Annotated in this window: 49 protein-coding genes (2 of these 49 only partly in view); 30 read left to right on the forward strand and 19 right to left on the reverse strand. The window is 72.4% G+C overall.

Features of this window, described 5'->3' with window-relative positions:
- The 3 genes in view from ACFYWG_RS01710 to ACFYWG_RS01720 are tightly spaced (each overlapping or abutting the next) and all read right to left on the reverse strand, a layout consistent with a single transcriptional unit that may run on beyond the window.
- Positions 1 to 95, reverse strand: the 5' portion of a protein-coding gene (locus ACFYWG_RS01710; protein ID WP_383686063.1) for a class I SAM-dependent methyltransferase. Its footprint begins 718 nt before the window's first position; the window shows 95 of its 813 coding nt (coding positions 1-95); it begins with the start codon at positions 93 to 95; its stop codon lies beyond the left edge, outside the window.
- Complete coding sequence (locus tag ACFYWG_RS01715) at positions 92 to 727, reverse strand: DUF2064 domain-containing protein (RefSeq protein WP_383505923.1); 636 nt, start codon at positions 725 to 727, stop codon at positions 92 to 94. The genes ACFYWG_RS01710 and ACFYWG_RS01715 overlap by 4 nt, the downstream gene beginning before the upstream one ends.
- Positions 724 to 1,440, reverse strand: coding sequence for a glycosyltransferase family 2 protein (locus tag ACFYWG_RS01720; protein WP_389199428.1), 717 nt, complete (start codon positions 1,438 to 1,440; stop codon positions 724 to 726). Before ACFYWG_RS01720 ends, ACFYWG_RS01715 begins: the two co-directional genes overlap by 4 nt.
- Positions 1,441 to 1,584: 144 nt before the next feature.
- On the opposite strand from ACFYWG_RS01720, the gene ACFYWG_RS01725 reads away from it, so the two are divergent.
- Positions 1,585 to 2,307, forward strand: coding sequence for a response regulator transcription factor (locus ACFYWG_RS01725; protein WP_389198613.1), 723 nt, complete (start codon positions 1,585 to 1,587; stop codon positions 2,305 to 2,307).
- Complete coding sequence (locus ACFYWG_RS01730) at positions 2,297 to 3,409, forward strand: sensor histidine kinase (RefSeq protein ID WP_376330816.1); 1,113 nt, start codon at positions 2,297 to 2,299, stop codon at positions 3,407 to 3,409. The genes ACFYWG_RS01725 and ACFYWG_RS01730 overlap by 11 nt, the downstream gene beginning before the upstream one ends.
- A gap of 58 nt (positions 3,410 to 3,467) precedes the next feature.
- Here ACFYWG_RS01730 and ACFYWG_RS01735 read toward each other — a convergent pair whose 3' ends face one another.
- From ACFYWG_RS01735 to ACFYWG_RS01745, 3 genes are read right to left on the reverse strand one after another with little or no spacing between them, the layout of a single operon-like run.
- Complete coding sequence (locus ACFYWG_RS01735) at positions 3,468 to 4,520, reverse strand: NAD-dependent epimerase/dehydratase family protein (RefSeq protein ID WP_389198616.1); 1,053 nt, start codon at positions 4,518 to 4,520, stop codon at positions 3,468 to 3,470.
- 53 nt (positions 4,521 to 4,573) lie between these two features.
- Positions 4,574 to 5,020: a hypothetical protein gene (locus ACFYWG_RS01740; RefSeq protein WP_389198618.1), complete on the reverse strand. Its 447-nt coding sequence runs from the start codon at positions 5,018 to 5,020 to the stop codon at positions 4,574 to 4,576.
- A complete protein-coding gene (locus ACFYWG_RS01745; RefSeq protein ID WP_389198620.1) occupies positions 5,017 to 6,150 on the reverse strand; it encodes a molybdopterin-dependent oxidoreductase in 1,134 nt (377 codons plus the stop codon). Before ACFYWG_RS01745 ends, ACFYWG_RS01740 begins: the two co-directional genes overlap by 4 nt.
- Before the next feature lie 176 nt (positions 6,151 to 6,326).
- On the opposite strand from ACFYWG_RS01745, the gene ACFYWG_RS01750 reads away from it, so the two are divergent.
- Entirely contained in the window at positions 6,327 to 7,673 is a 1,347-nt protein-coding gene (locus tag ACFYWG_RS01750) for a hypothetical protein (RefSeq protein ID WP_389198622.1), read from the forward strand.
- A gap of 78 nt (positions 7,674 to 7,751) precedes the next feature.
- Here the strand turns inward: ACFYWG_RS01750 and ACFYWG_RS01755 are convergent, their stop codons facing one another.
- Both ACFYWG_RS01755 and ACFYWG_RS01760 read right to left on the reverse strand, forming a co-directional pair.
- The gene (locus tag ACFYWG_RS01755) at positions 7,752 to 8,609 is read right to left on the reverse strand and encodes a pyridoxamine 5'-phosphate oxidase family protein (RefSeq protein ID WP_389198624.1); all 858 of its coding nucleotides are present in this window, start codon (positions 8,607 to 8,609) and stop codon (positions 7,752 to 7,754) included.
- Between the two features lie 47 nt (positions 8,610 to 8,656).
- Positions 8,657 to 9,118 (reverse strand): VOC family protein, encoded by a 462-nt coding sequence (locus ACFYWG_RS01760; RefSeq protein ID WP_376330825.1) that lies wholly within the window; start codon positions 9,116 to 9,118, stop codon positions 8,657 to 8,659.
- A 132-nt stretch (positions 9,119 to 9,250) separates the two neighbouring features.
- Between ACFYWG_RS01760 and ACFYWG_RS01765 the strand changes: the two genes are divergently transcribed.
- The gene (locus tag ACFYWG_RS01765; protein WP_383505901.1) at positions 9,251 to 9,799 is read left to right on the forward strand and encodes a CGNR zinc finger domain-containing protein; all 549 of its coding nucleotides are present in this window, start codon (positions 9,251 to 9,253) and stop codon (positions 9,797 to 9,799) included.
- Between the two features lie 158 nt (positions 9,800 to 9,957).
- Entirely contained in the window at positions 9,958 to 10,149 is a 192-nt protein-coding gene (locus tag ACFYWG_RS01770) for a hypothetical protein (protein WP_376330829.1), read from the forward strand.
- Positions 10,150 to 10,235: 86 nt separating this feature from the next.
- Here the strand turns inward: ACFYWG_RS01770 and ACFYWG_RS01775 are convergent, their stop codons facing one another.
- Positions 10,236 to 10,973, reverse strand: coding sequence for a VOC family protein (locus tag ACFYWG_RS01775; protein WP_389198627.1), 738 nt, complete (start codon positions 10,971 to 10,973; stop codon positions 10,236 to 10,238).
- Positions 10,974 to 11,151: 178 nt separating this feature from the next.
- On the opposite strand from ACFYWG_RS01775, the gene ACFYWG_RS01780 reads away from it, so the two are divergent.
- Positions 11,152 to 11,703 (forward strand): YceI family protein, encoded by a 552-nt coding sequence (locus ACFYWG_RS01780; protein ID WP_385413633.1) that lies wholly within the window; start codon positions 11,152 to 11,154, stop codon positions 11,701 to 11,703.
- Between the two features lie 121 nt (positions 11,704 to 11,824).
- Here ACFYWG_RS01780 and ACFYWG_RS01785 read toward each other — a convergent pair whose 3' ends face one another.
- The gene (locus tag ACFYWG_RS01785; protein WP_389198630.1) at positions 11,825 to 12,157 is read right to left on the reverse strand and encodes a glyoxalase superfamily protein; all 333 of its coding nucleotides are present in this window, start codon (positions 12,155 to 12,157) and stop codon (positions 11,825 to 11,827) included.
- A gap of 474 nt (positions 12,158 to 12,631) precedes the next feature.
- Here ACFYWG_RS01785 and ACFYWG_RS01790 point away from each other — a divergent pair, with 474 nt between their 5' ends.
- Positions 12,632 to 13,024, forward strand: a complete 393-nt coding sequence (locus ACFYWG_RS01790) for a hypothetical protein (protein ID WP_383505891.1) — start codon at positions 12,632 to 12,634, stop codon at positions 13,022 to 13,024.
- A 12-nt stretch (positions 13,025 to 13,036) separates the two neighbouring features.
- Here the strand turns inward: ACFYWG_RS01790 and ACFYWG_RS01795 are convergent, their stop codons facing one another.
- Positions 13,037 to 13,945, reverse strand: a complete 909-nt coding sequence (locus ACFYWG_RS01795; protein WP_389198633.1) for a transglutaminase domain-containing protein — start codon at positions 13,943 to 13,945, stop codon at positions 13,037 to 13,039.
- A 167-nt stretch (positions 13,946 to 14,112) separates the two neighbouring features.
- Here ACFYWG_RS01795 and ACFYWG_RS01800 point away from each other — a divergent pair, with 167 nt between their 5' ends.
- Entirely contained in the window at positions 14,113 to 15,621 is a 1,509-nt protein-coding gene (locus ACFYWG_RS01800) for a DUF4246 domain-containing protein (RefSeq protein ID WP_389198635.1), read from the forward strand.
- Between the two features lie 120 nt (positions 15,622 to 15,741).
- Here ACFYWG_RS01800 and ACFYWG_RS01805 read toward each other — a convergent pair whose 3' ends face one another.
- Entirely contained in the window at positions 15,742 to 16,338 is a 597-nt protein-coding gene (locus ACFYWG_RS01805) for an NADPH-dependent F420 reductase (RefSeq protein WP_385413643.1), read from the reverse strand.
- Between the two features lie 45 nt (positions 16,339 to 16,383).
- Positions 16,384 to 17,217, reverse strand: a complete 834-nt coding sequence (locus ACFYWG_RS01810) for an inositol monophosphatase family protein (protein ID WP_389198638.1) — start codon at positions 17,215 to 17,217, stop codon at positions 16,384 to 16,386.
- Positions 17,218 to 17,354: 137 nt separating this feature from the next.
- Between ACFYWG_RS01810 and ACFYWG_RS01815 the strand changes: the two genes are divergently transcribed.
- Complete coding sequence (locus ACFYWG_RS01815) at positions 17,355 to 18,257, forward strand: LysR family transcriptional regulator (protein WP_389198640.1); 903 nt, start codon at positions 17,355 to 17,357, stop codon at positions 18,255 to 18,257.
- A 433-nt stretch (positions 18,258 to 18,690) separates the two neighbouring features.
- Positions 18,691 to 20,022, forward strand: a complete 1,332-nt coding sequence (locus ACFYWG_RS01820; RefSeq protein ID WP_389198642.1) for an FAD-binding oxidoreductase — start codon at positions 18,691 to 18,693, stop codon at positions 20,020 to 20,022.
- Between the two features lie 192 nt (positions 20,023 to 20,214).
- On the opposite strand, the gene ACFYWG_RS01825 is transcribed toward ACFYWG_RS01820, so the two are convergent.
- Positions 20,215 to 20,598, reverse strand: a complete 384-nt coding sequence (locus ACFYWG_RS01825) for a hypothetical protein (RefSeq protein WP_389198644.1) — start codon at positions 20,596 to 20,598, stop codon at positions 20,215 to 20,217.
- 391 nt (positions 20,599 to 20,989) lie between these two features.
- On the opposite strand from ACFYWG_RS01825, the gene ACFYWG_RS01830 reads away from it, so the two are divergent.
- From ACFYWG_RS01830 to ACFYWG_RS01845, 4 genes are all read left to right on the forward strand, one after another.
- A complete protein-coding gene (locus ACFYWG_RS01830; RefSeq protein ID WP_385413656.1) occupies positions 20,990 to 21,904 on the forward strand; it encodes a diiron oxygenase in 915 nt (304 codons plus the stop codon).
- Positions 21,905 to 21,942: 38 nt separating this feature from the next.
- Positions 21,943 to 23,592: an FAD-dependent oxidoreductase gene (locus ACFYWG_RS01835; protein WP_389198646.1), complete on the forward strand. Its 1,650-nt coding sequence runs from the start codon at positions 21,943 to 21,945 to the stop codon at positions 23,590 to 23,592.
- Positions 23,593 to 23,771: 179 nt separating this feature from the next.
- Positions 23,772 to 25,529, forward strand: coding sequence for an aminotransferase class I/II-fold pyridoxal phosphate-dependent enzyme (locus ACFYWG_RS01840; RefSeq protein WP_389198648.1), 1,758 nt, complete (start codon positions 23,772 to 23,774; stop codon positions 25,527 to 25,529).
- Positions 25,526 to 26,338, forward strand: a complete 813-nt coding sequence (locus ACFYWG_RS01845; RefSeq protein ID WP_385413665.1) for a phosphatidate cytidylyltransferase — start codon at positions 25,526 to 25,528, stop codon at positions 26,336 to 26,338. The genes ACFYWG_RS01840 and ACFYWG_RS01845 overlap by 4 nt, the downstream gene beginning before the upstream one ends.
- A gap of 108 nt (positions 26,339 to 26,446) precedes the next feature.
- On the opposite strand, the gene ACFYWG_RS01850 is transcribed toward ACFYWG_RS01845, so the two are convergent.
- Together ACFYWG_RS01850 and ACFYWG_RS01855 are read right to left on the reverse strand one after the other, a co-directional pair.
- Positions 26,447 to 27,082 (reverse strand): HAD-IA family hydrolase, encoded by a 636-nt coding sequence (locus ACFYWG_RS01850; RefSeq protein WP_383505858.1) that lies wholly within the window; start codon positions 27,080 to 27,082, stop codon positions 26,447 to 26,449.
- A gap of 34 nt (positions 27,083 to 27,116) precedes the next feature.
- Positions 27,117 to 27,650, reverse strand: a complete 534-nt coding sequence (locus ACFYWG_RS01855; RefSeq protein ID WP_389198651.1) for a 2'-5' RNA ligase family protein — start codon at positions 27,648 to 27,650, stop codon at positions 27,117 to 27,119.
- A gap of 230 nt (positions 27,651 to 27,880) precedes the next feature.
- On the opposite strand from ACFYWG_RS01855, the gene ACFYWG_RS01860 reads away from it, so the two are divergent.
- From ACFYWG_RS01860 to ACFYWG_RS01875, 4 genes are all read left to right on the forward strand, one after another.
- Positions 27,881 to 28,357, forward strand: coding sequence for a hypothetical protein (locus ACFYWG_RS01860; RefSeq protein WP_389198653.1), 477 nt, complete (start codon positions 27,881 to 27,883; stop codon positions 28,355 to 28,357).
- 99 nt (positions 28,358 to 28,456) lie between these two features.
- Positions 28,457 to 28,975: an adenylate kinase gene (locus ACFYWG_RS01865; protein ID WP_389198655.1), complete on the forward strand. Its 519-nt coding sequence runs from the start codon at positions 28,457 to 28,459 to the stop codon at positions 28,973 to 28,975.
- 148 nt (positions 28,976 to 29,123) lie between these two features.
- Positions 29,124 to 30,185, forward strand: a complete 1,062-nt coding sequence (locus ACFYWG_RS01870; protein WP_389198657.1) for a fatty acid desaturase family protein — start codon at positions 29,124 to 29,126, stop codon at positions 30,183 to 30,185.
- A gap of 99 nt (positions 30,186 to 30,284) precedes the next feature.
- Positions 30,285 to 31,154 carry a GyrI-like domain-containing protein gene (locus ACFYWG_RS01875; RefSeq protein WP_389198659.1) on the forward strand — a complete coding sequence of 290 codons (870 nt, stop codon included), beginning with the start codon at positions 30,285 to 30,287 and terminating at the stop codon, positions 31,152 to 31,154.
- Between the two features lie 223 nt (positions 31,155 to 31,377).
- On the opposite strand, the gene ACFYWG_RS01880 is transcribed toward ACFYWG_RS01875, so the two are convergent.
- Positions 31,378 to 31,596, reverse strand: a complete 219-nt coding sequence (locus tag ACFYWG_RS01880; RefSeq protein ID WP_389198661.1) for a hypothetical protein — start codon at positions 31,594 to 31,596, stop codon at positions 31,378 to 31,380.
- Positions 31,597 to 31,893: 297 nt separating this feature from the next.
- Here ACFYWG_RS01880 and ACFYWG_RS01885 point away from each other — a divergent pair, with 297 nt between their 5' ends.
- Positions 31,894 to 34,935 (forward strand): family 16 glycoside hydrolase, encoded by a 3,042-nt coding sequence (locus tag ACFYWG_RS01885; RefSeq protein ID WP_389198663.1) that lies wholly within the window; start codon positions 31,894 to 31,896, stop codon positions 34,933 to 34,935.
- Positions 34,936 to 35,076: 141 nt separating this feature from the next.
- The gene (locus ACFYWG_RS01890; RefSeq protein ID WP_389198665.1) at positions 35,077 to 35,466 is read left to right on the forward strand and encodes a thiol-disulfide oxidoreductase DCC family protein; all 390 of its coding nucleotides are present in this window, start codon (positions 35,077 to 35,079) and stop codon (positions 35,464 to 35,466) included.
- A gap of 30 nt (positions 35,467 to 35,496) precedes the next feature.
- Here ACFYWG_RS01890 and ACFYWG_RS01895 read toward each other — a convergent pair whose 3' ends face one another.
- Positions 35,497 to 36,219, reverse strand: a complete 723-nt coding sequence (locus ACFYWG_RS01895) for a mannose-binding protein (RefSeq protein WP_389198667.1) — start codon at positions 36,217 to 36,219, stop codon at positions 35,497 to 35,499.
- Positions 36,220 to 37,293: 1,074 nt separating this feature from the next.
- Between ACFYWG_RS01895 and ACFYWG_RS01900 the strand changes: the two genes are divergently transcribed.
- The 4 genes from ACFYWG_RS01900 (at position 37,294) to ACFYWG_RS01915 (ending at position 43,998) form a co-directional block, all read left to right on the forward strand.
- Positions 37,294 to 38,097, forward strand: a complete 804-nt coding sequence (locus tag ACFYWG_RS01900) for a type VII secretion system-associated protein (protein WP_389199430.1) — start codon at positions 37,294 to 37,296, stop codon at positions 38,095 to 38,097.
- The gene (locus tag ACFYWG_RS01905; RefSeq protein WP_389198669.1) at positions 38,094 to 39,299 is read left to right on the forward strand and encodes a ricin-type beta-trefoil lectin domain protein; all 1,206 of its coding nucleotides are present in this window, start codon (positions 38,094 to 38,096) and stop codon (positions 39,297 to 39,299) included. Before ACFYWG_RS01900 ends, ACFYWG_RS01905 begins: the two co-directional genes overlap by 4 nt.
- A 143-nt stretch (positions 39,300 to 39,442) precedes the next feature.
- The gene (locus ACFYWG_RS01910) at positions 39,443 to 42,760 is read left to right on the forward strand and encodes a right-handed parallel beta-helix repeat-containing protein (protein WP_389198671.1); all 3,318 of its coding nucleotides are present in this window, start codon (positions 39,443 to 39,445) and stop codon (positions 42,758 to 42,760) included.
- Complete coding sequence (locus ACFYWG_RS01915; RefSeq protein WP_389198673.1) at positions 42,757 to 43,998, forward strand: S8 family serine peptidase; 1,242 nt, start codon at positions 42,757 to 42,759, stop codon at positions 43,996 to 43,998. The genes ACFYWG_RS01910 and ACFYWG_RS01915 overlap by 4 nt, the downstream gene beginning before the upstream one ends.
- 96 nt (positions 43,999 to 44,094) lie before the next feature.
- Here the strand turns inward: ACFYWG_RS01915 and eccCa are convergent, their stop codons facing one another.
- Positions 44,095 to 48,093 carry a type VII secretion protein EccCa gene (gene eccCa / locus ACFYWG_RS01920; protein WP_389198675.1) on the reverse strand — a complete coding sequence of 1,333 codons (3,999 nt, stop codon included), beginning with the start codon at positions 48,091 to 48,093 and terminating at the stop codon, positions 44,095 to 44,097.
- 453 nt (positions 48,094 to 48,546) lie between these two features.
- Here eccCa and eccD point away from each other — a divergent pair, with 453 nt between their 5' ends.
- The 6 genes from eccD to ACFYWG_RS01950 all read left to right on the forward strand — a co-directional run.
- Complete coding sequence (gene eccD / locus ACFYWG_RS01925) at positions 48,547 to 49,947, forward strand: type VII secretion integral membrane protein EccD (RefSeq protein ID WP_389198677.1); 1,401 nt, start codon at positions 48,547 to 48,549, stop codon at positions 49,945 to 49,947.
- Between the two features lie 42 nt (positions 49,948 to 49,989).
- Complete coding sequence (gene eccB / locus ACFYWG_RS01930; protein ID WP_389198679.1) at positions 49,990 to 51,564, forward strand: type VII secretion protein EccB; 1,575 nt, start codon at positions 49,990 to 49,992, stop codon at positions 51,562 to 51,564.
- 543 nt (positions 51,565 to 52,107) lie between these two features.
- Complete coding sequence (locus ACFYWG_RS01935; protein ID WP_333935841.1) at positions 52,108 to 52,443, forward strand: hypothetical protein; 336 nt, start codon at positions 52,108 to 52,110, stop codon at positions 52,441 to 52,443.
- Positions 52,444 to 52,530: 87 nt separating this feature from the next.
- Positions 52,531 to 52,839: a WXG100 family type VII secretion target gene (locus ACFYWG_RS01940; RefSeq protein WP_376327691.1), complete on the forward strand. Its 309-nt coding sequence runs from the start codon at positions 52,531 to 52,533 to the stop codon at positions 52,837 to 52,839.
- A 297-nt stretch (positions 52,840 to 53,136) separates the two neighbouring features.
- Complete coding sequence (locus ACFYWG_RS01945; protein WP_389198682.1) at positions 53,137 to 53,607, forward strand: type VII secretion system-associated protein; 471 nt, start codon at positions 53,137 to 53,139, stop codon at positions 53,605 to 53,607.
- A 128-nt stretch (positions 53,608 to 53,735) separates the two neighbouring features.
- A protein-coding gene (locus tag ACFYWG_RS01950) for an AAWKG family protein (RefSeq protein ID WP_389198684.1) crosses the window boundary here: on the forward strand, positions 53,736 to 57,424 show its 5' portion. The gene runs 25 nt beyond the window's last position; 3,689 of the gene's 3,714 nt are visible here — the first part of the coding sequence; it begins with the start codon at positions 53,736 to 53,738; its stop codon lies off the right edge, out of view.

The raw sequence follows: 57,424 nt of genomic DNA on the forward strand, positions 1-57,424 counted from the left end.
TCCGGCGGCCGCGGCTGTCGTGCCCGGGGGACGCTCCGGGGCTCCGGGGGAGACAGACGCCCGGGACGCAGCGGCGGGGCGCCGGTGCCGGTCACCGGACCGCCTCGGGCAGGGCGCGCAGTGCCGTGGCGAAGAACGAGCCGGCGGGGCAGAGCGCGCCGACCAGGTGGGCGTCCTCGGCGGTGTCGACGTCCCGGAGGACGGGCAGGTCCCGTACGGCGAGGCCGGCGTCGACGAGGCGCCGGCGCTGCACGGACCCGGTGCGGGGCGTGGACATGGGCACTCCCTTGACCAGGTGATCGGCTCCGGCCGGGGTCCTCAGTCCCAGGGCCCAGAAGCCGCCGTCGGCGGCCGGACCGAACCAGGCGTCGGTGTCGTCCCAGGTGACGCGGGTGAGCAGTTCGGGCGTCAGCTGGGGCGTGTCCATGCCCACCAGGACGGCAGGGCCGGGCGGGCACCCGGTGAACGCGGCGGCGATGCGTTCGTCCAACGTCCCGGAGGTCTGCGGGACGACGTCGAAGCCGGCCGGCAGCCACGGTCCCGGGGAGCCGTCGAGGACGAGCACCCGGCGCGCCGCGGGCACGCGGGCGATCGTGCGCAGGGTGTCGGCCAGCGCCGCTTCGGCCAGTGCGGCGGCCTGCCGCGGGGTCCAGGCCGGGGTCAGCCGTGTCTTGACCCGGCCCGGCAGGGGCTCCTTCGCGATCACCAGCAGGGTCGGCAGGTTCATCGCGCCCCTCCCCCGTCGTGCGCCGCGGCCGCCGTGGGGGGTTCGTCCAGGACGCGGCGCATGTCCCGGACGGCCTGCCAGGTGCCGCGCCAGGTCCCGGTGACCTTGGAACGGCCGGTGCGCGGGTGGTAGGGGACGTCCGTCTCCTGCACGCGCCATCCGGCGTCGGCCGCGCGGACGACCATCTGCAGGGGGTAGCCGGAGCGCCGGTCCGTCAGGTCCAGCGCCACCAGTCCGGCACGGCGCGCTGCCCGCATCGGGCCCAGGTCGTGCAGGCGCACGCCGGTGCGGCGGCGGATCAGGCGGGCGAGTTCGAGGCCGGCCAGGCGGGCGTGCGGCGGCCACGCCCGGAAGGTGGTCGGGCGCCGTCGCCCCAGGACCAGGTCGGCGGTGCCGTCGGTGAGGGGTGCGACCAGCCGGGGCAGCAGGGCCGGGTCGAGGGAGGCGTCGCAGTCGCAGAAGCAGACCACGTCGGCCGTGGCCGCGGTCAGGCCGGCGTGGCAGGCGGCGCCGAAGCCGCGGCGCGGCTCGGTGACCACGTGGGCCCCGTGGGCCCGGGCGATCTCGGCGGAGCGGTCGGTGCTGCCGTTGTCGACCACGATCGCGCGCCAGTGGGGCGGGATCCGGCTCAGCACCCAGGGCAGGGCCGCCGCCTCGTCCAGGCAGGGCAGCACCACGTCGACACGGTCGGGAGGGGTCGGGGAGTCGTCGATCACGCGACTCACCCTACGAACACACCACGGACATAAGGGACTTCGAGGTCTTACGGATCGCTGACGTCGGCTGCCGCTTACGGTTCGCTGACGTCTGCTGCGCGTGTGCGGTACGTGTGGCCGCCCGGTGCCAGACTCGTAGGTGTGAAACGCGTACTGGTCGTCGATGACGACCCGACCATCGTGGAAGTCGTCGCCTCGTACCTGACCCAGGCCGGCCTGGCCGTCACGGTGGCCGGGGACGGTCCGGCCGCGGTCGCGGCCGTCGCCGCCGACCTGCCGGACCTGGTGGTGCTCGACCTGATGCTGCCCGGCATGGACGGCTTCGAGGTGTGCCGCCGGATCCGCGGCCACGGCCCGGTGCCCGTCATCATGCTGACGGCGCGCGGCGACGAGGAGGACCGCATCCTCGGCCTGGAGATCGGGGCGGACGACTACGTCACCAAGCCCTTCAGCCCGCGGGAACTGGTGCTGCGCGTGCAGTCCGTGCTGCGCAGGGCCGCGACCGCACCCACCGAGGGCCGCGACGGCGGCACCGCCCGTGAGATGCGGGCCGGGTCACTCGTCCTGGATCCCTCGGCCCGCCGGGCCACCCTGCGGGGGCGCGAACTGCTGCTGACCCTGCGCGAGTTCGACCTGCTGGAGTACTTCCTGCGCCATCCCGGGCAGGCCACGAGCCGCGAGGACCTGATGCACCGGGTGTGGGGGTGGGAGTTCGGCGATCTGTCCACGGTGACCGTCCATGTGCGCAGGCTGCGGGCGAAGATCGAGGAGGATCCGGCACGGCCGCGGCTGATCAGCACCGTGTGGGGCGTGGGGTACCGCTTCGACGCGGCGCCGTCGGAAGGAGCGCACGATGTGGCGTGACACCGCGCTGATCGTTCTGTACGCGACGGTCGGCGCGGTGGCCGCCGGGTTGCTGGGCACAGCGGTGCTGAGGCTGCTGCGCAACCGTTCCCTCACGGCCTCGCTCGCCGTCGTCGCAGGTGTCACGGTCGTCGCGATGCTCGCCGGGACGATGCTCGTGGCCTGGGCGATGCTGCTCTCCGACCACGATCTGCGGGTCGTGACGATGGTCTGCTCGATCGCCGCGGTCGTGTCTTTGGCCGTCGCCCTCGTCCTGGGCAGGAGTGTCGTACGAGGAAGCCGGGCGCTGGCGCGGGCCACCCGCACGCTCGGTGAGGAGGGCGTCTTCACCCCGCCGGCCGGCGCGCCCACCGCGGAACTCGCCGAGCTGGGACGGGAACTGGCCGAGACCAGCGCGAAGCTGGCCGCCTCCCGCGCACGGGAGCGCGCGCTGGAGGAGTCCCGCCGGGAGCTGGTCGCCTGGATCTCGCACGATCTGCGAACCCCTCTGGCGGGGCTCCAGGCGATGACGGAGGCGCTGGAGGACGGCATGGTCGCGGATCCGCACGTGTACCACGCCCGGATGCGCGCGGAGGTGGGCCGCCTCAGCGAGATGGTCGGCGACCTCTTCGAACTCTCCCGCATCCAGGCGGGCGTCCTGACGCTGAGCAGGACCCGCATGTCGGTGTACGACCTCGTCGACGACGCGCTGGCCGGGGCGGACGCCCTGGCCAAGGAGCACGGCGTGCGGCTGGTCGGCGACGGCGTGGAGCCCGTTCCCGTCGAGGTGGACGGCCGCGAGATGACCCGGGTGCTGACGAACCTCCTGGTCAACGCCATCCACCGCACCCCCGCCGACGGCACGGTCGCCGTCTCCGCGAGGAAGGAGTCGGGTGACGTCGTCCTCGCGGTCACCGATGCCTGCGGCGGCATCGCGCCCGAGGACCTGCCGCGGGTCTTCGACACGGGCTGGCGGGGAACCGACGCCCGTACCCCGCCGGCCGGGGCGGGGCTCGGCCTGGCCATCGTGCGCGGCATCGTCGAGGCCCACCGGGGCCAGGCGGCGGTGCACAACGTCCCCGGCGGGTGCCGCTTCGAAGTGCGCCTGCCCGCCACCGCCTGAGGACGGGTCCTCCCCCGGCCGGCCGCCGGGGGAAGACCCCCGGGGCCGGTCGACCCGGTCAGTCGCCCCGCAGCGGTGCCGTGGCGAACTCGGCCATGCCCTCGGCGAACGGCACCTCCGCCTTCCAGCGCAGCTCCTCGCGCAGCCGCTGCGAGGAGGCGGTGACGTGCCGGACGTCGCCCAGCCGGTACTCGCCCGTCACCACCGGCGCGCAGCCGCCGCGGGCCGCGGCGAGAGCGGCGGCGGCCTCCCCCACCGTGTGCGGCTCGCCGCTGCCCACGTTGTAGGCGCGCGCCCCTCCCTCCGGCAGGGTGTTGAGCCCGGCCAGCGCCGCGAGGTTCGCCTCGGCGACATCGCGCACGTGGACGAAGTCCCGCAGCTGCCCGCCGTCCTCGAACACACGCGGCGCCTGCCCCCTCTCCAGCGCGGACCGGAACAGCGAGGCCACTCCCGCGTACGGGGTGTCCCGGGGCATGCCGGGCCCGTACACGTTGTGGTAGCGCAGCGCGGCCGCACGTCCCCCGGTCGCCCGGGCCCAGGACGCCGCGAGGTGCTCCTGGGCCAGTTTGGTCGCCGCGTAGACGTTGCGCGGGTCGGCGGGGGCGTCCTCGGTGACCGGGCCGGGGGCCAGCTGCGCACCGCACCGCGGGCACGGCGGCTCGAACCGCCCCGCCTCCAGGTAGTCCACCATCCGCGGCCCCGGCCGCACATGGCCGTGGAGCGGGCAGGTGTAGCGGCCCTCGCCGTAGACGACCATGGAACCGGCCAGTACCAGGTGCGCGACGCCGGCTCTGGTCATCTCGGCGAGGAGGACGGCCGTGCCGAGGTCGTTGCAGCCGGCGTAGTCGGGGGCGTCGAGGAAGTCCTTGCCCAGCCCGACCATGGCGGCCTGATGCAGGACGGCGTCCACGCCGGCGAGGGCGTCCGCGACGGCTTCGGCGTCGCGGACGTCGGCGTGGCGGAAGTCCACGTCCCCGGGAAGCGCGGGCGGGACGCGGTGGGCTGCGGGGAGCAGCGCGTCGAGCACACGCACGTCGTCGCCCCGACGCAGGAGGGCGTCGACGATGTGCGAGCCGATGAAGCCCGCGCCTCCGGTGACCAGGATCCTCATGCCTGCGACCGTACGGCCGCGGGACGCTGCCCGGGGCGCCCGGGCCGGGGGCGTCAGGAGTCGGTAATACCTCCGGTCGCGGCGTCGTCCCTGCGGGGCGGATCGTGCCGGCCGCGGCGCACCGTGCGGGCCAGAACCAGCAGGAGGGTCACCGCAGCCACGCTCAGCAGGCAGAGCACCAGGTTGCGCGGATAGTCCAGCGGCAGCACCGACGGGTTGGCGCGGGGCCCGGGGCGCAGCAGGGGCGGCAGGGCGATCGCGGTCAGCGCACCGGCCACCAGCAGCGCGCCGCGGACGGCTCCACGCGCGGCGCCGCGCACCGCGACCATGCCGATCAGGAGCACCAGGGGGGCGATCAACGCGTCGTGCAGCAGCACGGCGGCCCCCAGCCACACCCACACGCCCGCCGGGTCTCGCACCTCCAGCAGCAGGGACACACCCGTCCCCAGCAGGGCCAGGCCGATCAGGCCCGTCAGCAGACGCACCAGCCGTACGGTCATGTCAGCACCTCCAGCCGGCAGACCCACTTGGTCTGCAGCACACCCGGCCGGTTCGGGGCGATCAGGCGGGCCGGGTACCCGTGATCGGGGGCGAGTTCCTCGCCGCCGAGGCGCAGGGCGAGCAGGGTCAGCGGGTCGCGGGCGTGCGCGGCGTCCAGCTCGGACACCCGGTACCCCCCGCGTGTCTGCAGGGAGACCACGCGGACACGGGCGTGAGCCGGTGCGCCCGCCCGCTCCAGCAGGTCGAGGATCCGCACCCCGCCCCAGTGCGCCGACTTGCTCCAGCCCTCCACGCACGCGATCGGCAACTCCGCCTCGTACTGCGGCAGTCGGCGCAGGTCGGTCAGGGTCAGGACTGCGGGGCGGGGGCCGTCGACCCTGAGCCGGTAGCCGTCCTCGGCGACGGCACCGACACCGGCCGCCGCGGCGGTCCGGTTGACCGGCAGCCCTTGCAGCCCCTGGTCCGGGTGGCGCGGGGCGAGGAGGTCGAGGCCCTTCAAGGGGGTGAAGGACTGGCCCACGGTCGTCACCGTCACCGCGCCGACCGCCGCGCCCACCGCGGTCAGCAACGAGCGCCGGTTGCGGGCGTCTTCGGCGGGCAGAGCGAGCGTGCCGGCCGACCGCCGACTCCAATGGCGCCCGATGTCGGGGGCCTTGACCGCGACGTGCAGAACCAGTGATCCGGTGACCACCCAGGCCATGGCGTAGTGCACGGGGACGAACGAGAACGGCCACGGGTACCACTGGGCCGTGTTGAGCAGTCCGGTCGCCACCTCGAAGACGGCAGCCCCCACCAGCAGACCGACCGACAGGCGTTCCAGGCCGTGGCGCGGGGAGCGGACGGGCGGCCAGGTGAACAGCCTCGGGTAGACGGTCCACAGCTTGGCGAGGAGCAGCGGGACGGCCGCGATGCCGGAGGCGACGTGCAGGCCCTGCGTGAACCGGTATGCCCCGACCGGGCGGCTGGGGAACCCGGACAGCCAGGACGGGGGGTGCTGCATGCCGTGACTGATCAGCCCGGTGGCGAAGCACACCGCGAAGGCGGCCCCGAGCCAGCGGCCGAGGACGGTCGCCGTACGCGGGTCGTGGAGCCTGCCGGTGAACCGGGGCGGGAGCAAGCGTGGTCTCATGCCTCCCATCCCACTGCCCGAGCGCGGGCGCGGGAACAGGCAAATCCTTACCGGGTGCGGACGTCCCCGCACGGCGCGACAGCGACCGGGCCGCCCGCGCCCGAGTGTCTTACGGACCGCTGACGTCGCCCGCTGAGCCCGTCCCCCGTGGGGTGCCCCGCCCTAGCGTTGCGCCGGTGAACCGCGCATCTGTTCGTGATCTGTGTTCCGCCGCCTTCGCCGCCCTGCTCGTGGCAGCGGCGGCCGTCGTGGGACGCCACATCGACGACTTCCGTGACACGTTGAGAGTCGGCTGGCCCCCGCTGCTGGCCCACTTCGACCCTCACGCCGGCCCCGGCACCCCCGCGGCCGTCCTCCTGGCGGCAGCCGGCGTGGCGGCCGGGCCGTGGGTGGCGGCCCGCCTGTCCTGGCGGTCCTTGGCCCTGGGCGCCTGGGCGGCGTCGATGGCGTGGATCTGGTCCCTGGCCCTGATCGACGGCCTGCACGACGGCGTCGCCGTCCGCCTGACGACGCGTCACGAGTACCTTCAGGTGATCGGCCGTTTCCATGACATCCCGGCAGCGCTGGACGAGTTCTCCCGGCACATCCTGCTGCACTCCCCCGACAACTGGCCCGCCCATGTCGCCGGTCACCCGCCCGCCGCCACCGTGACCTTCGTCCTGCTGGACAGGATCGGCCTGCACGGGGGCGGCTGGGCCGGGGCCTGGTGCATCACCGTGGGCGCCAGTGCCTGCGCGGCGGTGCTGGTCGCCGTGCGCGCGCTGGCCTCCGAAGACCTCGCGCGCCGAGCGGCTCCCTTCCTGGTGTTCGCTCCGGCCGCGGTGTGGATGGGCACGTCGGCCGACGCGTACTTCACGGCGGTGGCCGCGTGGGCCGTGGCCCTGCTGGCGGTGGCCGTCACCCGGCGCTCGGTCGGGGCCGCGGCGGCCTCCGGTCTGCTGTTCGGCCTCACGTGCTACCTCTCCTACGGCCTGACGCTGTTCGCCCTGATCGCCGCGAGCGTGCTGGTCCTGGGACGCCGTGCGCTGCGGGCCCGGCCCCTGCTGGTGGCGGCCCTCGCGGCGGGGGCGGCGGTCGTCCCCACGCTGTTCACGCTGGCCGGCTTCGACTGGTGGGAGGCGTACCGACTGCTGGTCACGCGGTACTACGAAGGGGCGGGAGGAGTCCGTCCGTACGGTTACTGGGTGTGGGCCAACCTGGCCTGCACGGTCGTGATCACCGGTCTCGCCACGTCCGCGGGTCTGGTCCGTGCCGCCGGCACGCCGACCCTGCTGCGGCGGGGCGCGGCGACGCCCGAGGACGTGGCCCGGGCCCGTCTCGCGCTCGTGGTGGGTTCCGCGTTCCTCGCGCTGCTCGTCGCCGACCTGTCCGGCATGAGCAAGGCGGAGACGGAACGCATCTGGCTGCCCTTCGCGGTGTGGCTGCTTCCCGCGTGCGCCTGCCTGACCGGGGCGCGCGCCTGGCTGTGCGCACAGGTGCTGGTCGCTCTGCTCGTCAACCACCTGCTGCACACCGGTTGGTGACGCGGGAACGCCGCAGTGCCACCGGCCCCCGAACGACCGGGTGCCCGGACGCGGCCGGAACCAAGACCCTGGAGCAGGTCACGCGTCCTTCCAGCGCAGGCCCGTGGCCCGGGGGGAATCCACCACGGCGCCGACGGTGAAACGGACGCACCGGGACCCGTCCTCGGTGAAGTCGATCCGCGCGCTGCCGGTGACCTGGAGGGTCCTGCCGGTCGTCCAGTCCAGGAACAGCAGGCCGGCCCGGGAGTCGGTGACGAGGTTGCCGAGCGTCAGGAACATGGCGTTGCCCGCATAGTCCGGCCAGACGATCTCATGGGCCGACTCGGCGCGCACGAAGCCGGCGTCACCGCCTCGGTGACTGGCCTCCGCCCCGTCGGGGGAGACCGTGGCGATGAAGAACGTGTCCGCGGCGGAGACGAACGCCCGCTGCTCCTGCGTGAGTGCGGTGCTCCCCCGCGCGCCGGGCGCGGTTTCCTCCCGGGAGGCGGCGGGGTGCAGCAGGTCGCGACGGCGGATGTGCTTGGGGCAGTTCGCGAAGACCTGGCGGGCTTCGACGGCGATTCCGCGGGCCGTGGGGCGAGCGGTCCCGTTGAGCCGCATGCGGCGGCGCGTGCGCGGGTCGAGGGCGAGGGTCCCGACGGCGGTGCCCTCCTGCGCCAGGACCTTGGCGAGCGGATCGCCGGCGGAAGGCTCCCCGAGCACCGAGACCGACGTGGGCCCGGTGGCCCGTACGAAACCTGCCGGGCCGGTCAGGAGCGACGCCCAGACCTCGCCGTTCTCGTCGGCCGCACCGATGACGAGCATCGGTTGCAGTTCGAGGAACGCGGCGGCCACCGGCTTGATGCCGGACCCGATCGACCGGCCGACATGATCCGCGACCTCGGTGAGGCCGAGCCATTGCTGCACCTGACGCGAGCCGGGGCGGTAGGTGTCCACGATCTCCTCCTGTGGGTGGGTCCGGGGCCGGGAGTGCGACCGCAGGCTCAGAAGAAGCCGCAGGTCGGCGTCTCGGCGCTGGGCGCGGAGGTGTGGTCCACGCCGGTCGGGGCGTAGATCTCCAGCCGGACGCCGTCGGGGTCGTAGAAGAAGATCCCGCCGGAGGACGCGCCTTCGTCGTGGGCGACCACGCCGTCGTGCGCGAAGCGGGCCCCGTGGCGGAGCAGCGAGTCCTCCAGCGACCGGACCTCGTCGACGTGGTCGACCTCGAACGACAGGTGGTGCAGACCGGCGCGACCGGGCTCGTAGCCGTCCCCGGCCTGCTGCCAGAGCGTGAGAACGAGCCGGCCGCCGCGCGCGAGGAAGGCGAAGCGCTCGTCGCCGTGCGCCTCCGTGCTCTCCCTCACGACGTCGAAGCCCAGGACGTCCCGGTAGAAGCGCAGGGACCGGTCGAGGTCCGTGACGTTGACGCCCACATGCCCTGTACGGAGTCCCTCGGCGACCGTCATGGACACACCCCTCTCGTCTCGCGGCAGCCGCCCTTTGCGGCTAACCGTTTAACGAGACTTTAAGGGTTAGACGGAGGGCGTGCAACCGTTGAAGTACGATTGAGGGGTTAGACGGAGTGAGAAGGTGAGTCAGTGAGTACGTCCACCGCACGCGATCCGCGCCCCCTCGTGGGCGAACCCACCGCCCTGGATCTGCTGAACACCCGCTGGGTGGAGGACGGGGTGGAGCACGACCTGCTCACCGATACCCGGGGGCTCGCGATCTGGCTGGCGAGCAATGCACTCGACGCGCGGTTCACCGCGGACGAGGCGGCTCTCGAGCACCTCCTGGCGGCCCGCGCCGCGATCGCGTCGGCGGTGGACCGGCCCGGGGACGCTCAGGGGGCGTCCGGTGTGGACGCGATCCTCGAGTTCGGCTGCGTACGGCCCACCCTGACGGCCGACGGGCCCGGCGAGGTCACGCGGTTCCCGGACCCCGCGTGGGGCCCGGCCTGGACCGCCGCCTACTCCTACCTGCACCTGCTGCGCGCCCCGGACCGGATCCGCGCCTGCGCGCACCCCTCCTGCGTACTGCACTTCTTCGACACGTCGCGCAACGGCACGCGTCGCTGGTGCTCGATGGCCGTGTGCGGCAACCGCGCCAAGGCGTCACGGCATCACGCCAGGTCACGCGGGAACTGACCGCCTGACACGAGGACGAGGCCGGTCTGCGGCCGGCAACCGGAAACCGGTGATCGACCGTCCCCTTGGCCCGATCCGTCGACGACGCCGTGCGTCACCCTCGGCTCCCTGGGCACTCGGTCCTCCGGAGTTCGCACCACCAGGAGGAGGTTCGTGGCATGCCCAATCCGCAGCAGCCGGAGATTCGGCGCAACGACAAGGGAGCCGCCACCCCCGAGGACAGTCAGCAGTTGAAGGCGGCCCAGTCGGGCGGCGGTGGAGGCGGCACCCCGCACGGCACCGACAAGGGCGACAAGGGTGGAGGAGAGGGCGGCGGAGTGCCTCCGGCGCAGCAGCCCGACCACCCCTGAGTCCTCAGCACCGCCCTGCCGGACGGCCCCGAGCGGGGCCGTTCGGTGCGTTCGGGGCCCTCGGCCGTCAGCGGCGGAACGCCTGGTCAGCCCCGGCCCAGGACGCAGAACTCGTTGCCCTCCGGGTCGGCCAGGACGATCCAGGAGACGTCTCCCTGACCCACGTCGGCCCGTGTGGCGCCGAGGCGTTCGAGCCGGGCGACCTCCTTCAGCTGGTCCCCGACGGGGTCGGACATGACATCGAGGTGGATGCGGCTGCGCACGACCTTGTCGTCCGGCGTCCGCCGGAACTCCAGGAACGGCCCGACGCCCTGGGCGGAACGCAGCAGGGCCCGGTCGTCGGTCAGCTCGTGGACGGTCCAGCCGACCGCCTCGCCCCAGAACCGGACCATGGCCCGCGGATCGGCGCAGGCGACGACCACCGCAGCTATGGGCCCGGTGTCCCGGTACAGCTCCCGGGGCTCCAGGACGGTGAACACGTTGCCTTCGGGGTCGGCCATCATCGTCCACGGCACATCACCCTGGCCCACGCCGACCGGCATCGCCCCGAGGTCCCCGAGGCGCTCGATCAACCCGGCCCGATGGGTGTCGGAGGCGGTGGCGAGCTCCAGGTGCACGCGGTAGCGCACCGATTCCGGGTCCGGAACGCGGACGAGATCGACGCAGACGGCGGACGGGTCCGGCCAGTCGAAGCCCACCGGTTCCAGGTTGGTGACCCCCGGTCCTTCACTCGAGGCCCCCCAGCCGAGCGCCTCGGCCCAGAACCGGCCGAGCGCCGAGTCGTCCCCCGCCTTGAAGTTCACCTGAACGAGTTCCAGCGTCATGGTGCGTACCCTACGGGCCCTCCCGTGGCGCTCGACCGCCCCGGGATCACCGGTCAGGGTGCATTCGTCCGCGGCTGTGCGCGTTGGGCGGAGCAGGAATCGCCGTCGCCCCTAGCGTGGGTCGGCAATGATCCTGTCGGCCCGCCGTCGGATCCGGACCCTACGGAGGTTCCTCACCATGACTGTTCCGATCCCCGAGCTCACCGGGGACTACGTCCTCGACCCGGCCCACACCCGGATCGGCTTCGTCGCCCGCCACGCCATGGTCACCAAGGTGCGCGGCGCCTTCCACGAGTTCGAGGGCACCGCCCATCTGGACGGCGCCGATCCCACCCGCTCCAGCGGGGAGGTGGTCATCAAGGCGCAGAGCATCGACACGGGCGTCGAGCAGCGCGACCAGCACCTGCGCACCAACGACTTCCTGGACGCTCCGAACCACCCGGACATCGTCTTCCGCACCACCAGGGTCGAGAAGCTGTCCGACGCCGAGTACCGGGTCACCGGCGACCTCACCATCAAGGACGTGACCAAGCCGGTCACCATCGACTTCGAGTACACCGGCAACGCCGTCGACCCCTTCGGCAACCTGCGCGTCGGCCTGGAGGGCTCGGTGACCATCTCGCGCAAGGAGTTCGGCGTGACCTGGAACGCGGCGCTGGAGGGCGGCGGCGTACTCGTCGGCGACAAGATCGTCCTGGAGTTCGACATCTCCGCGATCAAGCAGGGTTAGCGGCTGCACGAGTCCCGCCGGCGCATCTTCCTTCCCGTGCGCACGGGCAGCGACCACGCGGCGCGGTCCTCGCCGGGGCCGCGCCGCCGGGACGCTCTCGACTCCCGGCCGGCGAGGGCCCTCATGCGACGGGCGTGCCGATCCGCAGCCGATTGCCGTCGGGGTCCCGCAGTTCGATCTCACGCGCCCACGGGGCGTCGTCCACCGGTACGCCGAACTCGCGGGCGACGGCGTCCACATCCCGTACCCGGAGACAGACCAACGTGTCGGGGCGGGCGTCGCCCAGGTGCTCCGACAGGAACAACCGCATCTCGCCCCGACTCACCTCGACGAACGCCGGCAGTCCCGGCTCGAAGCGGTGTTCCCACTGCCGTGAGAAGCCCAGGCGCTCGTACCAGGCGACCGCCGCCGCAGCGTCCTCGACGCGGAGAACGGGAATGACGTCCTCGTCCATGGCGCCATCGTCGCAGACCAGGCATCGCCCACTGGGCGGGATCCACTCGCCCGGGCGCCCCCCCCCCGTTCCATGAGCTCGACGTACTCCTCAGCCCTCAAAGGGCAGGCCGTACTTGGGCTTTTCTCCAGGCGTGGGAAAAGATGTCATGTGGCAAGCGATTTCCCGCCCGGCGCAGTAGTGTGTGCGTGGTTACTCACGATCGTTCCTGTCGCTCTGCTTTCGTAAGACCTTCACGGAATGACCGGTCGGGGCCCTGCTCGGGAGGGCGCGCCCTACCGTCCCGGGCCGTCGCGCGCTGCTGCCGCACGGGCCGGGCGCCGGCACCGGCCGGCGCGATCGAGAGGCTCCACCGGCAGCGGTGGTTCTCGCCATCCGCTGCAGGACGCTACGCACCGCCTTGGTTGATCGGATGGGGGGCCAGCTATGCCTTGGGGGCGGAGACGAAGAAGGTCTGCACCCGCACCACGAGCAGTGACGGATCAGCGGGCGTTCGAACTGGCCCACGCCGACTACCGGATGCTGACCCGGGTGATCGAGCACGCCAGGGAGCGTTTGGAGTCGGCCGGCGACGCGGACGCCCGGACGATCCGCAACGCCAGCGGGGCGGAGGTGCTCCCCGTCCTCTACGCCCGCGCCGGCGCCGCACTCGCCTCCGGCGCTGAGGGTGTCCCGATGCTCGTCAGCGAGATCCGCCACGTCGAGGCCGCCGTGCTCAACCTGCAGTCCTACGGCGGGCACGAGACCGTACTGTGCGAGGGGCACAGCCTGTTGCAGCGGCTGGCCGTGCTCGCCCAGGAGGCACGGACCGGACGCACGGTGGACGGAGTCCTGCGACTCCCCCATCCGCAAGCTCCGTGCGGATGAGGTGGCGGGCCTCTACTGCTCCTTCGGCACTCCGGTACGAGCTCCCGCGGCCCAGCGTCCCAGAATCGGTTCGGCCAGCACCCTGGCCGCCGGGCAGAGGGTCTGGCCGTATCGCGCGAAGAGCTCGTCGCGGGAACCGAAGCGGCCGAGATCCGCGACGACGTAGGACGACAGGTCGCAGGTTCTCGCGTCGACGCGCTCGCCGGTCCCCGTGCCGGTGCCCACAGTTGCGGCGTCCTCGGTGATCGTCGCGGTCGGGCAGACGGTGACTCCGTCCCAGTCGAGCGCTGTTCGCGACAGTGCCTCGAACAGCGTCTCCGATCCGCTGTTGCTGAATCCGCCGCCTGCCTCTCGACTCAACCGGTTCAGGTCACCGAAGATCTCGGACGCCGTCAACCAGCGCTCGCGTACCTGGCCGCCCTCACACCTGCCGTGCGTGGCCGCCTCGGCCTCCGCCTCGACGAGGAACTCCGGCCAAGCCAGCACCACGCAGTCGGGCACGATCTGCCGCATGCGCGGGAAGCGCGGGTACCAGAACGCTCCGTCCAGCAGCAGGCCCCGGACCCGGGTGGCGATGCCGCTCGCCCTGGCCACCGCCTCCAGCACCGCGAGCCGCTGGCTGCACGAACCGCGGCCCCGGCGCAGCACCTCGGACACCGGTCGCTCGTCCTGCACGGAGTAGACCGGGCGCACCGCGCTCGTGATCGCCCGGTGGGCCCGCCGGAGGGTGTCGAGTCGTTCACCGGCCCGGGAGCCGACTTCTCGATCTTCGAGAACCCCCGCAGCGCCGATGCTGCGGACCAGGGTCGCGACACGGTCGTCGGTCCAGTCGAGTACGGCCGTCGGAGCCGTACTCCCCATGGCGTCCGGTGCGGCGTCGACGGGGACGCGTCTCTTCGGCGTCAGCAGCGAACTCGTCATGGCACTCGTCCCTCCCCTGCCGGGTGCGGCGCACCCTGGCCGGTCCATCTTCGCAGACGATTTGAACGCGTTCAACTTTTCAGGCCGAAGCGGTCCTTCGCCCGGCGGTGTCAGTGAGCTGACGTATCCTTCCCGCCACCGCACACCGACTCGAAGGATCAAGGCACTTGACCAGCTCGTCCGCGTTCGCGCTGCCCTTTCACGCGTCCCGTTCCCTGCCGTTCGCCACGCCCCGGACCGTGCGGGAGCTGCAGATGATGGAGTGCAGCGCACACATACGGGCGAAGCCGGGGTGGTTCGACAAGATGACCGATCCCGGCATCGTCGCGAAGTGGACGCGGGAAGCGGTCGCCCAGGGTCTGACCGAAGCGCAGGTCCGCTACGTCATGGCCGAACTCGCGCACTACGCCGCGCTGCGCGACGAGCGAAGCGGCATCGAAGTCTCCGCCGTGGACGGAGTGTGGCAGTCGGACGCCTTGGTCGACGACGCCCTCAGGTCGCGGTTGCGGGATGCCGTCAAGGTGCTCGAAGAGGTGCCCGAGGCAGAGCTGGACTGGCATCCGGGATCCGCCGGCCAGGTTCTCGATCTGGTGCATCCTTCGCTGTTCTGCCTGGTCAGGGGAGTCAGCGGCGCACCCGAAGAGGCTTGGCAGAACCCGACGGACCGCTACTCGCAGCACGAATTCTCGGAACGCTTCCAATGGCTTCCCACGGACGTCGACGTCAGTGACGACGGACAGGTCACCTTCCGTTCGTACGTCAACAACGTCCATCCCGAGAAGCACGGGGAACTGGCCGCCGTCCTGCCGGACCTGGTCGCGCGCATGCGCCCGCTCTGGGAGAACGTGCTCACCGACCTGCGCCAGCCGCGACCCCTGCGGATCGAGGCCGATCCGTACGGATGGTACGAATCGAAGCCGATGTATCCCCACAAGGACGACTTCAGCGACGAGGCGGCCTACTCGGAGGCCTGTCGAGCGTGGGAGCAGGCCCTTGACGACTGGTGGGAGAACCGCCGCCCGGTCGTCCCGGACGCCCCCGCGTTCACGCCCCCCGAGCCGCCGGAGCCCTCGGCCCGGGTCGACCTGCGCGGCCGCGGCCTCCAGGTCATCGTCAAACTCGCCACCGTTCACCTCACGCCCGAGAACCCTGAGTACCCCGGTGGTTCCTGGCACGTCGAGGGCATGCTGAACGAGCGGATCGTGTCGACCGGCATCTACTACTGGGACAGCGACAACATCACCGAGAGCCGGCTGAGTTTCCGCACGGCACTCGACGACCCGGACTACGAGCAGAACGACGACGACGGCCTGCGCGAGGTCTACGGCCTGGAGGACGAGGACGCGCTGAACCAGGTGCTCGGATCGGCCGCGACTCCGGCGGGCCGCTGCCTGGCCTTCCCCAACATCCTGCAGCACCGGGTGGGATCGTTCCGCCTGGAGGATCCCGCGCGGCCGGGTCACCGCAAGATCCTCGCGTTCTTCCTCGTGGATCCGTTGCGACGAATCGTTTCGACGTCCGACGTTCCCCCGCAGCAACCGTGGTCCGCCACCTCCACCATGACGCTCGACGACGCCAAGCGATACCGCGAGGAACTCATGCAGGAGCGCAAGTTCTTCGTCGCCGAGCACAACGAGCAGCTCTACGAACGCGAATTCTCCCTCTGCGAGCACTGAGCCCGCGGAGTGCGCCACCCGTCGGCTCCCCTCGATGCGGTGACGTCGACCCGCCTCGACCTGGCGCCTTCACCGCCGTGCGCCACCCGGCCGTCCGGCCACCCGGCCATCCGGAGCAGGTCAGCGGGCGATGGAGACGGCGAAGGGCGTGAACCCGGTGGAACGGATCACGTGCGGCACGAACAGGACCGCCGCCTCCGCAGCCCGCGCCGTCTCGATGCCACCCAGGTCGGTGATCCACGCGTCGCGCCATCCCAGGTCCCCCAGGAGCCCTCGCACCACGCGTTTGGCTCCCGGTTCGTCACCGGAAAGAAACACTGTCGGCGCCTGCGCGAGCGTCGCGGGTGAGGTCATCACCGTGAACAGCATCGTGTTGAGCGTCTTGACGACGTGCGTGCCGGGGAGCGCTTCCTGGAGATGCTCGGCGAGGCTCGAGCCGGGGTAGATCAGGTCGGTCGGCAGTCCGTCCGGTCCGTCGGTGGTGGCGTTGGAGACATCGACGAGGATTTTGCCCTGCAACTCCTCGCGCAGCGCCGAGAGGCGTTCCAGCGAGCCGGCGCCCGGTGTGGCGTTGATGACGAGGCGAGCACTCAGGGCGACATCGGCGGCGGAGCCCGGCGAGCGGTCCGCCACGCCGACCTGGTGCCCGGCGCGGGTGAGCGCCGTGGCCAGGCTGCCGCCGACGCGGCCGTTTCCCAGTATGCCGATCGTGGTCATGAGGATCTGTCCTTCCGCTGCTGTGCTCACGGTGGTCGTGAACGGCTACTTCGAGAGCGTGGTGACGGCTTCCGCGTGTACGCCCGGTGCGGCGGCCAGGAAACTGTCGCTGCCGGGCGTCCAGGGGCGGCCTTCGGCGTCGGAGATCCGTCCGCCGGCCTCGGCGACCAGCAGCGCCCCGGGCAGCAGGTCCGCGCGGGCCCCGGCAAACTGCCAGAAGGCGTCGATCCGTCCGGCGGCCACGTTCAGCAGGTGGAGTGTGGCGGGCACCGACGTACGTACGACGAGCGCGTCGAAGAGCATCGCGGTGATCGAATCGCCGATACGGCGCACGACATTCTCGTCTTCGTCGGGCCTTGCCTGGCTCGTGGCCACCAGCGCGAGGGTGAGGTTCGCTGTGAGGGCAACGCGGAGCGGCCGGCCGTTCACGTGGGCTCCGCCGCCCGCGAGCGCGGTGTAGGTCTCACCGGTCAGCGGCAGGTGCACGGCGGTGAGCACCGGTTGGTTGTCGCGTACGAGGGTCGCCGTGACTGCCCAGTCCGGCAGGGCGTGCAGGTGATTGACGTTGCCCTCGGCCGGATCAACGATCCACCACTCGCCGTTCGGGAGGGCCCCGCCTGCGAGTTTGTCCTCGACCCAGCCCGCGACCGGGCGCACCTCCGCCAGACGGGGGCGCAGTATGTCCAGGGCCGCCTTGTCGTTGGCGGCGAGTGCCCGCATCAGCTCCTCGCGGGTGTCGTAGGGGACGACGTCGCCGAAGCGCTCGCGCAGGGCCGAGCCCGCAGCGTTCACCGCGAGCACGGTCCGGGCGAGCAGGTCCTCATCCGATGCGAGGGGGGTGGAGGCGCTACCGGTGCTCTGGTCCGTCGGTTCGGGCATGGCGGTACTCCCGTCGAGAACTGGGGGGTGTAGGCGTCGACTCGGGCGCTGCACGTGTGCTTGATGCCCGCACGTCGAAGGTAGGGAGCCGGATCATTAACAGCAAGTGCATGTGATGCACGGCTAGGATGACTGTCATGCAACTGGACCTGAATCTGCTCACCGCGCTCGATGCCCTGCTGGAGGAAGGCAGTGTGACGGCGGCCGCCGACCGCCTGCATGTCACCGCGCCCGCCATGAGCCGGAGCCTCGGTCGGCTGCGGCGCGCGACGGGGGATCAGATCCTGGTGCGCACGGGGCGCACGATGACTCCGACGCCGTACGCGATCGCCGTCCGGGAACAGGTCCATGAGCTGCTGCAGCAGGTGCACGGCGTCCTGGCGCCGAGCCGGGAACTGGACCTCCGCACGTTGGAGCGCACCTTCACCCTCCGCTGGCACGACGCACTGGTCGCCGTGAGCGGCCCGGCGCTCCTCGCGGCCGTGCGGGAGCAGGCGCCCGGCGTGCGACTGCGGTTCCTCGCGGAATCGAGTACCGACACCCCCGAGCTGCGTCGCGGCGAGGTCGACCTGGAGGCGAACGCGAACCGCCCGAGTGCTTCCGACATCCGCGCGGAGCAGGTCGCCGACACCGGTCATGTCCTCGTCGTGCGAGCGGAACACCCCTTCGCCCGCCGGAAGTCCGTCACCGCCGCCGCCTACGCCGCCGCCGAGCACATCACCGTCTCCCGGCGCGGACGGCTGACCAACGCCCTCGACGGCGCTCTGGCACAGCTCGGCCTGGCACGCCGCGTGGTGGTGAGCGCACCGACCGAGGCGGCCGCGTTCGCGTTCGTACAGGGCTCCGACCTCCTCCTCACGGCCCCGGAGTCCACGACCCGCGCGGTGGCCGCCCGCCTCGGTCTGGCGCTGATCCCCTTGCCCCTCGACCTGCCCCGGGCACGCGTCTACCTGTCGTGGCACCAGCGGTACGACACGGACCCCGCACACACCTGGCTGCGCGGCCTGGCACGCACCGCCCTCACGGGTTCGCCCGGCTGACCCGTTCGAGGGTGCGAAGACCGCTTCAGGCTCAAGGCGCTGATCATTTCGTCCAGGACCAGGTAGAGCGCGTGCTGTGCTGTGATCGGCGTGCTCCCGAAAGCCCCTCGGTCATCGCCAGGCACCGCTCCGCATGGTCGGCAGCGACGCCGGTCCGGGAGATGTCGGCCGCTGCTTGTCGATGGGAGTCGGGGTGTGACGCCGTCGCCCGAGGTCAGGCAGGGCGGATCAACACCGTCCCGCCGCGATGCGCCCGTCTCCACCCCGGCTTAGGTTGGGAGACGGGCAGCTCGCACCGGGAGAGGTGAGACCCATGGCGAGCGGGCAGGCAGAGGCACAGACACCGGCACAAACACAGGCACAGGCAGAGCCACAGGCACAGACACATGAGCACGCACTGACCGAGCGGCTCCGCTCCTCGCTGCACGGTGAGGTGATCGATCGCGCCCACCCCGGTTACGACGAGGCGCGCGCCGTGTGGAACGGGTTGATCGACCGTCGGCCTGCGGTGGTGGCCCGGTGCTCCGGGACGGCCGACGTCGTCGAAGCGGTGGCGGCCGCACGCGACCACCGACCGGTCGTGAGCATCCGCGGCGGTGGGCACCAGGTCGCCGGGAGCGCCGTGTGCGACGACGGCCTGGTGATCGACCTGTCCGGCATGAAAGGCGTGCACGTCGATCCGACGACCCGCACGGCACGCGCCCAAGCGGGCGTGACCTGGGGGGACTTGGATCGTGAGACGCAGGTGCACGGACTGATCACGCCCGGCGGGGAGATCTCGGCGACCGGGATCGCGGGTCTCACGCTCGGCGGCGGCTTCGGCTTCGTGATGCGGACGTTCGGACTGAGCTGCGACAGCGTGCGCTCGCTGGAGATCGTGACGGCGGACGGCAGGGTGCGCACCGTGGACCGGGAGCAAGAGCCCGACCTCTTCTGGGCCTCGCGCGGCGGAGGACGAGGCCTGGGCGTCGTGACGTCCTTCGAGTTCGGCCTCCACGCACTCGGCCCGGAAGTGGCCGGAGTGCTGGTCCTCCACCCGTACGAGCACGCCGAGCAGGTGCTGCGGGCCTGGCGCGACGCCACGTACGCCGCGCCGAGGACGGTCACACCCGAACTGCTGCTGTGGAGCGTTCCCGCCGACCCCGCGATCCCGCCGGAGCTGCACCGTGTGAACTGCGTGATGGTCGGCGCCGTGTACGGCGGGCCCCCGGGCGACGGCGCCACCGCCGCGCTGGCCCCTCAGCGACAACTGGGGCCGCCCCTGTTGGATTTGAGCGGTTCCCTGCCGTACGTCATGCTGCAGGGCGCGAACACCTGGCGGTTCCCCGACGGCGAGCGCTACTTCATGAAGTCGCACTTCATGGAGGAGCTGACGGACGAGGCGATCCGGACGCTGCTCGACTGGGACTCCCGGCGGCCGACACCCGAGAGCCTGATCGTCGTGCGCACGCTCGGCGGCGCTGTGGCCGACGTGGACCCGGACGACAGCGCGTTCGCGCACCGGTCCGCCCGCTTCAACGTCAGCATCGACGCGGGCTGGCAGGATCCGGCGATGGACGAGGCGGCGATCGCATGGGCGCGCTCGGCCTGGGAGGCGATGAAGCCGTTCTCGAGCGGGGGGACGTACGTCAACTTCGCCGGTCTCGCGGAGGACGCCGGCGAGCTGCGGGGCGCGGTGTTCGGCTCCCACGAGGAGCGGCTGGAGCGCACGCGCGCGGCCTACGACCCGGAGGGCCTGTTCGCACCGGCCGCACGCATGCCGTGATGGCAAGGCCGAGCCGTCGCCCGTCAACCCGCTGGACGGCCTGCCGGGAGACGCCGAGCCGCCGGACGGCCTGCGGGGCGGTCATCGGCCGGCCGGACAGCGCGCTGAGCACCTGCCACCGCTCCCGGGTCTGCCCCTCGGCCGCCTCGATGCACCAGGCGGGTCCGTCGCCGCCGGGTGCGGGCGGATCCGTCAGCAGGAGCTGCTGCAGGACGAGGAACTGCTGCCGCACGAGGACGAGCTGCTCCCACAGGACGAGGAACTGCTGCCGCAGGACGAGGAGCCGCTGCCCGAGCAGCCGCTGGAGGAGCTGTCGCCGCCTGCCGTCCACCAGGACGAGTCGTCGACCCCGCTGCCGTGGTGGTGCACCGCCGACGCGCCGGACCCACCGCCGCCGACGCCGTAAGCGCTGCCGGCCGTCCCCGCGCGGCGCCCCGCCGCGCCGCCCGCACCGTGTGCGGTTGCCCGTGCACTCAGGTCGTTCCAGGCGCGGCGCCACGCCCGGCGCACCCACCAGGTCACGAGCGTGACGACCACCAGGGCGAACCCGCCCACCACCAAGAATGCGATCAACACAGCGTCCCCCTTACGCCGGGCCGCGCCCGGATTGCCCGCAGTATGCCCGGCCTGGGGGCGACCTGCGGCACCGCTTGAGCAAGTCCAGAGCTTCGGTGCCGGTGTAGCACGCGGCGACGGCGAGGAGCCGCCGGAGCGGCGGCGTCTTCCGGAAGAAGCACTTCTTACTGAGGGGTAGGCCCGGCTGGGTTCCTTGTTATACATTCCGTCTAACAAGAGGGGCCCGAGCGGTGACCCGTGCCGCACGCCGCCCCAGGGCCGCGTCCTGTCCGGCGGCGGCTCCGCCCACCCCGCGGAGACCCTCCGGGCCCCGGGACCGCCCCGGTAGAACCCCGATGACATGCGCAACGGACGGATGCGGTCCGTCACTCGAGACCGAGGAGTTGAGAGCATGGCAAGCAGCACGGCCCAGCCGCGAGCGGAGCGCGACACCCAGGCCGGTGGAGTCGCCGGCCGACTGCTGGACTCGGCCGCGAAACTCTCCTACGACCCCGTGACCGAGGTGGACTGGGAGACCCCGCTCGACAAGGACTTCCACGGCGCCAGCCCGGAATGGAGCACGCTGTACGGGACTTCGTACTGGGACGAACTGTCCGAGGCGCAGCGCAAGGAGCTGACCCGGCAGGAAGCCGCCTCCGTGGCCAGCACGGGCATCTGGTTCGAGATGATCCTCCAGCAGCTGATCCTCCGGGACATCTACGCCAAGGACCCGACCGACGACACGGTCCAGTGGGCGCTGACCGAGATCGCGGACGAGTGCCGGCACTCGATCATGTTCGCCCGCGGCGCCGAGAAGCTCGGGGCGCCGGCCTACCGGCCCCGCCGCCTGGCGGTCGAACTGGGCCGGGCCTTCAAGACGTTGGCGTTCGGCGAAGCCGCTTACGCGGCCATCCTCGTCGCCGAGGAGGTCCTCGACGTCATGCAGCGCGACTGGATGCGGGACGAGCGGGTCGTGCCGTTCGTCAGGACCATCAACAACATCCATGTGGTGGAGGAGTCCCGCCACATGAAGTTCGCCCGCGAGGAGACGCGGCAGCACCTGGCGAAGGCGGGCCGGGTCCGCCGGCACCTCCACGCGTTCGTGATCGCCGTGGCGGCGTACGTCATCGTCACGAGCATGGTGAACGAGTCCGTCTACGCCAACGCCGGGCTCGACCCCGAGCGGGCACTCGCCGAGGCGCGCGGCAACGAGCACCACAAGGCGATGATGCGCTCCAGCTGCGCCGGCCTGATGGAGTTCCTGGCCTCGGCGCGGCTGCTGACCAAGCCGGCCCTGGCGTTCTACCGGCGTGCCCACCTGATCTGACCGACCCACCGGCAGCGCTGCCGAGCAGAGCGGACCCCATGACCTACGCGATCACCCAGACCTGCTGCGCCGACGCCACCTGCGTCGCCGTCTGCCCGGTCAACTGCATCCATCCCACACCGCAGGAGCGGGCGTTCGGCAGCACCGAGATGCTGTACGTCGACCCCAGGGCCTGCATCGACTGCGGCGCGTGCGCCGACGCGTGCCCGGTGGACGCCGTCGTCCCGGTCGACCAGCTGACCGGCCCGCAGCGGGCGTACGCCGACATCAACGCCGCCTACTTCGCCGACGCGCCGGCACCCGAACGGCCCGACGGCAGCCCGAACTTCCACGTCTGGGACCGGCCCACCTTCGACCGGAACCTGCCGGCGGACTTCCGGCCGCTGCGGGTCGCCGTCGTCGGCACGGGACCCGCCGGCATGTACACCGCTCAGGACCTGCTCCTGCACACCGACGCCGAGGTCACTCTCGTCGACCGGCTGCCGGTCGCGGGCGGCCTGGTGCGGTTCGGCGTCGCCCCCGACCATCCCGCGACCAAGAAGATCGGCGACACCTTCGCACGCTTCCACGCCCACCCGCGGGTACGGATGCTGCTGGGGCTGGAAGTCGGGGAACACGTGTCGGCCGAGGAGCTCGCCGCGCATCACGACGCGGTGGTGTACGCGGTGGGAGCGTCCGCCGATCGCCGGCTCGGCATACCCGGTGAGGACCTGGCGGGCAGCGTGTCCGCCACGACGTTCGTCGCCTGGTACAACGCCCACCCCGACGTCGCCCCCGACGCGGTCGACCTGTCCGCCGAGCGCGTCGTCGTGGTGGGCAACGGCAATGTCGCCCTCGACGTGGCCCGCATCCTGGTCACCGACCCGGAGAGGCTCGTCGGCACCGACATCGCCGACCACGCACTGCGGGCTCTGCGCGACGCCGCCGTCCGTGAGGTGGTCGTCCTGGGCCGCCGCGGCCCGCAGGACGCCGCCTGCACGCGGCCGGAACTGCTCGCCCTGACGCACCTGCCCGGGGTGGACCTGGTCGTCGACGACCACGATCCGCGCATCGCCGGCGCGATCGAGGCGGCCGGGCCGCAGGAGACCGCCGCGGTGCTGCGGACCGTGCGGCGGGAGAAGGTGGACTGGTCACAGGCGCCCGGGGCGGGCCGCCGTATCGTGCTGCGGTTCCACTCCGCGCCGACGGAGATCGTGGCGGGCGACGAGGCGAGCGTACGTGCCGTGCGGGTCACCGGCGGAAGCGGGGACACCCTGGTGCCCGCCGCGTCCGTGCTGCGGGCCATCGGTTATCGGGGGACGCCGGTACCAGGGCTGCCGTTCGACGAGGCCACCGGGACCGTGCCGCACGACGCGGGCCGGGTCACGGGGCTGCCGGGCACGTACGTCGTGGGATGGATCAAGCGCGGTTCGTCGGGCGGGATCGGTGCCAACCGGGCGTGCGCCGCCGAAACGGTGAGCAGCCTGCTCGCCGACGCCGTCGCGGGCGTCCTCACCGAACCTGCCCACCCGGCCAGGTCCTTCGCACGCCTGGCCCGCCGCCGGGTGCCGCGTCTCGTCGACGCCCGGGGCATGGCGGCCATCGACCGGGCCGAACGTCTGCGCGGCGAACCGGACGGCAGACCGCGCAAGAAGCTGGGCACGGTCGCGGAACTGGTCACGGCGTCACGGCGAAAGGCGACGCGGTGACGAGAAACGACCAACTGCTCAAGCACAGCTGCTTCGCCAGGGCTGCCGGAGAGGTGGTGCCGGAAGGGTGAGCGCCTGAGTACGCGTACTCAGGCCGTCCGAGCTGTCCTCCCCTGCTCCTCAAGGGTCGAGCGCCGTCACACTGGACCGCCCTGACTCCCTCGTGCGAAGAGGTTTTGATGAGCCGTCCTCTCACCCTGCGCTCCGCCGGCGTCGACGACATGCCGTGGATCCACGAACTCCGCCACCGCGTCTATGCGCAGGAGCTCGGCCAGCACGCGCCGAACGCCGAGGGGCGGCTGGTCGACGGGCTGGACGGTGAGAACGTCTACCTGGTCGCGGCGCGGGACGCGGACCGTGTCGGGTTCGTGAGCGTGACGCCGCCGTGGGTGGGACGGTACGGGCTGGACAAGTACCTGACCCGGTCCGAACTTCCCCTCCTGGACGAGGCGGACGTCTTCGAGGTGCGGCTGCTCACGGTCGAGCCGGATGCCCGGTCCGGTGCGGCGGGCGCCGCGCTGATGTACGCGGCGCTCCGCTGGATCGCCTCCCGGGGCGGTCGGCGGGTGGTGGCGATGGGCCGCTCCGACCTGATCGGCATGTACCGGGCGGCGGGCCTGCGCCCCGTCGGCCGTACCGTGCGCAGCGGCGCCGTCGACTTCGAGGTGCTGACCGCGGACGTCACGGAGCTGTCCCGGTACGCGGCGGGCCGGCACGCGCCGGCCCTCGCGCGGCTGGCGGGCGGCGTCGACTGGCGGCTGGACGTTCCGTTCGCGACCGGGCCCGACGGGTGCGAGCACGGTGGTGCCTCGTTCACCGCGATCGGCGCGGACTTCCGTACGCTCGACCGCCGTCGCGAGGTGGTCACCGCCGACGTGCTCGACGCGTGGTTCCCCCCGGCCCCCGGCGCGCACGCCGTGCTCAGGGAGGACGCCGGGTGGATCGCGCGCACCTCTCCCCCGACCGGCGCGGAGGGCGTGCTCGCGGAGCTGGCCGCCGTCCGCGGCCTGCCCCCGGAGACCCTTGCCGTCGGCTCGGGCTCCTCCGACCTGATCTTCCGCGCCTTCGGCCGGTGGCTGACCCCGGCCGGCCGGGTCCTGCTGATGGATCCCGGGTACGGCGAGTACGCCCATGTCACGGAGCGGGTCATCGGCTGCCGTGTGGACCGGTTCCGGCTGCGGCGCGAGGAGGGCTGGCGCATCGACCCGGTGCGGCTGTCGGCGGTCGTCGCGGACGGCTCGTACGACCTCGTGGTGGTGGTGAACCCGAACAACCCGACCGGCCGCCACGCACCGGCCGCCGAGCTGGCCGCGGTGATCGCCGCCGCGCCCTCCCGGACGCGCTGGTGGATCGACGAGACGTACCTCGGCTATGTCGGTGCCGCCGAGTCACTCGCCTCGTTCGCCGCGCGGGATCCGCGTGTGGTGGTCTGCACCTCGATGTCGAAGACGTACGCCCTGTCCGGGGTGCGGGCCGCGTACCTGGTGGCCGAGCCGGGCACGGCGGCGGAGCTGCGCCGGTGGACGCCGCCGTGGGCGATGAGCCTGCCCGCCCAGCTCGCGGCGGTGGCGGCGCTGCGCGACCCGGGCTACTACGCCGGCCGGCTGCGGCGCACGCACGAGCTGCGTGCGGAGCTCGCCGGAGAACTGGCCGCGGTGGACGCCTCCGTGACGGTCGAGGAGTCGGTGGCCAACTTCCTCACGGTCACCCTGCCGCCCGGCGGACCGAGCGCCGCGTCCCTGGTCGCGCAGTGCCGGCTGCAGGGTGTGTATCTGCGCGACCTGTCGCCCCTGTCGCCGGCGTACGAGGGCCGCACCGTGCGTATCGCGGTCCGCGACACCGCTGAGAACGCCCGCATCGTGGACGCCTGTCGCGCCGCCCTCAGCCAACTGCACGCAGCTACTAGCACGTTGACGGCCACAGGAGCGGCGCAGTGACGTCGGTGGCAGCGCTGGCGCCCTGGCTGGGTGGTGCCCTGCTGGTGAGCGGTGTGGCGGTGGGGGCCTCGCGGCGACGGGAGTTGGTCACCCGGTGGTGTGCGTGGGCGGTGGGTGTGCCGGTGGTGACCGCCGCGTTCTGGTGGGGGCGGCCCGGCATCGCCCTCCTCGCCGCCGTGGTCGCGCTGGTGGCGGTGCTGGAGTTCGGGGCGCTGGCCCGACTCCCCCGGCCCGACCGGGCGGTGCTGGCGTCGGGCGTGACAGCGTTGATCGTCACCGCGGCGTGGGCGCCGGACCAGGTGGGCCGGGTGGCCGGTGCCGGGGCGCTGGCCCTGGTCGTCGTGCTCCTGGTGAGTGGCGACGCGGACGACGGACTGCGGCGGCTCGGCACGGGTCTGCTCGGCCTGCTCTGGCTGGGGGTGCTGGCCGCCTTGGCACCCCTGGGCGCGCTCGGCCTGGCGCTCTTCGCCGCGGTGTCGATCGCCGACGTGGTCGCGTACTTCGCCGGGCAGCGGTTGGGTGGGCCCCGGTTGTCCCGGCTGTCCCCGGCCAAGCGGTGGAGCGGCACGCTGTGCGGTGCGGCGGCGGGTCTCGCCGTACTCGCCCTGCTGTCGGCGTGGAGTTGGCAGGCGGCGATCGCGGTGGCCGTGGGCGGCCCGGCCGGCGACTTGCTCGAGTCACTCGTCAAGCGCGGTGCGGGCGTCAAGGACTCCGGTCGGTGGCTGGCGGGAGCCGGAGGACTGCTGGACCGGATCGACTCGCTGGTGGGCGCGTTGGCGGTGGCAGTGGTGCTGGGGTGGCCGTGGTGACCATGGCCCTGCCGGCTGCCGACGTCCTGCGCGTACGTCTGCTCGGCCCCGCACCCTGCATGTCTCGAACAGGCCGGTCAGTCTCCAACCGGTCGACGTCCAGACCGCTCACCGGCTGAACAGGCCGGTGAGGGCCGTCTCAAGGTCGCCGGCGGTGCTGTACCGCACGGCTGTCATCCCGAGCTCACGCGCCGCATCCACGTTCTCCTGCCGGTCGTCGACGAAGAGGCAGCGGTCGAGGCGAGCGCCGGCCTTCTCCGCCGCCAACTCGTAGATCCGCCGGTCCGGCTTGGCGACACCGACCAGCGAACTGTTGATCACGCTGTCCGCCAGGTCGGCGAGTCCCAGCAGCGCCAAGTCCTCGTCGAGCCACACCGTCGCATTGGTGACGAGTACAACGGGGCAGAACCCGCGCACCTGACGGAGGAGCCGTACGACGGTCGTGTCCGCCCAGAAGCCCGCTTCCGTGAAGGCCTTGGCCAACTGACGCGCCACGCTCATCGGCACCCGGGACGCGAGGCCCGCCGCGATCGACTGCGCCCACTGCTCCCTGGTGATCTGCCCGAGCAGAAGCGGCAGGTCGTTCTCCGGGGCGAAGCCGATGGCCTCCGTGGTGCCCTCCGGCAGGCCCGCAGCAACCTCCAGCCGCGTCACCTCGGCGGTGTCGTAGAAGCGGAGCACTCCGTCGACGTCACACAGGACGGCGTCGAAGGGCAGGTCGGTCGTTGCGCGGGCGGTCTCCATGCCCCATGCCTACCAGCAGCCTGCGGGCAGCGGCTCAGACACGGGGTTGCAGCATCTCCAGGGCGCCGGTCTCGGTGTCGAAGCTGCGCAGGACGGTGAGCCGGAACGACGGGGGCGGGGCGGGCAGCAGTTCGGGGATCCGCCGGTCGGCGAAGGCGCCGGCCCGCCGGGTGCGACCGAGGGTGATGTGCGGAGCCCACCGCCCGGGTTCGTGGAAGGGGTTGAGCGTATCGGCGGGACTGTCCGCGGCCACTGCCTCCCACACGCGGCGATGCAGTGCGGCCAGAGCGGCATCGAGGTCGAGCGCCCAGGCCAGCACCGAGGTGGGCCGTTCGAAGCGGACGAGGCCGGTGCACCGCGCGAGCAGCGGCAGTGCGGCGGCCACCTCGGTGAGCTCCCACCGGATCGAGGCGGTCAGCTCCGGGCAGGTGGCCAGGGTGAGGTGCGGACGGTTGGTCGGTGAGCGGTGGCGTGCCTGACTGGGCAGGCCCGCGTCCGCGAGCCGTCGCCAGGCCTCCCGGACCTCTCGCTCCTCGGCCTCATCCGGCAACAACTCGACGGTGCGCACCGCCGCAGCCTATCGACGTTCGCCGACGCCCGCGTCTGCGGTTCGCCGTCGCCGCAGGGCAGCGCCCCGGAGACGCGGAGCCGCCGCGGTCACCTCGGACCCTGTCCTCTCCCGGTCACGTGGTGCAGTCGGCCGCAACCCGCGGTGGCGGCCGTGTGGGGCCGGGTTGCGGCTGCGGCCCTGCGGCCCGAGCATGAAAGGGTTCCGCCCGCCGCGCCGGGAGGCCGACCGTGCCGCAGACCTTGTTGACGCCGGTGATGGTGGACACCATCGAGCGCTACTTCGTCGCTCTCCAAAGCCACGCCACGGCCGAGGTCATGCTCGAGGACATCCTCACCCCCGACTTCCGCACCGGGTTCGTGGACGGTCTTGTGTGGCGCGGGCCTGACGGTTTGAGCGAGTTCATCGAGGCGCGCTCGGAGTTCTTCGACGAGTCGCACGAGATCCGGCAGATCTCCGACCCCTGGCCACTGCCCGACGGCCGCTGGAGCGCCAGGACGGTCCTGTGGTTCTTCCTCCGGCGCCGGGAGCCCGCCGCACCGGTGAGCGAGGAGTTCACCGGACTCGCCTTCCACCGCTGGGAGTTCGAGCCGTCCGCGCAACGGTCGGGGTGGCGGGTCGCCGCCCAGCTGGTCGAGGGCTTCGCCCGGTTGAACGACAACGCCAGGATCCTGTTCGGCCGCCCGGAGGACGGACTCACCACGTAGAGGACGGACTCACCACGTAGGGGCGGCCGGGCGGGGCAGGGCCTTGAGACGTCGTTGTACGGGAGCGTTCCTCACAGGGCTCCGGGATAGGGTGCACCCGTGGAACGGATCTTGGTGGTGGGTGTCACCGGTGTGGGCAAATCCACGCTCGCCCACATCTTGAGCAGTCGTCTGGGCTTGCCCTACCACGAGATGGACGCGTTGTACTTCAACGGCCCCGACTGGGCCATCAACAACAAGTTGACCGAAGATGTATCAAGGCTCACCGCCGAGCCTCATTGGATCATCGACTCGCTCGGTTGTCCGGAAGTCCGTGACCTGCTGTGGGACCGGGCCGACACCGTGATGTGGCTGGACTACTCCAGACGCGTCATCATTCCCCGCGTTCTGCGTCGGTCCTTCCGGCGCACCGTCACACGCGAGGTCCTCTTCGGCGGCAACAGGGAAACCTGGGCGGGCTGGCTGAGCCGGGAGCACCCGGCCTGGTGGGCCTGGTCGCAACACGGAGCCCGCCGCCGCGAAGTCGAGCGCCGTGTCCGCGATGACCGATTCGCCCCTCTCGACACCCTCCGCTTCCGCCACCCCGATGACACGGCGGCCTGGCTGGCATCCCTCTGATCCGCCCAAGGGCCGGCAGGGCTCCTCGGCCTGCGGGGAGGACGGGCTGTGCTGCGGCCTGCCCCAAGATCGAGGGTGGTGCTACCTACACCTTTTTCTGGGGGCGCACGCCATTCTGTCGCCGGGAAATGGCTCCGACACTGATCGCATGACGCATTCCATGGTTCTTCCCGTCGATCCGTCGGCGGCCGCCGGTCGGGGCGGACAGCAGGGCGGGAGCGACTTCTCGGAGCTTTCGCGGCGGATCACCGAGGCCGGGCTTCTTCGGCGACGCCCGCTGTACTATTCGGTCCGTTTCGGTCTGGTCGCCGCCGCGCTCGCGGGGTGCACAAGCGCATTCGTGGCGCTGGGAGACAGCTGGGCCCAGCTGATCGTCGCCGTGGCCCTGGCCGTGGTCTTCGGGCAGCTGGGACTGGCCGCCCACGACCTCGCCCACCGGCAGGTCTTCTCGCGCCGCCGGCCCAGCGAGGCGGGCGGGCTGCTCGTGGCCGACCTCCTGCTGGGCATGAGCTACGGCTGGTGGATGAACAAGCACACCCGGCACCACGCGAATCCGAACCATGAGGGGAAGGATCCGGACGTGTCGCCGGACATCCTCGTGTGGTCGCGGCGGCAGGCGCGCCGGGCGAAAGGCTTGCCGGGCTTCGTCGGGAAGTATCAGGCCGCGCTCTTCTTCCCGCTTCTCACGCTTGAGGGGCTCAATCTGAGTTTCAGCAGCTTCCGGGCTCTCAAGAGCCCGTCGATGAAGAAGCCGGTACTGGAGGGATCTCTGCTCGTCGCCCATTTCGTGGTGTATTTCGGTGGGATTTTCGCCGTGCTCTCCCCCGTCAAGGCCCTGGTTTTCCTCGCTGTGCACCAGGGGCTTTTCGGTGTCTATCTCGGATCGGTGTTCGCGCCCAATCACAAGGGCATGCCGATGATCGAGGAGGGCACCCGGCTGGACTTCCTGCGCCGCCAGGTGCTCACGTCACGCAACGTCCGGGGCGGCGCCCTGATCGACGTCTTCATGGGCGGGCTCAACTACCAGATCGAGCACCACCTCTTCCCCAGCATGCCGACACCGGCCCTGGCCGAGGCGCAGCGCATCACGGAGCGGTACTGCGCCGAGCTGGGCGTCCCCTACCAGCAAGCGCGGCTGATCGAGTCGTACCGCGTGGCCCTGCGGCATCTCAGGAGCGTCGGCGCACCGCTGCGCGCCCGGGAGGGCTGACCCGCCCGCGGCTCGCTCGGGCAGCCGATCGAACCCGTCCTCTGCGATCAGGCGCGGTCACCGTGTGCGCTGCCAAGGTGGGTGCCGAAAGGAGGCCTCATGATCTCGGCACTCAACCGGCTCGTCGATCTCGTCGAGGAGCACCTCTCCGAGGAGCTCGACGTCGACCGGCTGGCCGGGGCGCTCGGCACGACCGAGTACCACCTGCGCCGGATGTTCTCGTCCCTCGCCGGCATGCCGCTGTCGGAGTACGTGCGGAGGCGGCGCATGACGCTGGCCGCCGCCGACGTGGTGCGGGGAGAGGGGGACCTGCTGACCATCGCCGTCCGGTACGGCTACGGCTCGAGTGAGGCGTTCGGACGGGCGTTCCGGGCAATCCACGGTGCCGGCCCCGGAGACGTGCGCCGCGACGGAGGCCCCTTGCGCACCCAACCGCAGCTCAGGTTCCGCCTGACCGTCGAAGGGAGTACTCCCATGGAGACCCGTCTCGTCGACCGCCCCGCATTCCGGCTGGTCGGACACGCCGTCCGTGTTCCGCTTGTCCACCGGGGCATCAACCCCGGCATCCAGGAGCACATCGCCGCACTGCCGAAGGAGGAGCATCAGCGGCTGAAGGCCCTCGGCAACGCCGAACCGGGAGGCTTGCTGCAGATCAGCGACGACGTCGACCCCGACGGCCGGGAGGGCACCGAACTGACCTACCTGCACGGAGTCGCCGTCGACCGGGACACCCAGGTTCCCGACGGGCTCGACGCCATCGAGGTGACAGCCGGCAGGTGGGCCGTCTTCCGGACCGGCGGACCGCATCCGCAGGCCCTGCAGACGACCTGGGCGGCGACAGCGACCGAGTGGTTCCCCTCCAACCCCTGGCGGCTGCGGCCGGGTCCGTCGATCGTCTCGATCCTCGACCACGCGGACGACTTCGGCACCGCCACCTGCGAGCTGTGGCTCCCCGTCGAGCCCGGCTGACACCCACGCTCGGCGGAGGGCCGGTTGCTTCCAGGGCGCGCGCACCTCCGCCACCGGAAGCGCTCTTCCCGCGCAACGCCCCACTGGGCGGCAGGCGGTGAAAGCGCCGGCTTCGGCACCCAGGACCGGTGCTTCGGCGGCCCGCTGCGGTGGTCGGGAGTCGGGCTCGGCTCGCGGGAGCGCCGACTGAGTGCACCGGCGCCGCGACGGCGACGGGCAGGTCTCAGAACAGCCGTCCCTGCGTGACCTGTTGAGCGGGGCGCGCAGCAGGCCGGTTCGCCCTCGTCCGGTCCGGCGCCGGGTCCTCACCGAAGAGGGGCGCCGTACCGCACTCGTCGACCTCGGCGGGGATGCGGGTGTCCACCTCCGGGCGCGGCGGTGCCTCGCGGTCGAAGTCGTCCGGGGTCATGCACACCCAGTCGCGGCCGCCTTCTTCGGTCACGTGTCGTCACCGCCTCTCCCCCGGGCCCACTCCCGGGAACGCTCCCCGGGTCCACGTGCACCCTCTCATGATCAGTTCCACTCCCGCGGGTTTCTGAACACGCGAACCCCGTACCGCGCGACGGGCGCCGGTCCCTCGTGACGGTTCGTCAGCTCTCGCGACCCACTTTGCACGCAGTGATGACAAAGTCTGGACATGACAAGCGAAAGTCTCTTACCTTTGCGGCGCAACCGCGCTCCACCCCCGTGAACGACCGGAACGATCCGGCACGGTCCGGTCCCCAGCACAGGAGGACCATTGCGCCAACGACCCTTCCCACGAGCCCGAAGACACCTCCTCGCCCTGCTCGCGTCCACCGTCCTGGCCGGCGGCGCGCTCGCCGCCCCGGCGGCCGCGGCCGACCCCGCTGCGACGGTCACCGGGCCCCCGTCGGCGACCGCCGCCGACATCCCCCCGCAGGAGCCGGGCGTCACGCTGCGCGTCTACGACATCCAGACCCCGCTCGGCAGACTGTGCACACTCAAGCCGGGGCAGACCCCCAACCACGACAAGCTGATGCCCACCGTCGACTGGTCCTCGGCTGCCGACTTCGGCGGGTTCGAGGACCGGTTCGTCTCCGAGGCGACCGGCCATCTGATCGCCCCGCGGGACGGGTCGTACGTGTTCCGCCTCACCAGCGACGACGGCTCCCGCCTGTCGCTCGACGGTTCCACGGTGATCGACCACGACGGTCTGCACGGCGCCGAACCCAAGGACGGCACCGTCCACCTCACCGCCGGGTCCCACCCCCTGCGCGTCGACCACTTCGAACGCGACGGCGGACAGCAGGTGCAGTTGTCCTGGAAGCCGCCGGGCGAGAGCGAGTTCACCGTCGTGCCGCGCGAGGCACTGAGCACCGACGCCGGGGTGGTCCGGGTGACGGCGCCGGGCCGCAAGGAGTGCGAGGCGGGCGGCGACTCGCCCGGCGACGGACTGCCCCTCACCTCCGTACGCCCCGACCTCGACCTCACCGACCTGCGCCCGGAAGGCTTCCAGCCGCAGGTCACCGGCATGGACTGGCTGCCCGACGGGCGACTGGCGATCAGCACCTGGGGCGGCACTGACAACGTTGCCGGTGAGGTGTATCTGCTCGACAACGTCACCGGCAGGACCAGCCGCGACAAGGTCACCGTCAAGAAGGTGGCCGAGGGGCTGCGCGAGCCCATGGGGATCACGTACGTCGACGGGTCGCTGTACGTGTCGCAGAAGCATGAGCTGACCCGGCTCGTGGACGACGACGGCGACGACGTCACCGACACGTACCGCACGGTGGCCACCTGGCCCTACGGGGGCAACTTCCACGAGTTCGCGTTCGGACTGCTCTACCGCGACGGCTACTTCTACGTGAACCTGTCCGTCGCCATCGACTACGGCGGCGCGACCACCACCCCGCAGCCTGCTCCCGACCGCGGAACCACCTACAGGATCAGCAAGAGGACGGGCCGGATCACCCCGGTCGCGGGCGGCCTGCGCACGCCCAACGGGATCGGATGGGGCCCGGAGGGCGGCCTGTTCACGACCGACAACCAGGGCGGCTGGCTCCCCTCGTCGAAGCTGGTCCAGATCGAGCAGGGGCGCTTCTTCAACCACCACACCGAGCCCGCCGGCCCCTTCGAGTCCTCCCCCGTCACCGCGCCGGTGCTCTGGCTGCCGCAGAACGAGATCGCCAACTCGCCCTCCACTCCGCTGTACCTGAAGAAGGGGCAGTTCGCGGGCCAGATGCTCATCGGCGACGTCACCTACGGCGGTCTCCAGCGCGCCTACCTGGAAAAGGTCAAGGGCCAGTACCAGGGAGCCGTCTTCCGCTACACCCAGGGCCTGGAGGCCGGCGTCAACCGGCTCACCCTCGGCCCCGACGGCGCGGTCTACGCCGGCGGTCTCGGCGCGGACGGCAACTGGGGCCAGGAGGGCAAACTCCGCTTCGGTCTGCAGAAGCTGACCCCCAACGGCGGCAACACCTTCGACATCAAGACCATGCGTGCCGTCCCTGGCGGCTTCGACCTGACGTACACCCAGCCGGTGTCCGAGCAGACCGCCGCGCAACTCGCCGCGCGCTACCGGATCGAGCAGTGGCGCTACACGCCGACGAAGGACTACGGCGGCCCGAAGATCGGGGAGGAGACGCTCGCCGTGCGCTCGGCGACGCTCTCCGGCGACGGCCGGACCGTCCGGCTGCGCACCGACGGCCTCAAACCCGGGCACGTGGTGCACGTGCGCTCCCCGCGCCCCTTCACCTCGGCCTCCGGCGAGGCTCTGTGGAGCACCGAGGCCTGGTACACACTCAACGCCCTGCCGGGCAAGCAGCCGCCCGCCGCCACTCTGTACGAGGCGGAGGAAGCCCGGCTGACCGGTGCGGCCGGGATCAACACCGACCACTCCGGATACTCCGGCAGCGGCTTCGTCGACCGGTACGCCACCGAGGGCAAGGTCGCCACGACCTTCGACGTGACCGTCTCCAGGAGCGGCACGTACGACGTGAACCTTCGCTACGCAGGCGGCCCGAACCCGTTCGCCGGCACCAAGTCCCTCTCCCTGTACGCCAACGACAGCAAGGTCCGGCAGACCCTGCTGCCCTCCACCGGCGACTGGGACTCCTGGTCCACCAGGACCGAGCAGCTGAGACTGCGTGCCGGGCACAACTCGATCTCCTACCGGTTCGAGGCCGGCGACACCGGCCACGTCAATCTCGACCTGATCACCGTGCGTCCGCACGGCGTCGAGGCGACGCTCTTCGACGGCACCGCAGGATCGCAGTACCGCTGGCAGCACACCGACGGGCGGAAGGTGGCCTGGCCACTGACCGAGGAGAAGTCGATGGAGGTGTGCTGCGGCGACATCCGCAGCAAGGACGCGTACCAGGACTTCGCCCTGCACGTGGAGTTCCGTGTGCCGCTGCTCCCACCGGACGTCACCGGCCAGGACCGGGGCAACAGCGGCATCTTCCTCCAGGACCGCTACGAACTGCAGATCCTCGACTCCTACGGCGACACCTCACCGAACATCGACGAAGCCGGGGCCATCTACCGGAAGAAGGCACCCGACGCCAACATGGCCGCGAAACCGGAGACATGGCAGACGTACGACGTCGTGTTCCGTGCGGCCCGTTTCGACGACGAGGGCAGGAAGACCGCCGATGCCCGGGTGACGGTGGTGTGGAACGGCAAGAAGGTCCACGACGACCTCGCCCTCGACGGTCCCACCGCGTCCGGCCGGGCCGAGACGTCGGCGGCGGGGGCGATCCGGCTGCAGGACCACGGCGGCAAGGTGCGGTTCCGCGACATCCGCGTGCGCCCGTTGTAGTGCGCGCCCTGTCACGCCCTCCGCGGTGCGCCGCCACCGGCGGGCGTCCGCGGAGTGGACGGCCGGGGGCTGGTGGCGGCGGCCACCAGCCCCCGGCCGGTCTGTGCGACGGCCCGTCCGACGGTGAGGGACGATGGAGGGGTGCGAAGGCAACCAGTACTGATCTTCGACGGGGACTGCGGTTTCTGCACCACGTCGGTGGGCGTCGTCCAGCGCCTGGTGCGGCCGCGGTGCGAGGTCGTGGCCTGGCAGCGGGTGGACCTCGACGCGCTCGGCGTCACCGAGGACCGGGCCCGGTACGAGGCCCTGTGGGTGACGCCCACCGGGCGGGTGTACGGCGGTGCCCAGGCGGTGGCGAAGATCCTGCTCAGCGCCGGTGGGGTGTGGGCCGTCCCGGGCGCCGTGCTCACCCTTCCGCCCGTGCGGTGGGCCGCTCACGGCGCCTACCGTCTCGTGGCCGAGAACCGCATGCGGCTGCCGGGCGGGACGGCGGCGTGCGCGGTGCCCGGAGCGAAGGTTCCCCGGCCGTAGCCCGCCCCGCCGTCGGCCCCGGCGACAGGGTCAGGTCGACCAGATGACTCCGCCGTTGTGCACGATGACGACCTTGGCGTCCGCTCGCAGCACCAGTTGCGCCCCCTCGTGGCCATGGGTGCGGGCGGCCCAGATGGGCCGGTCGTCGCCGTTGTGGATCACGAGGTTGCCGTCCTGCTGGAAGATCGCCCGGTGGTTCTGGCCGAAGGTCATGGACGCCCAGATGGGCTTGCCCTTCTCGTTGTAGACGACGAGGTTGCCGTCGGTCTGCATGATCATGCGGATGCGGTTGGTGGTCCAGGCCTGGTTGACCTCCAGGACACTGGTCGCCGAGATCGTCGCGGTGCCCCAGTCGGGCTTGGGCGCCGCCTTCGGTTTCGGTTTCGGCTTCGGCTTGGGCTTCTTCGTGGGCGAGCTGCTCGGGCTGGGCTGCGGTGGAACCGCCACGGGCTGGGGAGCGGCAGCCACCGGTGCCGCGCTCTTCTCCGGCTTCTTCTTCCTGGGCGACGCACTGGGCTTCTCGGCCACGTAGTCGTCCAGGGCGGCGGGGGCCGATTCCGGTTTCAGGACGGTGTCCGCGTCACCCGCCGTCACGGTCTTCGAGGCGCTGCGGCCGTCGTCGTCGCGCCCGCCGCCGGTCAGCAGCAGCGGGACGGCCACCAGGACGGCGCCGAAGACCGCGGCTCCCGCCAGGACCGGTTTGCGGGGTCGCCCGGTCTGCACACCGGTGCCGGAGGTGGGAGGCGGGGACACCACGGCAGCGGCGGCGGCTACGCCGATGCGCGCGGCCGGGGGCTCGGGCGCCGCGGCGGCCTGTGCCGCCGCGCCGGCTTCCGGTGTCGTCGTGCCGGCTTCCGGTGTCGTCGTACCGGGCGTGGGGGCAGCGTTTTCCGGCGCCGGGGCGGCGTTTCCCTGTGCGGGGGCGGCGTTTTCCGGTGCGGGGGCGGGATTTTCGGACGTTTTCGCGGGGGCGGCGCTTTCCGGCGCGGGGGCGCTCTCCGGCGTCTCCGCGGAGGCGGGACGGTGGCGGGCCGACGTGCCATCGGGCTCGGTCTCGGAGGTGTCGGCGTCTCCGGCAGGCGCGGTACCCGGCTCGCTGCTGCCCGGCTCGCTCCCGGCGGTGGCCGCGGAGGCGGCGGGCTCTCCTGCCGAGACGGCACCCGGTTCCCCCGCGGACGTGGTGGCCCGGCCCGGTTCCCGAGCCGTCGGCGCCGAGGCGCCGGACGGCGAGCCCGTCTCCTCCTCGCCGGGGCCGGCGGCCTTCTCCGCTTGCGCGTCAGGGGTGTGGTGCTGGGGGGACATGCGGTTACTCCTCCTCGGTGGCGGAGCTCTCGGTGGTGGGCGGGACCCGCGCAGCGGCCGGTCGGGCCGACCGGCACCCCTGCGCACGGCGGGCGTCGGTCAGTGCCACGCCGGGGTGAGTTCGGCTCGTACGTGTCGTCGAGCCTCCCGGCAGGGTGGCACCGGACACCGGTCCGACGCCGCTGCGAGCAGCCAGGTGTGCCGCACGACTCCGGTCGGCCGTCCGGCCGGGCCGCACTGTACGTCGACGAGTCCGACGACAGGGCCAACTTAACCCGTCCTCGGTGTGACGTCCGCGCTGCCGCCCCAACAGCCGTTGCCGCTTTGTCCGTCCGCGCCTCGCTGCTCCCGGAACGTTCCCCACCCGGGCAGCGAACGGGCACGCCACAGGCTCATACGGAGCCTGCTCGGGCACCTATGGGCCAGAGCGGTGTGGCATCCTGTTGGCCCGGCCGATCGATGTCGGCGTGTGTCCATGCCGTTCGGCACCCAAGTATGCGTAGGGACCCAAGAGTTCAGGTGGAGATGCGGCCCGGAGACCGGCGAGCGGCCCCGCAGGGCGCCCTGCCGGTGACACCTGACGCTCCCGGCCCCACCGCCGCCGCATCGTCCGTCACCGGCGCAGGGGAGACCGTCGACACCTCCGAGACGCCGGAGATACCCGACGCCGTGCGCGCCGCCGCCCGCCGTGCTCCGGGGCACTGGGTCGGCGTGGTGGACCCGGAGTGGACGCAGGAGCGGACACCGCCGGACTGGGCGGTGGTCGGTGAGTGGCGCTCGGACGACAGCGGTGACGTGGCCGAGTACCGCGCCAATCCGGCCTACCGCCCCTCCGCACGGATGCTCGGCTGGCCGGAGCCCACGGATCCCGTGGACGCCGCGGCACAGCGGGCCGCCACCGGCTACGGCTCGGTGGCGGAGGCACTGGCCGCGCTCGCCGCAGCGGAGGTCACCGTCGCGCGCGGCGCGGACGGGGGGCCGCTCACCGCTGCCGGACAAGACGGGGCGCCCGTGGTCCTGTTGTTCACCTCGGCGCCGCATGCGTTCATGTCCTCGGCACTTCGCCACGACACCCTGTCCGCCGGGGAGTTGGCCCGTTCCCTGCGGGGTTCCGGCACGGTGCTGCTGGTCAACCCCGGTGCGGCGGCTCCGTTGTTGGTCCCGGCGGACAGCGTCCCCGGCGCCGGTTCGGGGGACGAGGCCGGAGGCTTCGCCCCCGGTTCGCCCCCGCCGGCCGGTACCCCCGCTGCCGAACCCGCCGTCGCTTCGGGCTCCCGGAGCGACGGCTTACCCGAACCCTGGCCCCACACCACAGGGAGGACTCCGTGACGCGATCGGCCCAGCAACCCCCCACCGCCCCGGGCACCCTCGCGGACACCGGTACCGGAAGCGAGCGGTCGTCCGGCCCCGAAGCCGTTCCCGCGCAGGAGGTGACCACGCCCGGCGACGGGACCACGCCCGGCGCAGGGACGACGACGGAGGCGGCGTCCGGGACCGTCGAGGAGGCGCCCGAGTCACAGGAGGCCGCCCGGCCCGAGCCCTCCGCGGCCGGCAGCACGCCCGAAGCCCGGGCCGAGCCCACCAGCCCCGCGACAGGGGCCGATTCCGCCGGACGGGCCGAGGGCGAGGCCGATCCCGGTGCCGCCGCGGTGGCCAAGAGCCGGCTGCCCGCACTCGTCCGGACCATGACGCAGACCGCGATCGACCGGCCGGAGCAGCAGCCCGCCGCGGTCGGGCGGCCCGGCAAGGCGGTGCTGGCGGGAGCGGCCGTCGTCGGGGCGCTGCTGGTGTCGGTGCCGTTCCTGGTGCTCGGCGGCAACGACGACGGGGGCGGCCGCAAGCAGGCGGCGGGCGCGGGAACCGTGCTCGGTGACGACGGTCAGGAGGCGCCCGGCGAGTTCGTGGCGGCCTCGCCCGACAACAGCCCCTCCGACGAGCCGGAGAAGGCGACCGGCAAGCCGGTGAAACCGTCGAGCGGTGCCACCGCAACGCCGAGCACCCGTAAGGACGAGGGCGACGACGCGCCGAAGGAGAAGGCCGAGGCGAAGGATCGGCCCGAGGCACCGGCACAGGGCGAGCGGAACACCCGGGAGAAGTCCGGCGGCGGCGAGGACCGGCCCGCCGGAGCCGGTGCGGGTGTCAACCTCGGTTCCCCCGTCTCGCTGCGCAGTCACCTCTCCGGCCGCTGTGTCGACGTACCCGACGGGGACTTCAGCGACGGCAAGCAGCTGTGGGTGTGGGACTGCAACGACAGCCCCGCCCAGAAATGGCAGTTCGCCTCGGACGGCACCGTGCGCATCGGCGGCAAGTGCCTCGACGTGGCCGGGGCCGACTACAACGACGGCACCCCCCTCCAGCTCGCCTGGTGCAACGGCAACGCCGCGCAGCAGTTCACGCTCAACGCCAGCCACGACCTGGTCAACACCGTGGTCGGCAAGTGCGCCGACATCAAGGACAACAACCGGGGCAACGGCGCCGGGCTGCAACTGTGGACCTGCGCCGGCACCGACAACCAGAAGTGGAGCGTCTGACCGGACAGCCACCGCAGCGGGCGTACCGCTGCCGCGACTCGCCCGCGCGGGGCGAGACATGATGACCCCGTCGGCCCGCCGACACGCGTCCCGGTCGAGTGGGGCGCACGCTGAAGACCACGCCACAGCAAGGAGGTTGGTGCGTGTCGCGCCAGGTACTGACGGTCGGCCCGGGAGACGGGGACCGCTACCGGACGATCGGTGAGGCGCTCTCGGCTGCCCGGACCGGCGCGATCATCAGCGTCCGGCCCGGGACCTACCCGGAGAACCTCGTGATCCACACCCGGGTCACGCTCACCGCCGCCGAGGGCCGGGGCACCGTGGAGGTCAGACCGCGCTCGGGCAGCGTGCTCGCGCTGCGGGCCGACGCGGTGATGCTCTCGGAACTGACCCTGCGCGGCGGCGACGCGGAGGAACCGGCCGTGGACGTGCGGCGCGGGCAGGCCGCACTGGACGGCTGCGAGATCGTCGGCGCCGCGTGGACCGCGCTGCTGGCCGGGGGAACCGGCTCGCTCGCGTTGCGGGACTGCCGGGTGAGCAACGGGCAGGGCGCGGGCATCGTGGTCACCTCGACCACGCCCACGACGGTGGAGTCCTGCACCTTCGAGCACCTGGGGACGAGCGGGCTGGTCCTGGCCGAGCAAGGGGAGGCGCGCGTGCGGGGCTGTACCGTGCGCGACGCCCGCGGCAACGGCCTGCTCGCCAACGGCGACTCGCGCGGCAGCGTCGAGGACTGCGACATCTCCTCCACCGACAAGCCGTCCCTGGCTCTGGAGCAGAACTGCTCGGTGTCGGTCGTCCGCACCGTCGTGCACGACACCAGCACCGGCGTCCACCTGAGCAGCGCGGGGCGCACCACGCTGGAGGACGTACGGGTCACGGGCGCGTCCGGCAACGGGATCACGCTGGCCGCGGGCACCGATCCGGTGCTGCGGCGCTGCCGGGTGTCCCGTACGCGCGGCCACGGGGTGCTGGTCACCGACCGGGCGCGCGGCACCTTCGAGGACTGCTGGGTGGACGGCGCCCGGGGAGCGGCCCTGCGGGTCGCCGGGGCCGCCTCGCCGGCCCTGACCGGCTTGACCGTGCGCGACTGCGAGGAGACGGGTCTGCTGCTGGAGGAGGACTCGGCGCCGGAGCTGGACCGGCTGGAGGTGATCGGCGGCGCGCCGGCGGTCCTGGTGCGCGGCGGCGCCAACCCGCTGCTGCGCCGGGCCCGGCTGGTGGAGCCGTCCGGTGACGGTGTGGCGGCCGTCAAGGACGCCCGCGGGCGCGCCGAGGACTGCGAGATACTCCGGCCGAAGGGCGCAGGTGTGCGTGCCGCCTCCGGCAGCACCCTGTATCTGGCCGGCGGTGGGGTGTCCGACGCCGGCGCCGGTGGCCTGGTCGTCGAGGACGGCGGGAACGTCACCGTCCGGGACTTCCGGGTCGAGACGTCCGGCGAGGACGGCGTGGTGGTGGGCGCCGGCGGTGAGCTGACCGCCAACCGCACCGCGGTGCACGCCGCTCAGGGGCACGGCTTCCTGCTCCGTGAGGGGGCGCTCGCCTCGCTCAGCGGCTGCGAGGCGACCGGCGGGGCGCAGGACGGCTTCCGGGTGGAGTCCACGGCGCCCGTCTCGCTGGTCAACTGCCTGGCCCGGGAGAACGAGGGCGGTGGCCTGGTGCAGACGGCCCCCGGTGAACGGCTCGCCGTGGAGGGCCTGAACAGCACCGGCAACGGCAAGCGGGACGCCTGGGGCACCGGCACCGCCGAGAACACCGATCCGGCGGGTTCGGGGGCGGCGGACGCGCCCCCGCCGGACCGCGCCGACGGCCCGCTCGGCGCCCTCAACGCGCTGATCGGGCTGGAGAACGTCAAGCAGCAGGTGCGCACCCTGGTCAACCTGACGCAGCTCGCGCAGCGCCGGGAGAAGCTCGGCATGCCCGCGCCGCCGATGAGCCGTCACCTGGTCTTCGCCGGGCCGCCCGGCACCGGCAAGACGACCGTCGCCCGGCTCTACGGCTCGATCCTGGCCGAACTGGGGTCGCTCCGCAGCGGGCATCTGGTGGAGGTGTCGCGTGCGGACCTGGTCGCGCAGGTCGTCGGCGGGACCGCGATCAAGACCACGGAGACCTTCCAACGGGCGCTGGGCGGCGTGCTGTTCATCGACGAGGCGTACACGCTCACCTCGGACAGCGGCAACGGCGGCGCCGACTTCGGCCGGGAGGCGGTGGACACGCTGCTGAAGCTGATGGAGGACCACCGCGACGACGTGGTGGTCGTGGCCGCCGGCTACTCGCGCGAGATGGAGTCCTTCCTCACCTTCAACCCGGGTCTGGCCTCCCGGTTCTCACGCACGGTCGAGTTCGAGAACTACTCGGTGCCGGAACTGGTGGCGATCATGGAGAACATGTGCGCCCAGCACCAGTACGAACTCGGTGAGGGCACCGCGCAGGCGCTGGCCGCCCACTTCGAGGCGATGCCGCGGGACGCCGGTTTCGGCAACGGGCGTGCGGCGCGCGGGGTGTTCGAGGAGATGGTGGACCGCCAGGCGGTCCGGCTCGCCTCCCAGCAGCAGGTCAGTGAGCACGATCTGCGGTTGCTGCTGCCGGAGGACGTGTCCGCCACGGCCGCCGCGCAGGCGACCGGGACCGCCGTGGCCGAGGACGACCCGCTGACCCGCCTCGGCGACATGATCGGTCTGGCCGAGGTGAAGCGGGACGTCGCGGACCTGGTCAATCTCATCACGACCGCGCGCCACCGCGCGGCCGCCGGGCTGCCGGTGCCCTCGCTCAGCCATCACCTGGTGTTCACCGGCCCGCCCGGCACCGGCAAGACCACGGTGGCCCGGCTCTACGGCGAGATCCTGTCCCAGCTCGGCATCCTCGAGCGGGGCCAGTTGGTCGAGGCGGCCCGCGCCGACCTGGTCGGGCGGTACATCGGCCACACCGCGCAGCTCACCCGTGAGGTGTTCGAACGGGCCCGCGGTGGTGTGCTGTTCATCGACGAGGCCTACACCCTCACCCCGCGCGGCGAGGGCGCCGACTTCGGTCAGGAAGCGGTGGACACCCTGCTGAAGCTGATGGAGGACCACCGCGACGAGGTGGTCGTCATCGTCGCCGGATACACCGACGAGATGGAGCGCTTCCTGGCCTCCAACCCGGGCCTGTCCTCGCGCTTCCCGCGGCGGGTCGCCTTCGCGGACTACTCCTCCGAGGAGCTGGTCACCATCGTCCGTACGCAGGCCGCGAGCATGGGCTACGAGTGCGGTCCCGGCACCGGGCCGCTGCTCAAGGAGTACTTCGACGCGCTCCCCCGGGACCGGTCCTTCGGCAACGCACGGCTGGCCCGCCAGGTGGTGGAGTCGATGGTCACCCGGCAGGCCGGCCGGCTCAGCTCGCTGGCCGCGCCCACCCTGGACGACCTGCGCATCCTGCTGCCCCAGGACGTCACCGCCGCGACCGCGAAGGCGGCACCCCGATGAAGTCGTCCACCCGCGGGCCCGCCCGCCTGCTGCCCGGAGCCGCACTCGCCGCCGCCCTGCTGCTGCCCCCGGCCGGCACCGCGCACGCCGCGCAGCCGCCCCTGCTTCCCGCGGTCGACGGGAAGAGCCAGCAGCTGCCCGGCATGCCGTCCGTGCTCGATCCGGACGCCGGGCAGGAGCCCTGTACGCCCGCCTCCGACGCGACGGCCAAGAAGCAGGACTGGTCACGCCAGCGGCTGGATCTGGCCCGCGTGCACCGGCACAGCACGGGCGCGGGTGTGACCGTGGCCCTGATCGACACCGGCGTCGACACCGGCGCGGCGGGACTGGCCGGACGGGTCACCGCCCCGGGCACAGCCGGTGACGACTGCGTGGGACACGGCACCTTCCTGGCCGGGCTCGTCGCCGGGACCGGCGGCAAGACACCGGGCCTGGCCGGGGTGGCACCCGCCGCGAAGGTCCTCGCGCTGCGGGGCACCGACGCGCGCGGCCGGGCGGAGGCGGGGCTCGTGGTGGACGCGCTGCGGCAGGCGACCGCGGCCCGGGCCGACGTGATCGCTGTCACGGTCGCCCTCCCCCGCCGCGACCCCGAGCTGACCCGCGCGGTCGCCGACGCCCGGCGCGCCGGTGCGGTGGTGGTCGCGGCCGCCGCCCCCGACCCGCCCTCACGCGGCGCCGGCGACGAGATCCCGGCGCGCACCTACTATCCGGCCGGTGAGCCGGGTGTGCTGTCCGTCGCCGACATGCTGCCCGGCGGGGCCCGCCCGGACGGTGCCCTGCGCACCGGCGGCATCGACCTGGCCGCTCCCGGTGCGGGCGTGGTGTCCGGCGGTCCGCGCGGCGACGGCCACTACCTCGGCGGGGGTGCCGCGGTGGCCGCCGCCTACGCCGCAGGGGCCGCCGCGGTCGTCCGTGCCGCCCACCCCGACGACTCCCCCGCGGCCGTCGTCCGCCGCCTGACCGCCACCGCCTACCCGGCGGACATCCCCCAGCTGGATCCCTACGCCGCCGTCACCACCGTCCTCGCAACCACCCCTCGGGCGACACGCGCCGACGGCGGCGCCGTGGCCGTGCGCGACACGTCCGCGGCGGACCGTGTCACCCACCGCGCCACCCTCTTCGTCCTGCTGGGGTCGGCCGGCGTGCTGTGCGTCCTGTGGGCGGCCTTCGCCTGTCCGCGTGCCCGCGCCCGGGGCTGGCGCCCGGCGGAAGCGGGGAGCAGGAGCCGGCAGCACTGAGCGGCGCGGCCCAGGCCCCCCCGGGGGTCCGGAGCCCTCCCGGCGCGGAAACAGGAGCGGGGGCCACCCAGGTGGCCACCGCTCCTCCGTTTCCCGTCAGGCGTCCTGCCCCCGGCTCTCCTCCACCAGCGCCGTCTGCATCAGCCGTTCACGGCGGCGGGCGATGTGCAGCGCGCGGCCCGGGGGGAGGTTGCGCGGCTTGGCGTTGCCGAACAGGCGGCCCTCGGTGGGCGGGCAGGACAGGAGGACCGCGGGGTTGTTGGCCTCGTCCAGGCGGCGCAGCAGGCCGTCGCCCAGGCCCCGGCCGGCGCCCATGGCGCTGCGGGCGACCACCAGGTGCAGTCCGGTCTCGAAGCCGAGTGTGAGGTGCTCGAAGAGCGGCTCGAAGGGGCTCTGGAAGGAGTTGGTGGAGACCATGTCGTAGTCGTCGACCAGGATGAACAGGCGCGGGCCGGTCCACCAGTCGCACTGGCGCATGCGCGCCGGGGCGATGTCGGCGCCGGGGACGCGGGTCTTCATGGCGCGGGCGGCGCCCTCCACGGTCTCCTTGAGGTTGTCCAGGGAGATCACGTGCCCGATGCGGTACTCCTCGGGGACGGTGTCCACCAGGGTGCGGCGGTAGTCGACCACGATGATCTTCGCCTCGTTGGGCGCGTAGCGGGTGGTGATGCCCTCGGCGACGCGGCGCAGCAGGTTGGTCTTGCCGCTCTCGGTGTCCCCCACCACGATCAGGTGCGGGGTGCGGCTGAAGTCGTGCCAGACGGGCTCCAGGGCGTCCTGGTCGATGCCGAGCGGCAGGCGCATGCCGCCGCCCTCGGTGGCCTCGGGCGCGGGCAGTTCCGCGAGCGGCAGCCGGTGCGGCAGCATCCGGACCTGCGGGGCGGACGGGCCCGGCCAGTGGCGGGACACCTCGGACACCAGGTGGGCGACGCCGTCGCCGAGGTCGTCGAGGGAGCCGCTGCCGTCGAGGCGGGGCAGTCCGGCCAGGAAGTGCATCTTGGTGTCGGCGGTGATGCCGCGGCCGCCGCTGCGCGGCACCGAGCGGGCCTTGCGGGTGTCGACCTCGGAGTCCATCGGGTCGCCCATGCGCAGTTCGAGGCGGGTGGCGGCCTGGTCGCGGACCTGGGCGGACAGCTCCACCCAGCGGGTGGTGGTGATCAGCAGGTGGATGCCGTAGTTGAGGCCGCGGGCGGCGAGTTCGTTGAACTTCGGGATCAGGTCGTCGTAGTCCTGGCGGACGGTGGACCAGCCGTCCACCACCATGAAGACGTCGCCGAACGGCTCGTCGGGGAACTCGCCGGCGGCCCGGCGGCGCCGGTAGGACTGCATCGAGTCCAGGGTGTGGTCGACGAAGAACTGCTCGCGGCGCGCGAGCAGCGTCATCACCTCGGCGACGGCCCGGTGCACCCGCTCGGGGTTGAGCCGCGCCGCGACACCGCCGACATGCGGCAGGCCCGCGAGCTGGGAGAGGCCGCCGCCGCCGAAGTCGAGGCAGTAGAACTGGACTTCGGCGGGGGTGTGGGTGAGGGCGAGGGCGCCGATCAGGGTGCGGGCGAGGGTGGACTTGCCGCTCTGCGAGCCGCCGGCGATGGCGACGTGGCCGCCTGCCCCGGACAGGTCGACGACGAGCGGGTCGCGGCGCTGCTCGAAGGGCTTGTCGACCAGGCCGACGGGGACGCGCAGCTTCCCGGTGCCGGGCCAGCCGGTGGCGGTGAGGCCGCGTGCGGGGTCGGGGGCGATGCCGGGCAGCAGGGCGTCCAGCGGGGACGGCTCGTCCAGCGGGGGCAGCCACACCTGGTGGGCGGCGGGGCCGGAGTCGCGCAGCCGGTCGAGGGCGACGTCGAGGAGGGTCTCCTCGACGCCGGTCTCCTTGGTCTCGGGCTCCGGTTCGGGCGCGGGCTCCAGGGTGCGCGGCACGACCCAGCCGCTGGTCCAGGGCACGACCTGGCTGGCCACCCGGGCCTGCACCACCGCGCCGGTGCGCCGGTGGTAGGTCCCGGAGGAGTAGGCGGCGCGGAAGCGGGTCAGTGCCTCCACGCCGGACTTCAGGTAGCCGCTGCCGGGCTGCGCGGGCAGCTGGTAGGCGTCGGGGACGCCGAGCACGCCGCGGCTCTCCATGGCGGAGAAGGTGCGCAGGCCGATGCGGTAGGAGAGGTGGCTCTCCAGCTGGTGCATGCGGCCCTCGTCCAGGCGCTGCGAGGCGAGCAGCAGGTGCACCCCGAGGGACCGGCCGAGGCGGCCGATCATGACGAACAGGTCCATGAACTCGCGGTGGGCGGAGAGCAGTTCGCTGAACTCGTCGACCACGACGAACAGGCTGGGCAGCGGCGTCAGGTCGGCGCCGGCGGCGCGGGCGCGCTCGTACTCCAGGGCGGAGGTGTAGTTGCCGGCGGCGCGCAGCAGCTCCTGGCGGCGCATGAGTTCGCCGTGCAGGGCGTCCTGCATGCGTTCGACGAGGGCGACTTCGTCGGCGAGGTTGGTGATGACGGCGGAGGTGTGCGGGAGTTCCTCCAGGCCGAGGAAGGTGGCGCCGCCCTTGAAGTCGACGAGGACGAAGTTGAGCGTCTCGGAGGAGTTGGTCAGGGCCAGGCCGAGGACGAGGGTGCGCAGGAGTTCGCTCTTGCCGGAGCCGGTGGCGCCGATGAGCATGCCGTGCGGTCCCATGCCGCCCTGTGCGGACTCCTTGATGTCGAGTTCCACGGGGCGGCCGTCCACGCCGACCGCGACGGGCACCCGGAGCCGGGCGGAGCCGGTGTGCCGGGCGAAGAGGGTCTGGGGGTCGTGGCGGTGCAGGTCGGGGATGCCGAGCAGGGTGGTCAGCTCGACGTCGGTGTCCATGGGCTGTGCGATGTCGGTGCCGAGGCTGATGCGGCGGGCCGTGAGCAGCCGGGCCAGGGACTCGGCGCCGAGCGGGCCGAGCCGGTCGGGGCGGCCTAGCGGCACGGAGCGCTCCTTGCGGCTGCGGTCGGTGCGCACCAGGCTGACCTGCTCGGGTCCGACGGTCAGCCGCAGTGTGTTGCGGCCGGGGCGCCAGCGCAGCGCCCCGGAGACGTCGAGGACCACCGCGTTGCGGTAGCCGTGCCCTTCCCAGCGGTGTCCTTCGGAGACGGTGACGCCGTCGAGGACGACGACGGTGTAGGGCTCGTCGCGTCCGGGGCGGGCGTCGGGGTCGAAGCCGGGGCGTTCGGCGAACTCGGCGCCGAGCAGGTCGTCGAGTTCGGTGAGGTCGGCGGTGATCCTGCGGACCTGGCCGGCGCCGTCCTCCTCGTGCGGGTGGAGGGCGTGCGGCAGCCACTTCACCCACTCCCAGTCGGGCCGGCGTTCGTCACTGGCGCAGACCGCGAGCCACAGCTCCTCGGGGGCGTGGAACACCGCGAGCTGGCCGAGTGCGGCGCGCACCAGGGAGCGGACGGCGTCGCTTGCGGTGTCCCCGGCCGGGGCGGTGCCGCCCGGCTGGGCGGACGGGTCGCCGGGGGCCTCCTCGGGGCGCAGCAGGATCCGTGCGGAGGAGCGCAGGTAGAGGCCGAGGGGCTGGTCGGGAATGGTGGAGTAGGCGCGGATGAAGCGGCGCAGGGCGTGGGCGCAGAGCGGTTCGAGGTCCTCCACGGGCCGCGTGGAGACCGGCTGCAGGGTGAGGGCGAGCTGCTGCTCGCCCACCGCGAGCCGCACCTCGCCGAAGTCCTCGTCGGCGGGGCGGCGTTCCCACAGGCGGGAGGTGCGGGCCAGGGAGCGCAGCGCGGCCGGGTCCGGGTGGCGCCAGGCCAGGGCCCGCTGCTGCTCGACGATGGTGGCGCGGACGCGCTTGCGGATCTGCGCCAGGTAGCGGAGGTAGTCGCGGCGTTCGCCCCTGAGGCGCTGCTTGCGTTCGCTGGAGCGGCGCATCAGCTGGCCCAGGAGCATGGCTCCGGCGGAGAGCGCCATGACGCCCAGCGCCAGGTAGATGAAGACGCCGTTGCCGCCGCCGGGGCGCAGGAACATCAGCATCATCGACACCGACATCAGCGCCATCGGCAGATAGGTCCATATCGCCGAGGTGTCGGGAACGGTCTCGGCGAGGACCGGTGGTTCCTGGAGGGTCAATTGCCCTTCGGGCATCTCCGGTCCGCGTCTGCGGGCAGGCCGGCGAAACAGCACCACGCTCAAGGGACAGAACCTCCGGGTTCGCTGGGCTTTCCGGCCCGCACCGAATACCCGCCGCGCAGGGCGGCGGGAAGTGCCCCACCGGGTGGGCCCTACGGTTCCGGGCCGCGGTGATATCCGGGGTGGTCGTGTTCCGGGCGGTGGGGGCGGGCAACTCCCGTGCCGATCGGCTCGTACCGGGCGCGTGTCCGATCCGCAGCACAATCCGGCGGGCGTCGGCAGTAGTCTGCATTCACCGAACGCCACCTGTCCACGCGGCAGGGGCGGTTACCGGACGCGCGGGTGCAATTCAACTGCTGTGGCCCGTCGTTGGTGGCCGCATATACCTTACGTACTCTTCACCCGTTCCCCCTTTACCGGGGGCATCTTTCCCTGCCACACCCCCCACGGAAGACGAGAGTTCAGCTGATGACCGACAGTGCGGTGGCCGAACTGTGCCGCCTGACCGTACGCGCGCCGAGCGTCTCCGTCGATCTGGCCGTGCCCGCCGATGTGCCGGTGGCCGATCTGCTGCCCACCATGCTGCGGTACGTCGGCGAGGAGGCCGAGGAGGCCGGCCTCGACCACGCCGGCTGGGTGCTGCAGCGGCTCGGTGACGCGCCGCTCGACGAGGAGACCACCCTCGCCGGCTCGGGACTCACCGACGGCGACGTGCTCTACCTGCGCCCGCACACCGAGGCGCTGCCGGAGGCCCGGCTCGACGACCTGGTCGACGGGATAGCCGACACCGCGGGGCGGCGGCTGCACAACTGGCACCCGGGGGCGGCGCGCGGCCTGCTGGTGGGGACCGCGGTCGCCACCGTCCTGACCGCCCTGCTCCTGGTGTTCTGGCCCGGGGTCGGTTCCTCGTCCGGGCCCGTGTACGCGGGTGTGACGGGTGTGCTGCTGCTGGCGGGGGCGGGGACGGCCAGCCGCGCGGTCGGGGACCGGCTGTCGGCCAGTGCGCTGGGCCTGCTGGTGGCGCCCTGCCTGGCGCTGGCCGGCTGGGTGCTGCCCGGCGGCGACCTGACCGGCCCGGACGCCGCCCGGGTCGTCGGGGCACGGTTGCTCGCTGCGGGGGCCGCGGGCGCGGGCGGGGCCGTGCTGGCGCTGGCCGCCACCGCGGTCGGGGCTCCGGCGCTGGTGGCCACGGCGGTGGTGTCGGTGGCCGCCGCGATCGCCGGGGCCCTGATCGGCTACAGCTGCCTGGACGTGCCGGCCACGGCGGCGCTGGTGGCGACGGTGGTCGCGCTGGGGGCAGGTGCGGTGGCGCCCTTCGCGTTCAAGCTGGCCGGGATGCGGATGCCGGCGCTGCCGTCGTCCGCGAGCCAGCTCCAGGAGGGCATCGAGCCCTACGCGGGCAGCGAGGTGGCCGAACGCACGGAACTGGCCGGACGCTGGGTGACCGCGCTGTTCGCCGCCACCGGCGTCGTCTGCGCGGCCGCCCTGGTCGTGCTCGCCGAGCACCCGAACCTGCCCGAGGTGCTCACCTCCCTGGCGCTGAGCCTGCTGCTGCTCCTGCACTGCCGGGGCCTGGTGCACATCGCGCAGCGGCTGACGCTGGCCGTGCCGGGCGTGTGGGGTCTGCTGCTGCTGGCCCGCGCCTGGGCGGTCGACAGCGGCAGCGGCGGGCGCACGGTGGTCTGCGCGGTGCTGCTCGCCGCTGCCGCCGGCCTGGTGGTGGCCGCCTGGGTCGTGCCCGGCCGCCGCGTCCTGCCGTACTGGGGGCGGGCGGCGGAGCTGGCGCACACCGGGTTCGCGGTGGCGCTGCTGCCGCTCGGCCTGTGGGTGGCGGGCCTGTTCGGCTGGCTGCGCGGCCTGTTCGGCTGAGGTCCGGACGCCGGTACATCGAGGACGAGGTGAGGAGAGGCTGTGCAGTCCAAACGCGACCAGGTGCAGGCCCACGGATTCATGATGGGCAGGCTCAGCTCGGGCCTGCTGACGGCCGACCCGGACGCCCCGGAGAGCCCGCTGGGACGCACCACGCGCGGTGTGGTCTTCGGTGTGCTGGTCACCGTCCTGGTCGGTGCGGGCGCCACCGTCTACGGTCTGCTGCGCCCCGGCGGCAACGACGGCTGGCGCGACGGCGAGCACCTGGTGGTCAACCGCGACACCGGGGCCCGCTACCTGTGGACCGGCACCGACGGGGTGCTGCACCCGGTGCGCAACTACGCCTCGGCGCGGCTGATCGGCGGCTCCGACCTGCCGACGGACGACGTGGGCACCGCGTCGCTGCGGGACACCCCGGTGGGCGTGCCGGTCGGCATCCCCGGCGCCCCGGACACCGTGCCCGACCCCGGACAACTCGACGACGGCGCCTGGCACATGTGCGTGACGGGTCCGCAGGGGGCCCTGCCCAGCACCTCCGGCGCCACGCCCGACACCGGCGTGAACAAGCCGGGCGCCACCACGGTGGTCGCCGGCGCGCCCCTGGATTCCCAGGGCGTGGACGGGGACCGCGCGGTGCTGGTGCGCGGCCCGGACGGCACCGAGTACCTGGTGTGGCGGGGCAGCAGGCTGCCGCTGGACCGCGCCGCCGACGCCCGCAACGCCCTCGGATACGGCTCCGAACGGCCCATGCCCGTCTCCGCGGCCTTCCTGGACGCGCTGGCCCCCGGCCCCGTCCTGAGCCCGCCCGAGGTGCCCGGACGGGGCGAGGAGGGTCCCGAGCTGGGAGGAGAGGCCAGCCGCGTCGGCCAGCTGTTCAAGGTGAGCGTGCCCGGCGGCGGCAGCACGTACCACCTGCTGCGCAAGGACGGCCTGGTGCCGCTGACGCGGCTGGGTGCCGCGCTGGTGCTGGGCGACCCGGCCACGCAGAAGGAGGCGTACGGGGGGAAGTCGCCCGAGGTGCGCACCGTGGGCGCCGACACCCTGCGCGAGCACCGGGCGAAGGACGCGGGTCCGGCCGGCTCGGCCCAGCTGCCGGACGCGCCGCCGGCCGCGCAGGCCACGCCGCGGGGAACCGCGCTGTGCGCCAAGGTGGACGGCGGCGACGGCGGCGCCCGGATCAGCTCCGTGCTGGCCCCCCTGACCGGCCTGGCCCCCGTGGCGGTGCCGGAGGGCACCGGCGGGCCGCTGGAGGCGGCCTGCGCGCCGCCCGACGCCGCGGTCGTCCGGCCGGGGCGCGGCGCCCTGGTCAGGGCGCTGCACGCCAGCGGCGCCGCCCACGCGGGCACCACCTACCTGGTGGCGGACAACGGAGTGAAGTACCGGCTCTCCTCCAAGGAGGCGCTGTCCGCGCTCGGTTACGAGGCAGGGGACATCGACTCGGTGCCGGTGCAGCTGCTCGCTTCGTTCCCCACCGGGGCGGACCTGGACCCGGCGGCCGCGTCGGGCGCCGCGAAGGTGAGGGTGACGGCCCCCGACTGCGGCGCCGGCGAGCCGGAGCGGAAGGACGCCGCGGGCGGCGGGGCGGACAAGCCCGACACAGTCGGCACCGCGCAGTGAGTCGGACAAGGAACCCGTACGCACCGAACAAAAAGAAATGGGCCGGCCGCGGGGGCGAATTCCAGCCGAATTGAATCCCGTCAGCACACGGCCGGGCCGGTCGGTGACCGGGGCGGGAGCCGCGAATCGACGGTGTCCGGCCCCGGGGCCGCCGGAAGTCGGCAGGGATTGGAGCGCCCGGCCGGGACGCAACCTCAAATGTAGCTCAAAGAATTCCGGCGGTCCGTGCCTGAAATGACTGCGGGCCACGCGGACATTTCGGGGAACAAGTCACCGCCGTGACCGTTTCCCACCCTGCCGTGCCCGCTTCGTGCCCGATTCTCGAGCCGCTTCCGCGAAATGAGCGGCGGGCGGGCGTCGGCCGGTGGGACGGACGCCTTCACCCTGCCGAAACCTCCCGGCAACTCTCCTCGTATGTATGGTTCTTGGCGAGCGGACCGAAGCTCAAAACCATTCCTGCACGCGTTGCGCGGAACGCGGGGTTCTCTCTAGCCTCAGCGAGCGACAAGGCGACAGGACTTGCTCGAACGAAGGGAGCGCGACATGGCGGACAGTGCCGCGAGGAAAGCGGATTACGCCAAGGGCTTGGGGGGCGTCTCGTCCCTGGAGTCGGCCCGGAGCCAGGTCGAGAAGATCCAGAACAACGTGGCCGAGCTGGCCGCGCGTTCGGGCGTCGGCGGTGACGAGGGCCAGGCCCTCCTCAAGCTCTTCCGCAGCTGGAACGCCGAGGCGCAGAAGGTCGTCGTCCAGATCAGCAAGATGATCGACGCGCTCCAGGAGAACGTGACCTCCGCCAACCGTCTGGCGCAGGAGAACCAGGATCTGACCGAGGTCCTCAACAGCAAGACCACCCAGGGCGTCTTCGAAGCGCTGCGCTGACCTCCCCCTTCCGGCACCGGCCCCCGTGCCGCGGCCGGCCCCCGCGAGTCTTCCGGGCCCGGCGCCCGGCCCCCGAGAGGAGACGTCATGGCCGACGGCATCATCGACGTGCAGTACCCCGTGGTCCAGCGGGCCATCGAGGATCTGAAGGACCAGACCCAGCAGATCATCAACACCCTCAACACCCTGGAGGACGAGCTGAAGCCGCTCGTCAGCTCCTGGGAGGGTTCCGACCAGCAGATGTACATCCAGGTCCAGGCGGAGTGGGACCAGGCCACGAAGAACATGGCCATGCTGCTCGGCGACAGCGGTCAGCTGATCCAGAGCATCCACGACAACCACTCCCGTGACGAGCGCCGCAGTGCCGACAACTGGGGCAACGTCCGGGCCCGGTAGCACCGCTCCGGTCCCGCACCGGTACGGCCGGCCCGGGCAGGCACGGCCGTGGACCGGCAGAGCCGCCGCGGACCGGCAGGGCCCGCGCGCCCCTCGGCCGCCCCTCGGCACGGCCGGCCGGCATCCCGGCCAGGCATCGCCACGGCCGGCCGTACACCCCGGCCACGCGTCGGCGCGGGCCGGCCCCGCACCCCCGGCCGCGCGCAAGTGTGGCGGTGCGTGCGACGGCGCCGGGCGGCCGTACCGATGCCGCTCGTCACCCGTCCGGAACCCAGCCAAGCCGCAGGAGGACGTCCCATGGCCGGTGAGAAGGCCGACGTCAAGCACTTCGACCTCAAGCAGATGGAGAACTTCCGGGACAACGAGGTGCAGCCGGTGTACACCGCCGCCAAGACGCACCGCGAGGAGGGCGACGGGTCACACATCCGCCCGCTCGGCCGGCTCATCGACGGGCACACCACCCCGGACAACCTCGCCCAGGACCAACAGCTCCTGCGCATCGGCAAGATGGTCACCGAGCCGCTGGTGTCGGGCCCGAAGCTCATCGAGGACGTCCGCGCCGCCGCCGAGTCCATCGACAAGCTGCTCGGCGACCAGATGGAGCTGTTCAAGGAGCTCAAGGAGGCTCTCGCCGACACCATCGACGAGGCCAACAAGACGAAGGACAAGAACCTCAGCGCGATCGACGCGCAGACGCTGCTCATGACCTTCGAAGAGGTCGACTCCCTCACCGCCGGCAGCTCCGGCGGGAACGACGACGACACCTGACATCGACGCTGCCCGCCCGGCCCCGGACCGGACGGCACACACAGCACGCGGCAAGGCCCGGCTGCACACCGGCGTGAGAACGCCGCGCACCGGCACGCAGGACAGGCACCGACCAGAAAGGGCGCCCGGTGGCCGATCGGTACGATCCCAACTCCGTCGCGAACCTCGACAAGTTCGACAACGCCGGTGACCCGTCGTCCGACACCTGGGCCACCCTGGTCACCCACATCACGGGATACCCCGTGCCGGACCGCAGCACGATCTTCGACACCCTGCGCTCCGACCACGGCGGCAAGCTCTTCCGGATGGACATCAAGGACCGCAGCCTCGGCCTCCTCGTCAAGGACTCCGGCTTCCTCACCAACACCGGTGAGGACTACGACATCTGGTTCTTCGACCGGAACAAGACGACCCGGATCAAACAGGCCCGCATCGTCTTCGAGGGCCGGGTGAAGGCCGGCGACGAGATCATCTTCGCCTCCCCCGGATCCGACAACGTGCACGACGCCCAGGTCCGTGAGGGCAACGAGTTCACGGACTACAACAAGGACAAGATGAGCACGATCCCGCTGGCCCGGTACATGAACGGGCCGCGGGCGGCGCTCCTCGCCCTGCTCGGCGGCAGCACCCAGGACGCCCGGTTCAGCAATCTGGGCGTCGGCGGCGGCGACGTCGTGGACCTCGACTCGTTCGACTCCACCGGCGAGTCCTTCGACTACGCGGCCAAGTTCTTCAAGGACCACGCCGTGGTGCTGAAGGACTGGGAGGACCGCTTCGGCCGCGACGACGCGAGCTGGAAGGGCGAGGCCGCCGAGGTCTTCCGCAGCCTGCTGAAGAAGATCCGCGAGAACTACGACAACTACGTCGAGACCTTCAACGCCAACCCCGGCTCGGGCAGCGAGACCGGCACCGGCAACACGGTCTACTCCCGCGCCCTGTCCCTGGGGCGCAAGTACCTGGAGGACGCGGCCGACACCCTGCTGAAGGCGTGGCTGGACTGGGCCAAGTCGCCCTACTACGACCCGCACCAGGTGCTGCGCTACGTGCTGGACGACCTCGCCCAGTGGGTGGACGCCAACAACGTCGCCAAGACCGACATCAAGGTCACCACCTCCCGCTACGGCAGCTCCACCTACCACACGCCCCAGGCCGGCTTCCTCCAGGAGCACCCGGAGTACGGCGACCTCACCGACATCGCCAACTGGGCGAAGGTGGGCGACAAGGCCGTCAGGATCTGGAGCCAGGGCGTCGACCAGTACCTGGGCAAACCCGCAGCCCAGGTGCAGTCCTCCCTCAACAACCACTTCCTCGACCTGGGCAAGGACTTCTCGGAGAACCTGCCCGAGCCGAAGTCGACCACCACCGCGGCCGACGACTACGAGAAGCGGAAGCTGCAGCAGGAGAAGGAGGAGATCGACAAGCAGAACGAGGAGAACCGCAGGTACCAGGACGAACTGCGGGCGGAGCAGCAGCGCCAGCGCGAGGAGGACCGGCGGTACCAGGAGGAGCTGCGCAACGAGCAGAACCGGCAGCGCGAGGAGGACAAGAAGTACCAGGACGAGCTGCGGGAGGAGCAGAAGCGGGAGCAGGACGAGGCCGAGAAGTACCAGGACGAGCTCCGCGAGGAGCAGAAACGCGAGCAGGACGAGGCCCGCAGGTACCAGGACGAGCTGCGCAACGAGCAGAACCAGCAGCGCGACGAGGACAAGAAGTATGCCGACGAGCTCCGCGAGGAGCAGAAGCGGGAGCAGGACGAGGCCAGGCGCGAGGCCGAGGAACAGCGCAGGACCATGGAGGAGAACCTCGGCGGCCTCAACGGTCCGGCCGCGGTGAACGAACAGGACCTCGGCACCCTCGACGACCTGCTCAACCGGAACGTCCCGGTCACCGAGAGCCCCGGCGACCTGAACGGCACGGGCGGCGACCAGGATCTGACGGGCACCCCTCCCCCCGTCACCGCGTCCCTGGGCAACCTGGGCGGGCTCAACAACGGCCCTGCCGGGGCGAACCGCAACGCGGCCGACGACGAGGTCACCCGGAGCCTGGGCAACCTCGGCGGCCTGAACAACGGCCCCGGCACCTCCCTGCGGACCCCGACCGGCGGCAGCACCCAGCTCGACGACGGCAAGCTCACCACCGGCTTCCCGGACGGCAGCAGTACCTCGTTCGACCCGGACTCCGGCGTGCTCACCACCACGCACCCCGACGGCAGCGTCACCACCACCGACCTGGGCGACGGCACGCAGGTGACCAACCCCGACGGTTCCACGACCACCCTCGGTGACGACGGCAAGCTGACCACGACCTTCCCCGACGGCACCATCCAGACCGTCGACCCCGCCACCGGCCGCACGAGCACCACCGCCCCGGACGGCACCACCACCACGACCGACCTGGGCAGTCTCGACGGTCTCAACAGCCGCGACGGCGTGCTCGACACCCCGACCGGGGGCAGCACGCAGCTCACCAGCGGCGGCGACCTGACCACCGACTTCCCCGACGGCGGACGCACGTCCTTCGACCCGGACACGGGGGTGCTCACGACGACGCACCCCGACGGCAGCGTCACCACCACCGACCTGGGCGACGGCACGAAGGTGACCAACCCCGACGGCTCCACGACCACCCTCGGTGACGACGGCAAGCTGACCACGACCTTCCCCGACGGCACCATCCAGACCGTCGACCCCGCCACCGGCCGCACGAGCACCACCGCGCCGGACGGCACCACCACGACCGAGAACCTCGGGCACCTGGGGAACCTCAACGGGCAGCAAGAGTCCGGCGGTCTCGGTGGCCTCGGCGATCTGGGCGGCCTCGGCCCGGACGTGACGACCGAGTCGATCGGCGACCTGGGTGACCTCGGCAACCTCAACGCCGACCCGTCCGGGCTGGAGACCCCGACCGGTGGCCACACCTCGATCGAGGACGACGGCGACTTCGCCACCACGTTCCGCGACGGCAGCGAGAGCGTCTTCGACCCGGACAACGGCATGCTCACCACCACCCGGCCCGACGGCTCCACCACGACCGCCGACCTCACCCACGGAGCGAAGGTCACCAACCCGGACGGCTCCGTCACGACCCTGGACAACGGCCGGCTGACCACCACCTTCCCGGACGGCAGCAGGCAGGTCATCGACCCGGACACCGGCATCGCCGAGGTCACCGATCCGCAGGGCCGTACCGAGACGGTGAACCTGCACGACCTCAACTCACCGTCGGGGTCCGGTCGTTCCGGCGCCCTCGACCGACTCGGCGGCCTGGACGGCCTGGACGGGCTGAACGGACCCGGCGGAGGCGGCTCCACGACGTCCCGGGACGTGTCCCTGTCCGAACTGGGGCTGGGGGGCGGCAGCGGGTCCGCCGCGAGCACCGCCACTCCCGGCGGCCTCTCCGCGGCGGACTCCTTCTCCGCCGGCGGCTCCGGGGCCGCCCCGCTGTCGGAGGGCGCCACCGCGCCGCTCGCGCCTGCCGCCTCGGCCGGCGCTCCGGGCACCCCCGGCATGCCCGGCAGTCCCGGCATGCCGATGGGCGGCATGGGCGGCGGCATGGGCGCGGGCGGTGAGCGGGGCAACGGCGAGCGGGTGCGGGCCGTCCTGGTCGACGCGGCCGAGGAGAGCGAACGGCGCAACCGCCGGCGGCGCAGCCCGTGGAACCGCCAGGAGGACGACGACACCTTCCTCGCCCCCGCCTCCCGGGTGGCGACCACCGGCGGCGAGTCCCCGGAGGAGGAGACGGAACCCGGCCGCAGGGCGACCACGTCAGCCGACTACCTGGAGGAGGACGCGGACGTGTGGGGCACCGACGAGGGCGG

The organism is Streptomyces sp. NPDC003456 (assembly GCF_042878735.1).
GTDB lineage: Bacteria > Actinomycetota > Actinomycetes > Streptomycetales > Streptomycetaceae > Streptomyces.

Coding starts and splice junctions, on each gene's coding strand:
- ACFYWG_RS01840 (WP_389198648.1), top strand. CDS start 23,772: ATGAGCCGTCCTCTCACCCTGCGCTCCGCCGGCGTCGACGACATGCCG.
- ACFYWG_RS01780 (WP_385413633.1), top strand. CDS start 11,152: ATGACTGTTCCGATCCCCGAGCTCACCGGGGACTACGTCCTCGACCCG.
- ACFYWG_RS01805 (WP_385413643.1), bottom strand. CDS start 16,338: ATGACCACGATCGGCATACTGGGAAACGGCCGCGTCGGCGGCAGCCTG.
- ACFYWG_RS01875 (WP_389198659.1), top strand. CDS start 30,285: ATGATCTCGGCACTCAACCGGCTCGTCGATCTCGTCGAGGAGCACCTC.
- ACFYWG_RS01850 (WP_383505858.1), bottom strand. CDS start 27,082: ATGGAGACCGCCCGCGCAACGACCGACCTGCCCTTCGACGCCGTCCTG.
- ACFYWG_RS01900 (WP_389199430.1), top strand. CDS start 37,294: ATGCGGCCCGGAGACCGGCGAGCGGCCCCGCAGGGCGCCCTGCCGGTG.
- ACFYWG_RS01915 (WP_389198673.1), top strand. CDS start 42,757: ATGAAGTCGTCCACCCGCGGGCCCGCCCGCCTGCTGCCCGGAGCCGCA.
- ACFYWG_RS01810 (WP_389198638.1), bottom strand. CDS start 17,217: ATGCCCGAACCGACGGACCAGAGCACCGGTAGCGCCTCCACCCCCCTC.
- eccD (WP_389198677.1), top strand. CDS start 48,547: ATGACCGACAGTGCGGTGGCCGAACTGTGCCGCCTGACCGTACGCGCG.
- ACFYWG_RS01940 (WP_376327691.1), top strand. CDS start 52,531: ATGGCCGACGGCATCATCGACGTGCAGTACCCCGTGGTCCAGCGGGCC.
- ACFYWG_RS01835 (WP_389198646.1), top strand. CDS start 21,943: ATGACCTACGCGATCACCCAGACCTGCTGCGCCGACGCCACCTGCGTC.
- ACFYWG_RS01740 (WP_389198618.1), bottom strand. CDS start 5,020: ATGACCGTACGGCTGGTGCGTCTGCTGACGGGCCTGATCGGCCTGGCC.
- ACFYWG_RS01815 (WP_389198640.1), top strand. CDS start 17,355: ATGCAACTGGACCTGAATCTGCTCACCGCGCTCGATGCCCTGCTGGAG.
- ACFYWG_RS01945 (WP_389198682.1), top strand. CDS start 53,137: ATGGCCGGTGAGAAGGCCGACGTCAAGCACTTCGACCTCAAGCAGATG.
- ACFYWG_RS01785 (WP_389198630.1), bottom strand. CDS start 12,157: ATGGACGAGGACGTCATTCCCGTTCTCCGCGTCGAGGACGCTGCGGCG.
- ACFYWG_RS01870 (WP_389198657.1), top strand. CDS start 29,124: ATGACGCATTCCATGGTTCTTCCCGTCGATCCGTCGGCGGCCGCCGGT.
- ACFYWG_RS01775 (WP_389198627.1), bottom strand. CDS start 10,973: ATGACGCTGGAACTCGTTCAGGTGAACTTCAAGGCGGGGGACGACTCG.
- ACFYWG_RS01770 (WP_376330829.1), top strand. CDS start 9,958: ATGCCCAATCCGCAGCAGCCGGAGATTCGGCGCAACGACAAGGGAGCC.
- ACFYWG_RS01830 (WP_385413656.1), top strand. CDS start 20,990: ATGGCAAGCAGCACGGCCCAGCCGCGAGCGGAGCGCGACACCCAGGCC.
- ACFYWG_RS01745 (WP_389198620.1), bottom strand. CDS start 6,150: ATGAGACCACGCTTGCTCCCGCCCCGGTTCACCGGCAGGCTCCACGAC.
- ACFYWG_RS01715 (WP_383505923.1), bottom strand. CDS start 727: ATGAACCTGCCGACCCTGCTGGTGATCGCGAAGGAGCCCCTGCCGGGC.
- ACFYWG_RS01730 (WP_376330816.1), top strand. CDS start 2,297: ATGTGGCGTGACACCGCGCTGATCGTTCTGTACGCGACGGTCGGCGCG.
- ACFYWG_RS01795 (WP_389198633.1), bottom strand. CDS start 13,945: ATGACGAGTTCGCTGCTGACGCCGAAGAGACGCGTCCCCGTCGACGCC.
- ACFYWG_RS01735 (WP_389198616.1), bottom strand. CDS start 4,520: ATGAGGATCCTGGTCACCGGAGGCGCGGGCTTCATCGGCTCGCACATC.
- ACFYWG_RS01760 (WP_376330825.1), bottom strand. CDS start 9,118: ATGACGGTCGCCGAGGGACTCCGTACAGGGCATGTGGGCGTCAACGTC.
- ACFYWG_RS01935 (WP_333935841.1), top strand. CDS start 52,108: ATGGCGGACAGTGCCGCGAGGAAAGCGGATTACGCCAAGGGCTTGGGG.
- eccCa (WP_389198675.1), bottom strand. CDS start 48,093: ATGCCCGAAGGGCAATTGACCCTCCAGGAACCACCGGTCCTCGCCGAG.